Origin of the sequence: Lelliottia sp. SL45 (genome assembly GCF_026672535.1) — a bacterium.
Classification (GTDB): Bacteria; Pseudomonadota; Gammaproteobacteria; order Enterobacterales; family Enterobacteriaceae; genus Enterobacter; species Enterobacter nimipressuralis.
Window position 1 is genome coordinate 3024723 of record NZ_JAPPRH010000003.1, and the last position, 57671, is coordinate 3082393.

At 54.7% G+C, this 57671-nt stretch carries 49 protein-coding genes (2 of these 49 cut by a window edge); 17 read left to right on the top strand and 32 right to left on the bottom strand.

Annotated elements, in window-relative coordinates; genetic code table 11:
• A protein-coding gene (gene acnB, locus OVA10_RS20730; RefSeq protein ID WP_100777596.1) for a bifunctional aconitate hydratase 2/2-methylisocitrate dehydratase crosses the window boundary here: on the bottom strand, positions 1 to 1499 show its 5' portion. 1099 nt of this gene lie to the left of the window's left edge; 1499 of the gene's 2598 nt are visible here — the first part of the coding sequence; it begins with the start codon at positions 1497 to 1499; its stop codon lies off the left edge, out of view.
• Positions 1500 to 1938: 439 nt separating this feature from the next.
• Between acnB and OVA10_RS20735 the strand changes: the two genes are divergently transcribed.
• A complete protein-coding gene (locus OVA10_RS20735; protein WP_268196716.1) occupies positions 1939 to 3504 on the top strand; it encodes a DUF3300 domain-containing protein in 1566 nt (521 codons plus the stop codon).
• A 10-nt stretch (positions 3505 to 3514) separates the two neighbouring features.
• The gene (locus OVA10_RS20740; RefSeq protein WP_123429478.1) at positions 3515 to 4309 is read left to right on the top strand and encodes a DUF2950 family protein; all 795 of its coding nucleotides are present in this window, start codon (positions 3515 to 3517) and stop codon (positions 4307 to 4309) included.
• Between the two features lie 45 nt (positions 4310 to 4354).
• Here OVA10_RS20740 and lpdA read toward each other — a convergent pair whose 3' ends face one another.
• From lpdA to pdhR, 4 genes are all read right to left on the bottom strand, one after another.
• Entirely contained in the window at positions 4355 to 5779 is a 1425-nt protein-coding gene (gene lpdA, locus OVA10_RS20745; protein WP_100777599.1) for a dihydrolipoyl dehydrogenase, read from the bottom strand.
• Between the two features lie 199 nt (positions 5780 to 5978).
• Positions 5979 to 7865 carry a pyruvate dehydrogenase complex dihydrolipoyllysine-residue acetyltransferase gene (gene aceF / locus OVA10_RS20750; protein WP_268196717.1) on the bottom strand — a complete coding sequence of 629 codons (1887 nt, stop codon included), beginning with the start codon at positions 7863 to 7865 and terminating at the stop codon, positions 5979 to 5981.
• Positions 7866 to 7879: 14 nt separating this feature from the next.
• A complete protein-coding gene (gene aceE / locus OVA10_RS20755; protein WP_100777601.1) occupies positions 7880 to 10543 on the bottom strand; it encodes a pyruvate dehydrogenase (acetyl-transferring), homodimeric type in 2664 nt (887 codons plus the stop codon).
• Between the two features lie 124 nt (positions 10544 to 10667).
• Positions 10668 to 11432, bottom strand: coding sequence for a pyruvate dehydrogenase complex transcriptional repressor PdhR (gene pdhR, locus OVA10_RS20760; protein ID WP_100777602.1), 765 nt, complete (start codon positions 11430 to 11432; stop codon positions 10668 to 10670).
• Between the two features lie 537 nt (positions 11433 to 11969).
• On the opposite strand from pdhR, the gene aroP reads away from it, so the two are divergent.
• From aroP to OVA10_RS20775, 3 genes are all read left to right on the top strand, one after another.
• Positions 11970 to 13340, top strand: coding sequence for an aromatic amino acid transporter AroP (aroP, locus tag OVA10_RS20765; RefSeq protein ID WP_102104609.1), 1371 nt, complete (start codon positions 11970 to 11972; stop codon positions 13338 to 13340).
• A 160-nt stretch (positions 13341 to 13500) separates the two neighbouring features.
• Positions 13501 to 14898 (top strand): glycoside-pentoside-hexuronide (GPH):cation symporter, encoded by a 1398-nt coding sequence (locus OVA10_RS20770; RefSeq protein ID WP_100777604.1) that lies wholly within the window; start codon positions 13501 to 13503, stop codon positions 14896 to 14898.
• A gap of 10 nt (positions 14899 to 14908) precedes the next feature.
• On the top strand, positions 14909 to 15859 hold the full coding sequence (locus OVA10_RS20775) for a glycoside hydrolase family 43 protein (RefSeq protein ID WP_181827342.1): 951 nt from the start codon (positions 14909 to 14911) through the stop codon (positions 15857 to 15859).
• A gap of 18 nt (positions 15860 to 15877) precedes the next feature.
• On the opposite strand, the gene ampE is transcribed toward OVA10_RS20775, so the two are convergent.
• Both ampE and ampD read right to left on the bottom strand, forming a co-directional pair.
• Positions 15878 to 16732 (bottom strand): beta-lactamase regulator AmpE, encoded by an 855-nt coding sequence (ampE, locus tag OVA10_RS20780; RefSeq protein WP_100777606.1) that lies wholly within the window; start codon positions 16730 to 16732, stop codon positions 15878 to 15880.
• Positions 16729 to 17292 (bottom strand): 1,6-anhydro-N-acetylmuramyl-L-alanine amidase AmpD, encoded by a 564-nt coding sequence (gene ampD, locus OVA10_RS20785; protein WP_268196718.1) that lies wholly within the window; start codon positions 17290 to 17292, stop codon positions 16729 to 16731. The genes ampE and ampD overlap by 4 nt, the downstream gene beginning before the upstream one ends.
• Positions 17293 to 17379: 87 nt before the next feature.
• Here ampD and nadC point away from each other — a divergent pair, with 87 nt between their 5' ends.
• From nadC to hofC, 4 genes are all read left to right on the top strand, one after another.
• On the top strand, positions 17380 to 18273 hold the full coding sequence (gene nadC, locus OVA10_RS20790; protein WP_268196719.1) for a carboxylating nicotinate-nucleotide diphosphorylase: 894 nt from the start codon (positions 17380 to 17382) through the stop codon (positions 18271 to 18273).
• 193 nt (positions 18274 to 18466) lie between these two features.
• Positions 18467 to 18904, top strand: a complete 438-nt coding sequence (ppdD, locus tag OVA10_RS20795) for a prepilin peptidase-dependent pilin (RefSeq protein ID WP_268196720.1) — start codon at positions 18467 to 18469, stop codon at positions 18902 to 18904.
• A gap of 13 nt (positions 18905 to 18917) precedes the next feature.
• The gene (gspE, locus tag OVA10_RS20800) at positions 18918 to 20303 is read left to right on the top strand and encodes a type II secretion system protein GspE (protein ID WP_181827340.1); all 1386 of its coding nucleotides are present in this window, start codon (positions 18918 to 18920) and stop codon (positions 20301 to 20303) included.
• Positions 20293 to 21489: a protein transport protein HofC gene (gene hofC / locus OVA10_RS20805; protein WP_268196721.1), complete on the top strand. Its 1197-nt coding sequence runs from the start codon at positions 20293 to 20295 to the stop codon at positions 21487 to 21489. Before gspE ends, hofC begins: the two co-directional genes overlap by 11 nt.
• A 35-nt stretch (positions 21490 to 21524) precedes the next feature.
• On the opposite strand, the gene OVA10_RS20810 is transcribed toward hofC, so the two are convergent.
• Positions 21525 to 22568, bottom strand: a complete 1044-nt coding sequence (locus OVA10_RS20810) for a GMP reductase (protein WP_102104603.1) — start codon at positions 22566 to 22568, stop codon at positions 21525 to 21527.
• A 228-nt stretch (positions 22569 to 22796) separates the two neighbouring features.
• On the opposite strand from OVA10_RS20810, the gene coaE reads away from it, so the two are divergent.
• The 3 genes from coaE to yacG are packed head-to-tail and all read left to right on the top strand — an operon-like array spanning position 22797 to position 24364.
• Positions 22797 to 23417, top strand: coding sequence for a dephospho-CoA kinase (gene coaE, locus OVA10_RS20815; protein ID WP_268196722.1), 621 nt, complete (start codon positions 22797 to 22799; stop codon positions 23415 to 23417).
• On the top strand, positions 23417 to 24160 hold the full coding sequence (gene zapD, locus OVA10_RS20820; RefSeq protein ID WP_181827338.1) for a cell division protein ZapD: 744 nt from the start codon (positions 23417 to 23419) through the stop codon (positions 24158 to 24160). Before coaE ends, zapD begins: the two co-directional genes overlap by 1 nt.
• Positions 24161 to 24169: 9 nt before the next feature.
• Positions 24170 to 24364 (top strand): DNA gyrase inhibitor YacG, encoded by a 195-nt coding sequence (gene yacG, locus OVA10_RS20825; protein ID WP_100777615.1) that lies wholly within the window; start codon positions 24170 to 24172, stop codon positions 24362 to 24364.
• 32 nt (positions 24365 to 24396) lie between these two features.
• Here yacG and mutT read toward each other — a convergent pair whose 3' ends face one another.
• The 23 genes from mutT to leuO form a co-directional block, all read right to left on the bottom strand.
• On the bottom strand, positions 24397 to 24798 hold the full coding sequence (mutT, locus tag OVA10_RS20830; RefSeq protein WP_123429484.1) for an 8-oxo-dGTP diphosphatase MutT: 402 nt from the start codon (positions 24796 to 24798) through the stop codon (positions 24397 to 24399).
• 59 nt (positions 24799 to 24857) lie between these two features.
• On the bottom strand, positions 24858 to 27563 hold the full coding sequence (gene secA / locus OVA10_RS20835) for a preprotein translocase subunit SecA (protein WP_100777617.1): 2706 nt from the start codon (positions 27561 to 27563) through the stop codon (positions 24858 to 24860).
• Between the two features lie 60 nt (positions 27564 to 27623).
• Positions 27624 to 28127: a secA translation cis-regulator SecM gene (gene secM, locus OVA10_RS20840; RefSeq protein WP_181827337.1), complete on the bottom strand. Its 504-nt coding sequence runs from the start codon at positions 28125 to 28127 to the stop codon at positions 27624 to 27626.
• Positions 28128 to 28402: 275 nt separating this feature from the next.
• The gene (gene lpxC, locus OVA10_RS20845; RefSeq protein ID WP_100777619.1) at positions 28403 to 29320 is read right to left on the bottom strand and encodes a UDP-3-O-acyl-N-acetylglucosamine deacetylase; all 918 of its coding nucleotides are present in this window, start codon (positions 29318 to 29320) and stop codon (positions 28403 to 28405) included.
• 101 nt (positions 29321 to 29421) lie between these two features.
• Positions 29422 to 30573 (bottom strand): cell division protein FtsZ, encoded by a 1152-nt coding sequence (gene ftsZ, locus OVA10_RS20850; protein ID WP_006173842.1) that lies wholly within the window; start codon positions 30571 to 30573, stop codon positions 29422 to 29424.
• 111 nt (positions 30574 to 30684) lie between these two features.
• Positions 30685 to 31941, bottom strand: a complete 1257-nt coding sequence (gene ftsA / locus OVA10_RS20855; RefSeq protein WP_095280777.1) for a cell division protein FtsA — start codon at positions 31939 to 31941, stop codon at positions 30685 to 30687.
• The gene (ftsQ, locus tag OVA10_RS20860) at positions 31938 to 32780 is read right to left on the bottom strand and encodes a cell division protein FtsQ (protein WP_100777620.1); all 843 of its coding nucleotides are present in this window, start codon (positions 32778 to 32780) and stop codon (positions 31938 to 31940) included. Before ftsQ ends, ftsA begins: the two co-directional genes overlap by 4 nt.
• A 1-nt stretch (position 32781) precedes the next feature.
• Positions 32782 to 33702 carry a D-alanine--D-alanine ligase gene (locus tag OVA10_RS20865; RefSeq protein WP_268196723.1) on the bottom strand — a complete coding sequence of 307 codons (921 nt, stop codon included), beginning with the start codon at positions 33700 to 33702 and terminating at the stop codon, positions 32782 to 32784.
• Positions 33695 to 35170, bottom strand: a complete 1476-nt coding sequence (gene murC, locus OVA10_RS20870) for a UDP-N-acetylmuramate--L-alanine ligase (RefSeq protein ID WP_268196724.1) — start codon at positions 35168 to 35170, stop codon at positions 33695 to 33697. Before murC ends, OVA10_RS20865 begins: the two co-directional genes overlap by 8 nt.
• Before the next feature lie 58 nt (positions 35171 to 35228).
• The gene (gene murG / locus OVA10_RS20875) at positions 35229 to 36293 is read right to left on the bottom strand and encodes an undecaprenyldiphospho-muramoylpentapeptide beta-N-acetylglucosaminyltransferase (RefSeq protein WP_268196725.1); all 1065 of its coding nucleotides are present in this window, start codon (positions 36291 to 36293) and stop codon (positions 35229 to 35231) included.
• Positions 36290 to 37543 (bottom strand): cell division protein FtsW, encoded by a 1254-nt coding sequence (gene ftsW / locus OVA10_RS20880; RefSeq protein WP_268196726.1) that lies wholly within the window; start codon positions 37541 to 37543, stop codon positions 36290 to 36292. The genes murG and ftsW overlap by 4 nt, the downstream gene beginning before the upstream one ends.
• Positions 37543 to 38859 (bottom strand): UDP-N-acetylmuramoyl-L-alanine--D-glutamate ligase, encoded by a 1317-nt coding sequence (gene murD / locus OVA10_RS20885; RefSeq protein WP_268196728.1) that lies wholly within the window; start codon positions 38857 to 38859, stop codon positions 37543 to 37545. The genes ftsW and murD overlap by 1 nt, the downstream gene beginning before the upstream one ends.
• Positions 38860 to 38861: 2 nt before the next feature.
• Positions 38862 to 39944 (bottom strand): phospho-N-acetylmuramoyl-pentapeptide-transferase, encoded by a 1083-nt coding sequence (gene mraY, locus OVA10_RS20890; protein WP_095280770.1) that lies wholly within the window; start codon positions 39942 to 39944, stop codon positions 38862 to 38864.
• The gene (gene murF / locus OVA10_RS20895) at positions 39938 to 41296 is read right to left on the bottom strand and encodes a UDP-N-acetylmuramoyl-tripeptide--D-alanyl-D-alanine ligase (protein WP_107702260.1); all 1359 of its coding nucleotides are present in this window, start codon (positions 41294 to 41296) and stop codon (positions 39938 to 39940) included. Before murF ends, mraY begins: the two co-directional genes overlap by 7 nt.
• Positions 41293 to 42780 (bottom strand): UDP-N-acetylmuramoyl-L-alanyl-D-glutamate--2,6-diaminopimelate ligase, encoded by a 1488-nt coding sequence (gene murE, locus OVA10_RS20900; RefSeq protein ID WP_181827333.1) that lies wholly within the window; start codon positions 42778 to 42780, stop codon positions 41293 to 41295. The genes murF and murE overlap by 4 nt, the downstream gene beginning before the upstream one ends.
• A complete protein-coding gene (locus tag OVA10_RS20905) occupies positions 42767 to 44533 on the bottom strand; it encodes a peptidoglycan glycosyltransferase FtsI (RefSeq protein ID WP_100777628.1) in 1767 nt (588 codons plus the stop codon). The genes murE and OVA10_RS20905 overlap by 14 nt, the downstream gene beginning before the upstream one ends.
• A 15-nt stretch (positions 44534 to 44548) precedes the next feature.
• A complete protein-coding gene (ftsL, locus tag OVA10_RS20910) occupies positions 44549 to 44914 on the bottom strand; it encodes a cell division protein FtsL (RefSeq protein WP_014068894.1) in 366 nt (121 codons plus the stop codon).
• Positions 44911 to 45852, bottom strand: a complete 942-nt coding sequence (rsmH, locus tag OVA10_RS20915; protein ID WP_100777629.1) for a 16S rRNA (cytosine(1402)-N(4))-methyltransferase RsmH — start codon at positions 45850 to 45852, stop codon at positions 44911 to 44913. The genes ftsL and rsmH overlap by 4 nt, the downstream gene beginning before the upstream one ends.
• Before the next feature lie 2 nt (positions 45853 to 45854).
• Positions 45855 to 46313, bottom strand: coding sequence for a division/cell wall cluster transcriptional repressor MraZ (gene mraZ / locus OVA10_RS20920; protein WP_123429489.1), 459 nt, complete (start codon positions 46311 to 46313; stop codon positions 45855 to 45857).
• 601 nt (positions 46314 to 46914) lie between these two features.
• The gene (gene cra / locus OVA10_RS20925) at positions 46915 to 47919 is read right to left on the bottom strand and encodes a catabolite repressor/activator (protein WP_100777631.1); all 1005 of its coding nucleotides are present in this window, start codon (positions 47917 to 47919) and stop codon (positions 46915 to 46917) included.
• A 180-nt stretch (positions 47920 to 48099) separates the two neighbouring features.
• Complete coding sequence (gene ilvN / locus OVA10_RS20930) at positions 48100 to 48591, bottom strand: acetolactate synthase small subunit (RefSeq protein WP_100777632.1); 492 nt, start codon at positions 48589 to 48591, stop codon at positions 48100 to 48102.
• Positions 48591 to 50315, bottom strand: a complete 1725-nt coding sequence (gene ilvI, locus OVA10_RS20935) for an acetolactate synthase 3 large subunit (RefSeq protein WP_123429490.1) — start codon at positions 50313 to 50315, stop codon at positions 48591 to 48593. Before ilvI ends, ilvN begins: the two co-directional genes overlap by 1 nt.
• A gap of 383 nt (positions 50316 to 50698) precedes the next feature.
• Positions 50699 to 51643 carry a transcriptional regulator LeuO gene (gene leuO, locus OVA10_RS20940; protein WP_100777634.1) on the bottom strand — a complete coding sequence of 315 codons (945 nt, stop codon included), beginning with the start codon at positions 51641 to 51643 and terminating at the stop codon, positions 50699 to 50701.
• Between the two features lie 633 nt (positions 51644 to 52276).
• Here leuO and leuL point away from each other — a divergent pair.
• The 5 genes from leuL (at position 52277) to leuD (ending at position 57135) form a co-directional block, all read left to right on the top strand.
• Positions 52277 to 52363 carry a leu operon leader peptide gene (leuL, locus tag OVA10_RS26190; protein WP_100777635.1) on the top strand — a complete coding sequence of 29 codons (87 nt, stop codon included), beginning with the start codon at positions 52277 to 52279 and terminating at the stop codon, positions 52361 to 52363.
• Between the two features lie 90 nt (positions 52364 to 52453).
• Positions 52454 to 54025 carry a 2-isopropylmalate synthase gene (gene leuA, locus OVA10_RS20945; protein WP_268196730.1) on the top strand — a complete coding sequence of 524 codons (1572 nt, stop codon included), beginning with the start codon at positions 52454 to 52456 and terminating at the stop codon, positions 54023 to 54025.
• Positions 54025 to 55116: a 3-isopropylmalate dehydrogenase gene (gene leuB, locus OVA10_RS20950; protein WP_100777637.1), complete on the top strand. Its 1092-nt coding sequence runs from the start codon at positions 54025 to 54027 to the stop codon at positions 55114 to 55116. The genes leuA and leuB overlap by 1 nt, the downstream gene beginning before the upstream one ends.
• A 2-nt stretch (positions 55117 to 55118) precedes the next feature.
• Entirely contained in the window at positions 55119 to 56519 is a 1401-nt protein-coding gene (gene leuC / locus OVA10_RS20955; RefSeq protein WP_100777638.1) for a 3-isopropylmalate dehydratase large subunit, read from the top strand.
• Between the two features lie 10 nt (positions 56520 to 56529).
• The gene (leuD, locus tag OVA10_RS20960; protein ID WP_123429492.1) at positions 56530 to 57135 is read left to right on the top strand and encodes a 3-isopropylmalate dehydratase small subunit; all 606 of its coding nucleotides are present in this window, start codon (positions 56530 to 56532) and stop codon (positions 57133 to 57135) included.
• A 32-nt stretch (positions 57136 to 57167) separates the two neighbouring features.
• Here the strand turns inward: leuD and OVA10_RS20965 are convergent, their stop codons facing one another.
• On the bottom strand, positions 57168 to 57671 hold the 3' end of the coding sequence (locus tag OVA10_RS20965) for a sugar efflux transporter (RefSeq protein WP_102104589.1). The gene runs 675 nt beyond the window's last position; 504 of the gene's 1179 nt are visible here — the last part of the coding sequence; its start codon lies off the right edge, out of view; it ends in the stop codon at positions 57168 to 57170.

Genomic DNA, 57671 nt, shown 5'->3' on the forward strand with positions numbered 1-57671 from the left:
GTGTGGGAGTCACCACCGGTACCCACGGTATCCGGCAGCAGCATGCGGTTCAGCCAGGAGTGGATAACGCCATCGCCAGGGCGCAGCGATACGCCGCCACGGTTCATGATGAAGTCTGGCAGCGTGTGGTGTGTGGTCACGTCTACCGGCTTCGGATAGGCAGCCGTGTGGCAGAAGGACTGCATCACCAGGTCGGACGAGAAGCCCAGACACGCCAGGTCTTTCAGCTCATCACGGGTCATAGGACCGGTGGTGTCCTGAGAACCGACGGAGGTCATTTTAGGTTCGCAGTACGCACCCGGACGAACACCCGTCACGCCGCACGCGCGGCCAACCATTTTCTGAGCCAGGGAGTAGCCGCGAGTGCTCTCCGCCACGTCTTTCGCCTGACGGAACACATCGCTGTGCGGCAGGCCCAGCGCTTCACGCGCTTTGGTGGTCAGGCCACGACCGATGATCAGCGGAATACGGCCACCTGCGCGGACTTCGTCGATCAGCACATCGGTTTTCAGTTCGAAGCTAGCCAGCAGTTCGCCGGTTTCATGGTTGCGGACTTCGCCTTTGAATGGATAAACATCAATCACGTCACCCATGTTCAGGTCGCTCACATCCACTTCGATCGGCAGTGCGCCCGCATCTTCCATGGTGTTAAAGAAGATAGGTGCAATTTTGCCGCCGAGACACAGACCGCCGCCGCGCTTGTTCGGGACATGAGGGATGTCATCGCCCATGAACCACAGCACAGAGTTGGTTGCGGATTTACGCGAAGAACCGGTACCGACCACGTCACCGACATACGCCAGCGGGAAGCCTTTCTTATTTAATTCTTCGATCTGTTTGATCGGGCCGACAACGCCCGGCTGATCGGGATTAATGCCTTCGCGGGCGTTTTTCAGCATCGCCAGGGCGTGCAGTGGGATATCCGGGCGGGACCAGGCATCCGGGGCCGGAGACAGGTCATCGGTGTTGGTTTCGCCGGTCACTTTGAAGACCGTAACGGTAATTTTTTCAGCAAGCTGAGGACGGTTCAGGAACCATTCGGCATCAGCCCAGGATTGCATCACCTGTTTCGCATAGACGTTGCCTGCTTTCGCCTTCTCTTCCACATCGTAGAAGTTATCAAACATCAGCAGCGTTTGTGCCAGCGCTTTTGCGGCAATCGGTGCCAGCGCGTCGCTGTCCAGTGCATCAATTAACGGATGGATGTTGTAGCCGCCCTGCATGGTGCCGAGCAGTTCAATCGCTTTTTCAGGAGTAACCAGTGGGGAGGTTGCTTCGCCTTTGGCAACGGCAGCAAGGAATCCGGCTTTCACATACGCGGCTTCATCGACGCCTGGCGGAACACGGTTGATCAACAGATCTAACAGGAATTCTTCTTCGCCCGCAGGCGGATTCTTCAGCAGCTCGACGAGGCCGGCCATCTGGGTTGCATCTAAGGGTTTCGGTACAATTCCCTCGGCGGCACGTTCTGCTACGTGCTTACGGTATTCTTCTAGCACGACGGTTCTCCTCGCTCTCATTGTCATATGCGGTCGGCGTTCTCTTCACGCTCCTGTGAGACAGCAGTTTGTAGGGTAAATGCCCGATACCGCGTCGGGCAGCATAGCAGGATTTCTGCACAGTGTTAATCCGTTTACAAAAAAGCAACATTAAATAGTTTGCTGAATCGTTAAGGATGGTATAGCGCGCGGAGAGCGGGATTTTTCAGGCACAAAAAAACCGCCTTTCAGCGGTTTACTGCTGGCCGCTCGCAAGAGCGGCCTTCTGAATATCTCACGCCTTTTTCCCCATCGGATATAATTTGTGTAATAAATGCTCACACTCTTTATCCGGATACAGCGGGCCGTTTCCCAACATTAATCAAAACCACAAAATACGGGTGAATATACTCGCGGCAACAAGAACGCCCATCGACACTGCTTACGCTGGAGTCACACTATGAAGTTGCCCTTTAAGCCACATCTGCTTGTCCTGCTGTGCAGTGCCGGGCTGTTAGCCGCATCCGGCGTCATGTATGTGAAAAGTCGAGCGCCCGAGACAGTTTCAACGCCTCCGCCCGCTGTGGCGCCCACCGCACCTCAGCCTGTTTCCCCGACACCCGCCCCGGTGGTCACCCCGACCTATACCGCCGCGCAAATCGATCAGTGGACCGCGCCCATCGCGCTCTACCCTGACGCACTGCTCTCGCAGATCCTGATGGCCTCAACCTACCCGGCGAACGTAATTCAGGCCGCGCAGTGGTCGAAAGATAACCCTAAAATGCAGGGCGATGCCGCCATTCAGGCGGTGAGCAATCAGCCGTGGGACCCCAGCGTTAAATCCCTGGTGGCCTTCCCTCAGCTGATGTCTCTGATGGGGGAAAATCCGCCATGGATACAGAATCTCGGCGATGCGTTTTTGGCTCAGCCGAAAGATGTGATGGACTCCGTCCAGCGTCTGCGGCTCCTGGCCCAGCAGACGGGCGCGCTGCAGTCCACGCCACAGCAAACGGTCACCAGCTTGAAGAAAGCGGCCCCGGCTGCCAGCACAGCGTCCGGCACAACGTCAACGACCGCTGCCACGACGAGCAGTCCAACGGTGATTAAAATCGAGTCCGCCGATCCGCAGGTGGTTTACGTCCCGACCTACAATCCCAACACGGTTTACGGCACCTGGCCCAGCGCCAGCTATCCGCCGGTTTACCTGCCCCCTTCCCCTGGCGAGCAGTTTACCAATAGCCTGGTGAAAGGCCTTGGGTTTAGCCTTGGGGTCGCCACGACTTACGCGATTTTCAGCAATATCGACTGGGACGATGACGACGATTATCATCATCATGATCACGATGACTACGATCACCACAACGGCGGCTATAACCGCAATGGTGATAATAACATCAATATCAACGTGGATAATTTCAACAAAATCAGCGGACAGCGCCTGACGGATAACAACCGCACCTGGCAGCATAATCCGGCCTATCGTGAAGGCGTTCCGTATCCAAATAATCAGTTGAACAACCGCTTCCACTCGACGAACAGCGCAACCGGTCTGAGCGCCACTCAGCACCAACCGATCAATCGCGACAGCCAGCGTCAGGCGGCGATGGCGCAGGTTCAGCAATCGACCGGGAAAACCCTTTCACAAACCCAGCGCCCGGCAACCAAAGAGGTGCAGCGTCAGGCGGCGAACAATCAGCTAAAACAGATTTCCCAGCGTAATAACTATCGCGGGTACGACACCAGTAAACCGAACACCGCCCAGCGAGCGAATAACAAAGCGCAGCGCGAGAATCATCAGAATCTGTCACAACGACAGGATCGACCGGCCTCACAGCCAACCCGCCAGCGAAATACGCAACCGCGAGCCAATGCGTTAAGCGGCAACGACAGCCGCTCAGCCAACTGGCAGGCGCAGCAACAGCGCGGGGCGCAAAGCCGTCAGTTCACCGCGCAGCACCAGAATCGTCAGCAGCCACGGCAAATGCCGGCAGGCCGCAGCGAACACCGTGAATTCCGTCACCGCTAAGGGAATCGAAATGAAAATGAAATTACTCAGTGGGATGATGTTGTTCATGGTCTCAACCTTCGCCCTCGCACAGCAGCATTTTGCCACGCCGGACGAGGCGACCAGCGCGCTGGCGAAAGCCATCAGCGGGCAAAACGAAGCCGAGATGAAAAACCTGCTCGGCGATGACTGGCGTGATTTTCTGCCGCCGGAGGGCGTCGATCCGGAGGCGGTCGACCGTTTTCTGCGCGACTGGAAAGTCAGCCATCACACGGTGATCAACGGCGATGTGGCGCACCTCAACGTGGGCGACAGCGACTGGCAATTGCCCATCCCGGCGGTGAAACGCGACGCTGGCTGGCAGTTTGATATGCACAAAGCCGCCGAGGAGATCCTGACACGGGAGATTGGCCGCAACGAGCTGGCCGCTATTGAAGCGCTCCACGCCTACGTGGATGCACAGAAGAGCTACTTCGCACTCAACCATCGCTATGCGAAAAAAGTGATCAGCGCTGAAGGGAAAAAAGACGGTTTATACTGGCCAGCCGCGCCGGGAGAAGCGCCCAGCCCACTGGGGCCAGCATTCAGTCCGCTGGTGCCGGGGACCGGTTATCACGGCTATCACTTCCGCATTCTGCCGGATAAAGACAACGGCTTTGCGATGATCGCCTGGCCCGTCAGCTACGGGCAGACTGGCGTGATGAGTTTTGTGGTGAACGGTGATGATCAGGTGTATCAGACGAACCTGGGAAATGAATCGCAGAAGAAAGCGAAAGCGATAACGGCTTATCATCCTGATAAAGAGTGGCAGCCCGTTACGCCGTAAATAAAAAAAGCCGCTCAGTTGAGCGGCTTTTTACGGTTCGAGAGATTACTTCTTCTTGGCTTTCGCGTTTGGCAGGTCGGTGATGCTACCTTCAAACACTTCTGCAGCCAGGCCCACGGACTCGTGCAGAGTCGGGTGCGCGTGGATGGTCAGCGCGATGTCTTCAGCGTCACAGCCCATTTCGATAGCCAGACCGATCTCACCCAGCAGCTCGCCGCCGTTGGTACCGACAATCGCACCACCGATCACACGGTGAGTCTCTTTGTCGAAGATCAGTTTGGTCACGCCATCGGCGCAATCGGAAGCGATCGCACGGCCAGAAGCTGCCCACGGGAAGGTGGCGGTTTCGTAGCTGATGCCTTTCTCTTTCGCTTCTTTCTCGGTCAGACCGACCCAGGCAACTTCCGGCTCGGTGTATGCGATTGATGGAATGACTTTCGGGTCGAAGTAGTGTTTCATGCCCGCGATAACTTCAGCGGCAACGTGACCTTCGTGAACACCTTTGTGCGCCAGCATTGGCTGACCGACGATATCGCCGATAGCGAAGATGTGCGGCACGTTGGTACGCAGCTGTTTGTCCACACGGATAAAGCCACGATCGTCCACTTCAACGCCAGCAGCGCCTGCATCGAGGTTTTTACCGTTTGGCACACGGCCAATCGCTACCAGTACGGCGTCGTAACGCTGCGCTTCAGCAGGGGCTTTTTTGCCTTCCATGGAAACGTAAATACCGTCTTCTTTTGCTTCAACGGCAGTGACTTTGGTTTCCAGCATCAGGTTGAATTTCTTGCTGATGCGTTTGGTGAAGACTTTAACGATATCTTTATCGGCAGCCGGGATAACCTGGTCGAACATCTCAACCACGTCAATCTCTGAACCCAGCGCATGGTATACGGTACCCATTTCCAGACCGATGATACCGCCACCCATAACCAGCAGGCGTTTTGGTACGGTTTTCAGTTCCAGGGCGTCGGTGGAATCCCACACGCGAGGATCTTCATGCGGAATGAACGGGAGTTCGATCGGACGGGAGCCCGCCGCGATGATCGCGTTGTCGAAGTTGATCACGGTTTTGCCGTTCTCACCTTCCACTTCCAGGGTGTTAGCCCCGGTGAATTTACCCAGACCGTTGACCACTTTCACTTTACGGCCTTTGGCCATACCCGCCAGACCGCCGGTCAGCTGAGTGATCACTTTCTCTTTCCAGGTACGAATCTTGTCGATATCGGTTTTCGGCTCGCCGAAGACGATACCGTGGTCAGCCAGTGCTTTGGCTTCTTCGATAACTTTTGCAACGTGCAGCAGTGCTTTAGAAGGGATACAGCCGACGTTCAGACAAACACCGCCGAGGGTGTTGTAACGTTCTACGATAACGGTTTCCAGACCTAAATCAGCGCAACGGAAGGCAGCAGAGTAACCTGCCGGGCCTGCCCCAAGTACCACGACCTGAGTTTTGATTTCAGTACTCATCATGACCTCTTATTGATTTCCGGCGGTCCAGGTACTTGTCGCCCTTCATCCACCGGGACGTTCTATCCGCCCGTATTTTACAAAATTGTTAACAATTTTGAAACAACAAACGGCTCATGAATTCTTGTCTTTACCAATAACCTCACAATTTTTATGAGATTACAAGACAAAAAGCCGGCCGACTGGCCGGCTTTTGCGATTACATCACCAGGCGGCGAATATCGCTCAGGGTGTTATTGATGATGGTAATGAAGCGCGCACCATCAGCACCGTCGATCACGCGGTGGTCGAAGGAGAGAGAGATTGGCATCATCAGACGCGGCACAAACTCTTTACCATTCCACACAGGTTCCATCGCGGACTTGGACACACCGAGGATCGCCACTTCCGGCGCGTTAACAATCGGCGCGAAGTGGGTAGTACCCAGGCCGCCGATGCTGGAGATAGTGAAGCAACCGCCCTGCATTTCGCCGGCAGTCAGCTTACCATCACGCGCTTTCTTGGAGATCACCGTCAGTTCACGGGACAGCTCAGTGATGCTCTTCTTGTTCACGTCTTTGAAGACCGGAACAACCAGACCATTTGGCGTATCAACCGCAACACCGATGTTGATGTATTTCTTCAGCGTCAGACGCTGCGCATCTTCAGACAGGGAGCTGTTGAAACGTGGCATCTGCTCAAGAGCTGCCGCAACAGCTTTCATGATGAAGACCACTGGGGTGAATTTCACGTCCAGTTTACGTTTCTCGGCTTCGGCGTTCTGCTGTTTACGGAACGCTTCCAGATCGGTGATATCGGTTTTGTCGAAGTGAGTAACGTGCGGGATCATCACCCAGTTACGGCTCAGGTTAGCACCAGAGATTTTCTGGATACGGCCCAGTTCCACTTCTTCGATTTCGCCAAACTTGCTGAAGTCCACTTTCGGCCATGGCAGCATGCCCGGAATACCGCCACCGGCAGCAGCAGCTGGTGCTGCTTCAGCGCGTTTCACAGCATCTTTCACGTAAGTCTGAACGTCTTCGCGCAGGATACGACCTTTACGGCCCGTCCCTTTCACTTTCGCCAGATTCACACCGAATTCGCGCGCCAGGCGACGAATCAGCGGAGTCGCGTGAACGTACGCGTCGTTCTCAGCAAACTCAGATTTGCCTTCTGCTTTGGCGGCCGGTGCAGCGGCTTTCGCAGCAGGCGCCGGAGCGGCAGCAGCAGGTGCTGGCGCAGCAGCCGGAGCCGCAGCAGGCGCAGCGCCTTCCACTTCGAAGACCATGATCAGAGAGCCGGTAGACACTTTATCGCCGGTGCTGATTTTGATTTCTTTAACGGTACCTGCGAACGGAGCCGGGACTTCCATAGAGGCTTTGTCGCCCTCTACGGTGATCAGTGACTGCTCAGCGGCAACTTTGTCGCCCACTTTCACCATCACTTCAGTCACTTCAACTTCGTCACCGCCGATATCCGGAACGTTAACGTCTTTCGCGCCAGACGCTACTGGTGCAGCCGCCGCCGGAGCAGCCGCCTGTGCTGGAGCCGCAGCCGGTGCAGCACCCGCCACTTCGAAGACCATAATCAGGGAGCCGGTAGACACTTTGTCGCCGGTGTTGATTTTGATCTCTTTTACCACGCCCGCGAACGGAGCCGGGACTTCCATAGAGGCTTTGTCGCCTTCTACGGTGATCAGGGATTGTTCAGCAGCAACGGTGTCGCCCACTTTCACCATGATCTCAGTCACTTCAACTTCGTCACCGCCGATGTCAGGCACGTTAACGTCTTTTGCAGCCGCAGCCGCTGGTGCAGCCGCCGGAGCCGCTGCTTCTTTCTTCTCTTCCTGCGCAGGTGCAGCAGCTGCTGCACCGTCGGCGGAATCGAAAATCATGATCAGTTTGCCAGTCTCGGTTTTATCGCCAACAGAGACTTTGATCTCTTTAACGATGCCAGCCTGAGGAGACGGGACTTCCATAGAGGCTTTATCGCCTTCTACGGTGATCAGCGACTGTTCAGCTTCAACTTTGTCGCCTACTTTGACCAGGATCTCGGTGATTTCAACTTCATCAGCCCCGATGTCCGGTACATTGATTTCGATAGCCATTATTCTTTTACCTCTTACGCCAGACGCGGGTTAACTTTATCTGCATCGATGTTGAATTTGGTGATTGCTTCCGCAACCACTTTCTTATCGATTTCGCCACGTTTAGCCAGTTCGCCCAGCGCTGCAACGACCACGTAAGAAGAGTCAACTTCGAAGTGGTGACGCAGGTTTTCGCGGCTGTCAGAGCGACCGAAGCCGTCGGTACCCAGTACGCGGTAATCATCAGCCGGTACATAAGTACGAACCTGCTCGGCGAACAGTTTCATATAGTCAGTAGATGCGACTGCCGGAGCGTCGTTCATCACCTGAGCGATGTACGGTACGCGTGGCGTTTCCATTGGGTGCAGCATGTTCCAGCGCTCACAATCCTGGCCATCACGTGCCAGTTCAGTGAAGGATGTTACGCTGTACACGTCAGAGCCAACGCCGTAGTCGTTCGCCAGGATCTGCGCTGCTTCACGTACGTGACGCAGGATAGAACCGGAGCCCAGCAGCTGAACTTTACCTTTGCTACCCGCGATGGTTTCGAGTTTGTAGATACCTTTACGGATACCTTCCTCGGCACCTGCTGGCATAGCCGGCATGTGGTAGTTTTCGTTCAGCGTAGTGATGTAGTAGTAAATGTTCTCTTGCGCTTCACCGTACATACGAACCAGACCGTCATGCATGATGACTGCCACTTCGTACGCGTAAGACGGGTCATAAGAGATACAGTTCGGGATAGTCAGAGACTGAATGTGGCTGTGACCATCTTCGTGCTGCAGACCTTCACCGTTCAGAGTCGTACGACCGGAAGTACCACCGACCAGGAAGCCGCGAGCCTGTTGGTCGCCAGCCTGCCAGCACAGGTCACCGATACGCTGGAAACCGAACATGGAGTAGTAGATGTAGAACGGAATCATCGGCAGGTTGTTGGTGCTGTAAGAGGTCGCAGCAGCCAGCCAGGATGCGCCTGCGCCCAGCTCGTTGATCCCTTCCTGCAGAATCTGGCCTTTCTCGTCTTCTTTGTAGTATGCAACCTGCTCACGGTCCTGCGGGGTGTACTGCTGGCCGTTCGGGCTGTAAATACCGATCTGACGGAACAGACCTTCCATACCGAATGTACGCGCTTCATCGGCGATGATTGGCACCAGGCGATCTTTGATCGACTTGTTCTTCAGCATCACGTTCAGGGCACGAACGAACGCGATAGTGGTAGAGATCTCTTTGTTCTGCTCTTCCAGCAGCTGGGAGAAGTCTTCCAGAACCGGCAGTTCCAGTTTCTCAGTGAAGTTCACCTGACGGGACGGCAGGTAGCCGTTCAGTTTCTGACGCTGTGCGTGCAGGTAGGTGTGTTCTTCAGAACCTTCCGGGAAGGTGATGTAAGAGAGGTTTTCAACCTGCTCGTCGGTGACAGGAACGTTGAAGCGGTCGCGGATATAACGCACGCCGTCCATGTTCATTTTCTTCACCTGGTGCGCAATGTTTTTACCTTCGGCGGTGTCACCCATGCCATAACCTTTGATGGTATGAGCCAGGATAACTGTTGCTTTGCCTTTGGTTTCTTGCGCGTTTTTCAGTGCTGCGTAGACTTTCTTCGGATCGTGGCCGCCACGGTTCAGAGCCCAGATCTGATCGTCAGACCAGTCTGCAACCAGCGCTGCGGTTTCAGGGTATTTACCGAAGAAGTGCTCACGAACATAGGCACCGTTTTTGGATTTGAAGGTCTGATAGTCGCCGTCAACGGTTTCGTTCATCAGCTGAATCAGTTTACCGCTGGTATCTTTACGCAGCAGCTCATCCCAACGACCGCCCCACATCACTTTAACGACGTTCCAGCCAGCACCGCTGAAGATGCCTTCCAGTTCGTTGATGATCTTGCCGTTGCCGGTTACCGGACCATCCAGACGCTGCAGGTTACAGTTGATGATGAAGCACAGGTTGTCCAGTTTCTCACGGGTAGCGATGGTGATCGCACCTTTAGATTCTGGCTCATCCATCTCGCCGTCGCCCAGGAAGGCGTAAACGGTCTGCTGAGAGGTATCTTTCAGGCCACGGTGTTCCAGATATTTCAGGAATTTAGCCTGGTAAATCGCACCGATTGGCCCCAGACCCATAGAAACGGTCGGGAACTGCCAGAACTCAGGCATCAGTTTAGGGTGCGGGTAAGAAGACAGACCTTTACCGTGAACTTCCTGACGGAAGTTGTTCATCTGCTCTTCAGTCAGACGACCTTCCAGGAACGCACGTGCGTAAACGCCCGGAGAGATGTGGCCCTGGAAGTAAACCAGGTCGCCGCCGTCTTTCTCAGTGCGTGCGCGGAAGAAGTGGTTAAAGCACACTTCATAAACGGTCGCAGAAGACTGGAAGGAAGCCATGTGGCCGCCCAGTTCCAGGTCTTTCTTGGATGCGCGCAGAACGGTCATGATCGCGTTCCAGCGAATTGCAGAACGGATACGACGTTCCAGATCCAGATTGCCCGGGTATTCCGGTTCGTCTTCGACGGCAATCGTGTTTACGTAGTTGCTAGCCCCTGCACCTGAAGCTACTTTCACGCCACCTTTACGGGCTTCTGAAAGCAGCTGATCAATCAGATACTGAGCGCGCTCAACACCTTCTTCACGGATGACCGATTCGATCGCCTGTAGCCAGTCGCGAGTTTCGATCGGATCCACGTCATTTTGGAGACGTTCTGACATGGGGGTATTCCTTATCTATCTAATACGTTGATTTGTCTGGAACCTGTCCCATTGTGCTCTCAGCAAAGAACACAATAAGACAGGTTCTGCGTTTAGTTGCCGCGCTCTAAAAAAACTCTGGCGCTTAATCCTTTCGTTGCTGTATGCGGCGGAGTGAACGTTCTCTACGACTCTGTTCACGGCTGCGGTCCAGCAAGATTTCCTCAATGAAAGCCAGGTGACGGTGCGACGCTTCACGCGCCTGCTCCGGTTCCCCGGCCATTATCGCCTCGAATACACGGGTGCGATGATTGCTGACCAGCGGGAGCATCTCCCGGCGGGCGTACAACAATTCAAAATTTTGTCGAACATTCTGGGCCAGCATCGGCTCCATACAGCGAAGCAGGTGGAGAAGCACGACATTGTGCGCTGCTTCGGTGACGGCAATTTGATACTGGACGACGGCATTGGACTCGGCGTCGAGATCGCCTGACTGTTGTGCCCGTTCAATGGCCTGATGCAGCTCGCGAATACGCACGCGATCTTCATCATTGCTGCGCAGGGCCGCGTAATAAGCAGCGATACCTTCAAGCGCGTGACGGGTTTCAAGCAGGTCAAACTGGGATTCTGGGTGGTCAGACAAAAGCTCGACCAGCGGATCGCTGAAGCTCTGCCACAGGCTATTTTGCACAAACGTTCCACCGCCCTGACGACGAAGCAGCAAGCCCTTCGCTTCGAGACGTTGAATCGCCTCACGCAGAGAGGGACGGGAAACGTCGAACTGTTTTGCCAGCTCGCGTTCAGGCGGGAGTTTTTCACCGGGGCGCAGAGTCCCTTCGAGGATTAAAAACTCCAGCTGCTGCTCTATCACATCCGATAGTTTTGGTTGGCGAATTTTGCTGTAGGCCATATTCCCTGTCTTACGCCTTTTTGCCTGGAGTAAATTGGTCTTACCAATTTCATGTTCGTATCGCTAAAGTAACAAAGTATTCACCTTCTGTCCATATTGGTTTTGATTGAAATCAGTAAACCCTGCACATTTTAACAACCTTACAGAAATAACGTTTCAGAAATGTAACTTTGCACAAATGAACTGGTTACCACTAAAAAGGTAGTTTTAACCTTATTGAAACGAGGGGATTTGCAATCTGAAGCGATTCAACAAGGTAAATAATGAAAATTCGCCCACTTATGGAGCATTTTTATTCTATAGATGGGGTGAGGGAGCGACGCGCACGCATTTACAAATGCTTTCTTTTTATTCAAGCGATCGACATCCCTTCATAAAGCAGGTGCATTCGCTGGCGCTTACCACTATTCTTGCGTCAACGGAAGCCATCTCCGCTTTTTCCGGTCAACTTCACCGTAAAGAAATAAATACAGAAAATGGACTTTCATAATTACACACGCCCGAGCGTGAACATAACAACCACACACGAGGTTTCAAATGGAAGCTCAACAGCATGGCGATCAGCTAAAGCGCGGCCTTAAAAACCGCCATATACAGCTCATCGCGTTGGGTGGCGCTATCGGTACCGGCCTGTTTCTGGGCAGCGCATCCGTCATTCAGTCGGCAGGTCCGGGGATTATTCTGGGCTATGCCATCGCGGGCTTTATCGCCTTCCTTATTATGCGCCAGCTCGGTGAAATGGTGGTTGAAGAGCCGGTAGCCGGCTCCTTCAGCCACTTTGCCTATAAGTACTGGGGCGGCTTTGCCGGTTTCGCGTCGGGCTGGAACTACTGGGTCCTGTACGTTCTGGTTGCCATGGCTGAGCTGACTGCCGTCGGGAAATACATCCAGTTCTGGTATCCGGAGATCCCAACCTGGGTATCGGCAGCGGCTTTCTTCGTGATCATCAACGCCATCAACCTGACTAACGTCAAAGTGTTTGGTGAGATGGAGTTCTGGTTCGCGATTATCAAAGTGATCGCGGTTGTGGCGATGATCATCTTCGGCGGCTGGCTGCTGTTCAGCGGCAACGGTGGCCCGCAGGCGACCGTACGCAACCTGTGGGAACAAGGCGGGTTCTTGCCTCACGGCATGACCGGGCTGGTAATGATGATGGCGATCATTATGTTCTCGTTCGGTGGGCTTGAGCTGGTGGGGATTACCGCCGCAGAAGCTGATAACCCTGAGCAGAGCATCCCGAAAGCCACCAACCAGGTTATCTACCGTATTCTGATCTTCTATGTGGGTTCACTGGCGGTTCTGCTCTCCCTGCTGCCGTGGACGCGCGTCACCGCTGACACCAGCCCGTTTGTCCTGATCTTCCATGAACTGGGCGATACCTTCGTGGCAAACGCGCTGAACATCGTGGTGCTGACCGCGGCTCTGTCCGTGTATAACAGCTGCGTCTACTGCAACAGCCGTATGCTGTTCGGCCTGGCACAGCAGGGTAACGCTCCGAAAGCCCTGCTGAACGTTGATAAACGCGGCGTGCCGGTGAACTCCATTATGGTGTCCGCAGTGGTGACCGCTCTGTGCGTGCTAATTAACTATCTGGCACCGGAATCTGCATTCGGTCTGCTGATGGCGCTGGTCGTGTCCGCACTGGTGATCAACTGGGCGATGATTAGCCTGGCGCACATCAAGTTCCGCCGCGCGAAACAGCAGCAAGGCGTGAAAACGCGCTTCCCTGCCCTGTTCTATCCGCTGGGCAACTGGGTGTGCCTGATCTTTATGGCGGCGGTGCTGGTGATCATGCTGATGACCCCTGGTATGGCGATCTCCGTGTATCTCATTCCTGTCTGGATTGTGATCCTCGGCGTGGGTTATCTGTTTAAACAGAAAAATGCCAAAACCGTAAAAGCGCATTAATCTCTTCTCGCTCTGTGCCGGCTGCGGCACAGAGCGTGTTACCTGCCTCACAAATTCTCACCAACAGCCAAATCATCCATATCACCGCCCTGATACTGCAACGCAAATATTCCTTTGCCAGCGAATAATTCTCTCCATACCGAAACTCGGAGAGCTGTCGATGGATAACAATAAACTGTCTGTAAAAGAAAAGATCGGCTATGGCATGGGCGACGCGGGATGTAACATCATCTTCGGCGCCATAATGTTGTTTGTTAACTACTTTTATACGGATATCTTTGGGCTCGCCCCCGCTCTGGTAGGGGTGCTATTGCTGTCAGTGAGGGTGATTGACGCCATCACCGACCCCATCATGGGAGCCATTGCCGACCGTACCCGCAGTAAATATGGGCGATTTCGTCCATGGCTGCTGTGGATTGCCTTCCCGTATGCCCTGTTCAGTATTCTGATGTTCACCACCCCAGAGTGGACGTACAACAGCAAAGTTATCTATGCGTTTGTCACCTATTTCCTGCTGTCACTCACCTACACCGCGATCAATATCCCTTACTGCTCGCTGGGCGGGGTAATCACTAACGACCCGAAAGAGCGCGTGGCCTGCCAGTCGTATCGCTTTGTCATGGTAGGGATTGCGACGCTGCTGCTCTCCTTAACCCTGCTGCCGATGGTGGAGTATTTTGGCGGTGACAACAAAGCCAAAGGCTATCAAATGGCGATGACCGTGCTGGCGCTGATTGGGACCTGCATGTTCCTGTTTAGTTTCTCAACCGTACGGGAACGTATTCGCCCGGCGGTGCAGACGAATGACGAGCTGAAAAACGATCTCAAGGATGTGTGGAAGAACGATCAGTGGGTGCGCATTCTGCTGCTGACTATCTGTAACGTCTGCCCTGGCTTTATTCGCATGGCGGCGACCATGTACTACGTCACCTGGGTAATGGGGCAAAGCACCCATTTCGCCACGCTGTTTATCAGTCTCGGCGTGGTGGGCATGATGCTCGGTAGCATCCTCGCCAAACCCCTGACCGACCGCTGGTGTAAGCTGAAAGTCTTCTTCTGGACCAACATCGCCCTGGCCATTTTCTCCAGCGCGTTCTACTTCTTCGATCCAAAAGCCACCACCACCATCGTGGTGCTCTACTTCCTGCTCAACGTGTTGCATCAGATCCCTTCCCCGCTGCACTGGTCGCTGATGGCCGACGTGGACGACTACGGCGAGTGGAAAACCGGTAAACGCATCACCGGGATCAGCTTCTCCGGCAATATTTTCTTCCTCAAGCTGGGTCTGGCGATTGCTGGTGCGATGGTCGGATTCCTCCTCTCCTGGTACGGTTACGACGCGGGTGCCAAAGCGCAAAGCGCCGATGCCATCAACGGGATCGTCCTGCTGTTCACCCTGATTCCAGGCGTCGGTTATCTGATCACCGCGGGTGTGGTTCGTCTGCTGAAAGTCGATCGTGAACTGATGAAGCAGATTCAGGAAGATCTGGAGAAACGCCGCATAAACTATCGCGAGCTGAATGATTACCAGGAACTCAAAGCCGCTGAAACCAAATAAGGAAAGCCCAATGCGTCACTGGCCCAATCCCTTTATCGAACAACGTGCCGACCCGTTTATTTTGCATCACGAGGGGCAATACTACTTTATTGCTTCCGTGCCAGAGTACGACAGGCTGGCGATTCGCCGCGCCGACTCGCTGGAAGCGTTACGCCACGCACCCGAAGTGGTGGTCTGGCGTAAGCCAGAGAGCGGCCCGATGAGCGAGCTTATTTGGGCACCGGAGCTGCATCACATCGACGGAAAATGGTACATCTACTTTGCCGCCGCGCACACGAAAGCGCTCGATCAGCTCAATATGTTTCAGCATCGAATGTACGCGCTGGAATGCGCCGATAGCGATCCCCTGACCGGGAAATGGGTCGAAAAAGGGCAGATCGCGACGCCATTTGATACCTTTGCCCTCGATGCCACGACCTTTGTTCATCAGGGCAAACGCTGGTATCTGTGGGCGCAAAAAGCGCCGGATATCTCAGGGAACTCCAATCTCTATCTCTGCGAGATGGAAAACCCGTGGACGCTGACGGGTGCGCCCGTCCTGCTCAGCAAACCCGAGTATGACTGGGAGTGCCGCGGATTCTGGGTCAACGAAGGCCCGGCGGTGCTGGAGCACGGAGACAGGCTGTTTATCAGCTACTCTGCCAGCGCGACGGATGAGAATTACTGCATGGGGCTGCTGTGGATTGATAAAAGCGCTGACCTGCGTAACCCCGCCAACTGGCACAAAGCGCCGCGCCCGGTGTTTACCACAAGCTATGAAAATCGTCAGTACGGACCTGGGCATAACAGCTTTACGCAAACGCCGGACGGTGAGGATGTGCTGGTGTATCACGCGCGCAACTACACCGAAATTGAGGGTGATCCGCTGTACGATCCGAACCGTCATACCCGTCTGAAGCTTGTCCACTGGAATGAAAACGGGATGCCAGAGTTTGGCATCCCGCCTGCGGATACTGAGTGAAATATGCGGTGCGCTGGCTTACACCAGCGTACCGTAAATGGTCAGAAGCGCCACCAGCACCACAATCACAAATGAGGTTTTCTTCGCCATCGACACCGCCGCTTTCGGGGTTTCGACTTTGTCCGTGTGCGGCTCACGCGCCAGGGAGAACTGCGCCAGACGCGTCAGCACCTGATACTGAGAGGTGTGTCGATCGGCCAGTGACGCAAACCAGGCCGGAAGCGCCTTCTCCCCGTGACCAATAAGCGCATATACCACGCCGACCAGGCGAACCGGCAGCCAGTCCAGCACATGTAAAATCGCATCGATTCCTGACAGCAGACGCTCATGCGGCGTCAAATAGCGGGCAAGCCAGGTTTGCCAGGCGCGCAGGAACGCATATCCCATCAGGAACACCGGTCCCCACGGGCCGCCGACCACAAACCAGAACAGCGGCGCGAGATAATAGCGGAAGTTAATCCACAGCAGCGCATTTTGCAACTCGCGCAGGTAATCGCGCTCGTTGCAGTCCGGCGGCACACCGTGGATGAGCGTCAATTCGCTTGCCATCGCGCCACGCGCGTGGCTGTCGTCTCGCGATGCGGCTTTCAGATAGGCGTGATAGTGCAACCGCACCTTTCCGGCACCGATGCACAGCACGCCGAGCAGGATCCACACCACCAGCAGCGGCACGTTGAAAAAGAGGCCGTGCAGCGCACGCAGCAGCAGATACACCACGCACATTACCACCGCGGTCATCAGCAGGGTGCGCAGCATCGAGAAATGTTTAATCCGGCGGAACAGCACTTCCATCCGGTGATCCAAATGCCAGTGTTCGCCCAGTTTGAACAACCGTTCAGCGATCATCACCAGCAGCATGGTAAACAACGTCATGTCATCTCCTTATCTGACGAAGCGGTAAGCATGGCGCGAAACCGGGACCAGTCAAACGCCGGGCCAGGATCGGTTTTTCTCACTGGCGCAATATCGCTATGCCCGGTGATGTTATCAGCAATTTTAGGGTACAACGCGGTGAGTTCACGCGTCACCGCCACCAGCGCCTGATACTGCGCATCCGTGTAAGGCGTTGTGTCCGTCCCTTCCAGCTCAATGCCAATCGAAAAATCGTTGCAGCGTTCACGCCCCTGGTACACCGACACACCTGCATGCCATGCGCGTTTATCGAAAGGAACATACTGGACGATTTCACCATCGCGGCGAATCAGACAATGAGCAGAAACGCGCAGGTGCGCAATCTCAGTAAAAAAAGGATGGGCATCGGGATCGATTGTTCCGGTGAATAATGCATCGATCCACGGACCGCCAAATTCACCCGGCGGCAGGCTAATATTGTGGACGACCAGCAGTGAGGGCATTTCGTCCTCCGGGCGGCAATCATGGTGTGGCGACGGTACGTGCCGCGCATCAACCAGCCATCCATCTTGTAACTGCATGCTGGCTCTCCTTATATATGGTGCAGATTCTCGGTTCAGAGTAGCATGTTTCAATCTTATGATTCGTTACCAATTTGGAGTTTTATCATGCCGCCTCGCCGTTATAACCCCGACCACCGACGTGACGCGCTTCTGGAACGTATTAACCTCGACATCCCGGCAAGCGTCGCCCATGCGCTGCGCGAAGATCTGGGCGGCGAGGTCAATGCGGACAACGATATTACCGCACAATTATTGCCAAAAGAGACGCGCTCCCACGCGGTGATCATCACTCGCGAAGACGGCGTGTTCTGCGGCAAACGCTGGGTTGAGGAGGTCTTTACCCAGCTCGCCGGCGATGATGTTCAGATAACCTGGCATGTTCAGGATGGCGACATCATCAGCGCCACTCAGCCCCTTTTTGAACTCGACGGCCCTTCCCGCGTGCTGTTAACGGGTGAGCGTACCGCGCTGAACTTCGTCCAGACATTATCCGGCGTCGCGAGCGCCGTTCGTCGCTACGTCGACCTGCTCGAAGGCACCAAAACCCAACTGCTGGATACCCGTAAAACCCTGCCCGGCCTGCGTACGGCACTGAAATACGCGGTGCTGTGCGGTGGTGGAGCGAACCATCGTCTGGGGTTATCCGATGCCTTCCTGATTAAAGAGAACCACATTATTGCGTCTGGCTCTGTGCGCCAGGCGGTCGAAAAAGCCTTCTGGCTGCACCCGGACGTCCCTGTCGAGGTTGAAGTCGAAAACCTCGAAGAGCTTGATGCCGCGCTTAAAGCCGGAGCCGATATCATCATGCTCGATAACTTTGAGACGGAACAGATGCGTGAAGCGGTCAAACGCACCAACGGCCAGGCGCAGCTTGAAGTGTCGGGCAACGTGACGCATGAAACCCTGCGTGAGTTCGCTGAAACCGGCGTAGATTTCATCTCCGTCGGTGCGCTCACCAAGCATGTGCAGGCCCTTGACCTCTCGATGCGTTTCAAATAATACGCGACTCTTCCCCCTCTCATGCCAGGGAGGGGGAAGAAAATTCCGTGATTACGACCCTTCTCGCAAAATTCTGATGCTCTCCTGCAACCGCGTCAAATTTCTCTGAATCCCCTTTCACAATTCTCTTTTTGCTCCTCGTGTTTGCTTTTTGCCGCTGCCACAGTTGCGCCACGAAACTCAAGGAGCAGATATGAACAGACAACATGGATTTACCCTCATTGAAATGATGGTGGTGATTGGCATCATCGCTATTCTGAGCGCCATCGGCGTGCCGGCGTACCAAAACTATCTGCGCAAAGCCGCACTGACCGACATGCTGCAAACCTTTGTCCCCTACCGCACGGCGATTGAGCTTTGCGCACTCGATCATGGCGGTGTCGGGACCTGCGATGGCGGAACCAACGGCATTCCCTCGCCCACGACAACGCGCTATGTCTCTGCCATGAGCATTGCCAAAGGCGCAGTGGCACTCACGGGCCAGGAGAGTCTGAACGGTCTTGAAGTGGTTTTAGCCCCACTCTGGAGCGATGGCGACGGCATTACCGGCTGGACGCGTGATTGCAACATTGCAAACGACAGCACCCTTCAACAAGCGTGCGAAGACGTTTTCCGCTTCGACAGCAAATAACAGGGGGCGGAACATGAATTCAGAACAACTGAGACTGCTATGTCAGCGACATCATGCGCTGCTGCTGACCAGCAATGACGAGATGGTCAGCATTGCCGTGGTGGACACGCCGGCATCCCAAATGATGGAAGCCCTGCGCTTCGCGACGCAAAAGCGAATCGATATTGAATGCTGGACCAAAGAGCGGATGGAGAAGTACCAGCAGTCGTCATCGCCGTCAAACTTGCCGGTTGTGACTCCCATTGCCAGTTCTGCTGTCGATATTCTTAACCGCACGCTGCTGCAGGCGCTCAGTCAGCGCGCCTCGGATATTCACATTGAGCCTGCCGAAGACGCCTGGCAAATCCGCTTACGTATTGATGGCGTGCTTTATCCACAGCCTCCGCTGGCGGCAGCGCTGGCAACCACCCTGATTGCTCGCTTGAAGGTGCTGGGCGATCTGGATATCGCCGAGCGCCGACTGCCGCAGGATGGGCAGTTTACCGTTGAACTGGCGGGCGCCTCGGTCTCTTTTCGCATCGCGACCCTCCCCTGCCGGGGTGGTGAAAAAATCGTGCTGCGTTTGCTGCATCAGGTGCAGCAGGCTCTGGAGCTTGACGCATTAGGTATGACAGACGCCCAGCGCAGGCTTTTTGCCGAGGCGCTCAACCAGCCGCAGGGGTTACTGTTGGTCACCGGCCCGACCGGCAGCGGGAAAACTGTCACGCTCTATAGCGCACTTCAGGCCCGAAACGCGGAGGATGTGAATATTTGCAGCGTCGAAGATCCGATTGAGATCCCCCTGGCCGGGCTGAACCAGACGCAAATCAACCCGCGTGCGGGCCTGACGTTTCAAACGGTGTTGCGGGCACTGTTACGCCAGGATCCGGACATCATCATGGTGGGTGAGATCCGCGACGGTGAAACGGCAGAAATCGCTATCAAAGCCGCGCAGACGGGCCATTTAGTGCTCTCCACGCTGCATACAAATTCCACGACAGAGACCCTGATCCGTCTTCAGCAGATGGGGGTTGCCCGCTGGATGGTCTCTTCTGCTCTGACGCTGGTCATTGCACAAAGGCTGGTACGCCGCCTCTGCCCCCATTGTCGAAAGGAGAGCTACCAGGAGGCGAGACTCCCTAAAACAGTCTGGCCACGCAAGCTACCGCACTGGCAGCCGGTGGGCTGCGATCGTTGCTATCACGGATTTTATGGCCGCGTCGCTCTGTTTGAAGTGCTGCCAGTGAACAATGACATCCGCCAGGCTATCGCCAGCGGTGCATTAATTGAAGAGATCGAAAAAACAGCCCGACGTACGGGTATGACCACGCTATTTGAACACGGGTGCCTGGCCGTAGAGCGTGGGCACACCACGCTCGAAGAGCTACTTCGCGTACTGGGGATGCCTGATGGCTGCTAAATATCTCTGGCGCTGGCGCGCGCTCACGGTTGAGGGGGAACTGCAGCAGGGCACACTTTGGGCTGCCGATCGCAAGTCGGCCTGGGGTCAGCTGTCGCAAAAGGCGCTCTGTCCGCTGGCCTTGAAGCGCAATCTTATGCAGCAAAAATGGCAGACACAGCACTGTTATGAAATTTTCCGACAACTTGCTGCCCTGCTTCAGGCTGGACTGACGCTCGCCTGGAGCCTGCAAATGTTGGCCGAGCAGCATCCCGTTAAGCAGTGGCAGGCGCTACTGGCCAGTCTGGCAGACGATCTCAGCGCGGGTTATGCATTCTCCGACGCCTTAAAGAAATGGCCGGAGGTGTTTTCTCCGCTCTATGTTTCGATGATGAAAACCGGTGAACTCACCGGAAAACTGGAAGAGTGCTGTCGCGAGTTAGCACAGCAGCAGCATTCACAGCAGCAACTTAGTGCGAAAGTAAAAAAGGCCCTGCGATACCCCACGATCATTTTGGCCCTCGCCGTTGTCGTGGTGATGGCAATGGTCACGCTGGTATTGCCCGAGTTTGCTGCTATTTATAAGACGTTTAATACCCCCTTACCGCTGCTCACAAAGCTGGTTATCGGGTTTGCTGACTTTGTTGGTCAGCATCTCATCGCGCTGATATGCATCGGGCTGTGCCCGTTGCTCGTCATGCGTTTCCTAAGGCGGCATGAAGGCTGGCAGCGTTTTCATCAGAGATTTGGGTTGCGTGTGCCCATTATGGGCTCGCTGATTCGTGGGCAAAAGCTGAGCCAAATATTTACCGTGTTATCGCTGACACAGCAGGCTGGGATCGCTTTTTTACAAGGACTGGAAAGCGCCCAGGAGTCGGTCGACGGGGTGTTCTGGCAAGAGGTGCTGCGGGATGTCAGGGAGCGTGTGGTGCAGGGGGCACCTATCTGGTCGTCGCTGAGTGGAGCAGGAATTTTCACCCCATTATGCATCCAGCTGGTGCGAACGGGTGAGATCTCTGGGGCCCTGGATATGATGCTGACGAATCTGGCGCGTCATCATAACGAGCAGACGTTTCAGCACGCGGATAATCTGGCGTCGCTGTTAGAACCGCTGCTATTGATTGTGACAGGAGTGATAATCGGAACGTTGGTGGTGGCGATGTATCTGCCCATTTTCCATCTGGGGGACGCCATGAGTGCGGGATAGCGCTGGCACGCAGGTGCGCACCAGCGACAAAGCGATTACAGGCTATTGAAAACGCGGTTTTCTTGTTCCTGAACGCGGATAAAGGTAGTGCGTTTGGTCAGCTCTTTCAGGCGTGATGCGCCGACATACGTGCATGCAGAACGCAGCCCACCCAGAACGTCGCGAGCGGTATTTTCGACCGGGCCGCGCAGAGCCAGTTTCACGGTTTTGCCTTCTGCTGCACGATACTGTGCAACGCCGCCAACGTGGCGGTTCATGGCCGATTCAGAGCTCATGCCGTAGAACAGCATGAATTTCTCGCCATTTTCTTCAACTACTGCGCCACCGCTCTCTTCGTGCCCTGCCAGCATACCGCCCAGCATCACGAAATCAGCGCCGCCGCCAAAGGCTTTCGCCACATCGCCAGGGGTGGTACAGCCACCGTCGCTGATGATCTGACCGCCCAGACCGTGGGCCGCATCGGCACACTCAATCACGGCGGACAGCTGCGGATAGCCAACACCTGTTTTAACACGCGTGGTGCAAACAGAGCCTGGACCGATACCGACTTTCACGATATCTGCACCAGACAGAATCAGCTCTTCGCACATCTCGCCGGTCACGACGTTACCCGCAATGATGGTTTTGGTCGGCCAGGCCGCACGCGCTTTGCTGACGAACTGAACAAAATGCTCGGAATAGCCATTCGCAACGTCGATGCAGACAAAATTAAACTCGGGATTTGCGATCAGGATTTGTTTGGTTTTTTCGAAATCCGCATCGGAGGTACCGGTAGATACCATGATGTGTTTCTTCACATCATCAGACGCTGAAGCGGCAAAAGCGCTCCACTCTTCAATGCTGTAGTGCTTATGCACCGCAGTCAGAATATCGAAAGTCGCCAGCGCGGTAGCCATAGCAAAGGTACCGACGGTATCCATGTTAGCGGCAATAACAGGCACGCCAGACCAGGTCTGACCGGAATGCTTAAAGGTGAATTGACGTTCGAGTTCAACGTCTGAGCGGCTTTTCAGCGTAGAGCGTTTAGGGCGGATGAGAACGTCTTTGAAACCTAACTTCAGATCTTCTTCGATACGCATGTGCGGATTCCTGGGGTTAGAGGCAAATATGTTAAAAGCACAACTCCAGTGACGTTATCATACGCACTAATACGTGCTCCGCAAGACTGCGAATTTCTCTTTTTTTACGCTACAATCCTATAAATTTACCTGGTCGAAAGCAGGTAAACAGAATTAACCATTCGCTACTGTAAGTTCAATTTCTAAGCAGCTGATTTTAAAAATGAATAATTCCCAGGATCTGATTTAATGGGGTACGTCGTAGCGTTAACGGGCGGTATTGGCAGTGGCAAAAGCACCGTGGCCAATGCTTTTTCACGTCGGGGTATCGCGATTATTGATGCGGATATTATTGCCCGTCAGGTGGTAGAGCCTCATACACCCGGCCTCAATGCGATTGCCGGGCATTTCGGACATCACATCATCAATGCCGATGGCACCTTGAACAGACGTCTGCTGCGGGAACGTATCTTTGCGCAGCCCGCTGAGAAAACCTGGCTCAATGCCCTCCTGCACCCCATGATTCACCAGGAAACTCAGCGCCAGATCGCTGCGGCCACATCACCTTATGTGCTATGGGTTGTTCCTTTGCTCGTTGAAAATCAGCTGCAGCACAAAGCCGATCGTGTTCTGGTCGTCGATGTATCGCCTGAGACACAGGTTCAGCGTACGATGCTGCGCGATAATGTCTCACGTCAGCACGCTGAACAAATTCTTGCTGCGCAGGCAACGCGTGAAGCGCGTCTTGCCGTCGCAGATGATGTTATTGATAATGATGGCGCACCCGACACAATTGAATCGGATGTTGCCCGCCTGCACGCCCAGTATCTGATCTACGCGGCGCAGGCCGTAGCACAGGAAAAACCATAATGAATACGCACATCCTTTTTGAGCACCCCCTCAATGAAAAAATGCGCACCTGGTTGCGCATAGAATTTCTCATTCAGCAGATGTCGCACCATCGTCCTATCGCCGATCACGCTACGGCGCTGCATTTTTTTCGCAATGTCGGGGATCTGCTGGATGTCATTGAGCGCGGTGACGTTCGTACCGAATTACTGAAAGAACTTGAGCGCCAGCAGCGTAAACTGCAGGCCTGGACTGAAGTCCCCGGCGTCGATCAGAGCCGCATTGACACCCTGCGTCTTCAGCTGAAACAAAGCAGTAGCATTCTGATGGCCGCACCACGCGTGGGGCAGTTTCTGCGCGAAGATCGCCTGATTGCCCTGGTGCGCCAGCGTCTGAGCATTCCGGGTGGGTGTTGCAGTTTCGACCTGCCAACGTTGCACATGTGGCTGCATATGCAGCAACAACAACGCGATGCGCAGGTGACGAGCTGGATGGAAAGCCTGGAGCCGATGAATCAGGCGTTGACGCTGATCCTCGATCTCGTGCGCCACTCATCGCCGTTTCGCAAACAGACCAGCCTTAACGGTTTTTACCAGGACAACGGCGACGATGCCGATCTGCTGCGTCTGAATATTGCGCTCGGCGAGCAGCTTTATCCGCAGATTTCCGGTCATAAAAGCCGCTTTGCGATTCGCTTTATGCCGCTGGACAGTGAAAATGGCACCGTGCCAGAACGTCTCGATTTCGAACTGGCTTGTTGCTAAGGAGTATTGATGTCTGAAATTATTACCGTCAGTTGCCCGACCTGTGGGAAAGCCGTGATCTGGGGCGAAATCAGCCCGTTTCGCCCGTTCTGCTGCAAACGCTGCCAGTTAATCGATCTGGGTGAATGGGCTGCGGAAGAGAAACGCATCCCGAGCGCGGGCGATCTGTCCGACAGCGATGACTGGAGCGAAGAACAACAATAACCCGTTCTCCGCAGCGCCTGCTGACAATCGGCTTAGCAGGCCTTCCAATCCTCAATCAGTTTTGCAATGACAGGCGCATTGGCTGGCGGGAATTTATCGGCGTCCAGCGCTTCTAATTCAACCCAGTTGCCAGGCTGCCCCTCTTTGCCCCAGGGTTCCCCCTCCCAGCTTTCCACCACCCAGAACCACAGCGTAATGTGGCGATCCGGGAACTGGTATTCGAGCTTATCGAACAATATAGGGCCACTCGGGGTGATCCCCACCTCTTCCTGAAGTTCCCGAATCAGCGCCTGTTCCGGCGTTTCTCCTGATTCGATTTTCCCGCCAGGAAACTCCCATTTATTCGCCATATGGGCATCAGCGGCGCGTTGAGTAATGAAGATCTGGTTTTGCGGGTTGCGAATAATCCCGACAGCGATTTGCAGTACTTTCATATTGTGACTTCCATAAAAAAGGCGCAGATGTCTGCGCCTTTTCAACTGGTGATACGTGTTTAGCTCAGACGGCCATGACACGCTTTGTATTTTTTACCGGAACCACATGGGCACGGATCGTTACGGCCCACTTTGCGATCGCCCGTCTGGGATGCAATCGCCGCTGCCGCTTCGTCTTCGTCAGTCTGGTGGCTCAGCTGCTGCATCTGTGCCAGACGCTCAGCCTCTTCACGACGCTGTTGCTCCATCGCTTCCACTTCTTCTGGCATACGCACCTGAACTTTGCTCAGGGTACTGATCACTTCGTATTTCAGTGACTCCAGCATAGAGGCGAACATGGCGAAGGATTCACGTTTGTACTCCTGCTTAGGATCTTTCTGCGCATAGCCGCGCAGGTGAATACCCTGACGCAGGTAATCCATCGCTGCCAGATGCTCTTTCCACAGAGAGTCCAGGGTCTGCAACATGACGCCTTTCTCGAAGTGACGCATCATCTCGGTGCCAACCACTTCTTCCTTCTGCTTGTAAACGGCAACCGCAGTTTCCAGAATACGTTCGCGCAGCGTCTCTTCGTGCAGCTCTGGCTCTTTGTCCAGCCACTCTTTGATCGGCAGTTCGAGATCGAAGTCGTTTTTCAGACGTTCCTGCAGGCCTTCAACATCCCACATTTCTTCCAGAGACTGCGGTGGAATGTGCGCATCGATAGTCACTTTGAAGACATCTTCGCGAATGCTGTTGATGGTTTCGCTCACGTCGGACACATCCAGCAGTTCGTTACGCTGGGTGTAGATAGCACGACGCTGATCGTTGGCAACATCATCATATTCAAGCAGCTGCTTACGAATATCGAAGTTGCGGCTCTCCACTTTACGCTGTGCGTTGGCAATCGCTTTGGTCACCCAAGGGTGCTCAATCGCTTCGCCCGGTTTCATCCCCAGTTTACGCATCATGCCAGACACACGGTCAGAGGCGAAAATACGCATCAGGGCATCTTCCATTGACAGGTAGAAGCGGGAAGAACCGGCATCACCCTGACGACCCGCACGGCCACGCAGCTGGTTATCGATACGACGAGATTCGTGACGCTCAGTACCGATAATGTGCAAACCACCGGAGGCCAGCACCGCATCGTGACGCACCTGCCAGTCAGCTTTGATCTGCGCAATTTGTTCTGGCGTTGGGTTTTCCAGCTCGGCCACTTCGGCCTGCCAGCTACCGCCCAGCATGATGTCGGTACCACGACCCGCCATGTTTGTGGCGATGGTAACCGCAGCCGGATAACCCGCCTGCGCAACGATATCGGCCTCTTTGGCGTGGAATTTAGCGTTGAGCACGTTGTGCTTAATGCCCGCTTTATCCAGCTCGTGAGAGACCACTTCGGATTTTTCGATAGAGATAGTACCCACCAGCACCGGCTGACCTGCAGCGGTACGCTCGCGGATATCTTCAATGATCGCCTGAATTTTTTCCGCTTCGGTCATATAGACCAGATCCGGCATATCTTTACGGATCATTGGGCGGTTCGTTGGAACGACAACGGTATCCAGTTTGTAGATAGAGCTAAATTCGAACGCTTCGGTATCCGCGGTACCGGTCATGCCCGCCAGTTTTTCATACAAACGGAAGTAGTTCTGGAAAGTGATAGAAGCCAGCGTCTGGTTCTCGTTCTGAATATCGACGCCTTCTTTCGCTTCCACAGCCTGGTGCAGACCATCAGACCAGCGACGGCCCTGCATGGTACGGCCAGTGTGTTCATCAACGATGATCACTTCGCCGTCTTTCACGATGTAATCCACATCGCGGGTGAACAGGACGTGAGCGCGCAATGCCGCAGTAACGTGGTGCATCAGCATGATGTTGGTCGGGGAGTAAAGTGACTCGCCCTCTTCCATAATGCCCTGCTCAACCAGCAGCTCTTCGATCTGGACCAGACCGCGTTCAGTCAGGTTCACCTGACGCGCTTTTTCATCCACGGAGAAGTGGCCTTCGCCCTGGAAGGTATCGGAATCTTCTTTCTCCTGACGAATCAGGTGCGGGATGATTTTGTCGACTTTACGGTACATCTCGGAGCTGTCTTCAGCCGGGCCGGAGATGATCAGCGGAGTACGGGCTTCATCGATGAGGATTGAGTCGACCTCATCCACCAGCGCGTAGTGCAGTTTACGCTGTACGCGCTCTTCCGGGCTAAACGCCATGTTGTCGCGCAGGTAGTCAAAACCGTATTCGTTGTTGGTGCCGTAGGTGATGTCTGCGCCGTACGCTTCACGCTTCGCCGGAGCGGGCAGGCCGGACATGTTGATACCCACGGACATGCCGAGGAATTCGAACAGTGGACGGTTATTTTCGGCGTCACGCTGTGCCAGGTAGTCGTTGACGGTCACGACGTGAACGCCTTTACCGGTCAACGCGTTCAGGTACGCAGGCAGGGTTGCAGTCAGGGTTTTACCTTCACCGGTACGCATTTCTGCGATGCAACGTTCGTTCAGAACCATACCGCCGAGCAGCTGTACGTCGAAGTGACGCATGCCAAACACGCGTTTACTCGCTTCGCGAACCACAGCGAAAGCTTCCGGGATCAGGCTTTCCAGGGTTGCGCCTTTTTCCAGACGCTCACGGAACTCGCCCGTTTTCGCTTTCAGTTCGTCATCGGAGAGTTTTTCCATCTCCGGTTCCATACCATTAATGACGGTGACCGCTTTGCGCATACGGCGCAGGGTACGATCGTTACGGCTACCGAAAACTTTGGTTAATAATTTGATTAGCATAATAAATTCTCACACGCCCCATCATGGGCAGATAAATTAAGGTATTGAAAAAAAGTTAATTTAGCTGAGGCGTTGTGGCCCGGCGCGGATGCCCTGCACCTGGCTAATCCAGGCGGACACCGAAAAGGCGGCGTGTGGGATAAAGGCGGTCTGAGCCATCTGACGAACGATGACCGGCGGTTTGCTCTCCTGCGTCAGCAGCGCATTGAGCGTGTCCAGCAGCGCAAGATGTTGCGCCTGAACCGGCAGCGACTCTTCCGCAGCAGGCACGGCTTGTGGTGCCATGGCAAACGAAAGATGACGGATGACGGTGCGAATAGCATGTTGATGCCAGTAATCGACCGTAAAGTTCGGACGGCGACTGGCTTCCAGCAGCGCGAGATGAGAGAAATTAACCCGCGTGGAGAGATCGTGTTTGGCAGTGGTGGTGTTCGCAGGCGTTGCCGCTTCTGCGGTATGGCTGAGTACAGGCAAGCCGAGGCTCGCCGCAACCATCCCTAATAAGAGATGCGGCCAGAAGTAACGTCTGCCAAATTGTCGCCAGCGCGTTAGTATTCCGCTCACCTAATCCACCATCGTATGCAGGCCCGTTCAGGCATGCGTTCAGATATTATTTAGCGCACAGATATTATCACTAAAGCGATAATACATCAGCAGGAATGACAAATTGCCACGGGTAAAAACGCTCAAGAATGCAGCGAACGCGCGCACATTCTGTGCTTAGCGGGCAATAATCATGCGGGGAAGAAAATCAGACGTGCAAAAACAAAAACGACTGGTCTTCCTGGCCGGAGAGAGTACCAGGTCAACCAGTCGATTTTACGATACGGAATTAACCGTTACGCCAGAACCGTGCTCGGCGCTTTGAATGCCAGTGGCAGTTCAGCTTCATCTTCGAAGGTCACAAATTCCCAGGCTTCCTGTTTTGCGAGGACTGCCTGCAACAATTTGTTGTTCAGTGCATGGCCGGATTTAAACGCGGTAAATGCACCAATGATGTTGTGACCACACATGAAGAGGTCGCCGATTGCGTCCAGCATTTTGTGACGAACGAATTCATCTTCAAAACGCAGGCCGTCTTCGTTCAGTACGCGATAATCGTCAACAACGATGGCACAATCGAAGCTGCCGCCCAGGCACAGGCCACGGGACTGCAGATATTCGATATCACGCATGAAACCGAAAGTACGTGCACGGCTAATCTGACGCATAAACGCATCAGCAGAGAAGTTCATCGCATAGCGCTGGTTGCTGCCGTCAATCGCCGGATGGTTAAAGTCGATGGTAAAGTCCAACGAGAAACCATTAAACGGTTTGAATTCAGCCCACTTGTCGCCATCTTGCACGCGAACAGTCTCTTTAATGCGTACAAATTTCTTCGCGCAGTTCAATTCATCAATGCCCGCATCAAGCAGCAGATAAACGAACGGAGCAGCACTGCCATCCATGATTGGGATTTCTGGCGCATCGACTTCAATAACGATGTTGTCGATACCCAGACCCGCCAGAGCGGCGTTCAGGTGCTCTACGGTAGAAATCCGCACGTCATGCTCGTTCACCAGGCAAGTACAGAGCATAGTATCACGCACAGATTTGGCATCGGCCGGAAAATCTACCGGTGGATTCAAGTCGGTGCGACGATAGATGACCCCGGTATTGGCCGGCGCAGGGCGCAGCGTCAGTGTGACTTTTTTGCCGGTATGTAAACCGACGCCAGTCGCCTGAACGATACGTTTAAGTGTCCTTTGTTTGATCATCGTATAATCTCGCCAAATTACTTATCCAACCGAGAGTGTATATCACTAACGGGTGGCCAGTTTAGCACAAAGAGCGAAAATCCCCAAATTCCAGCCAATTCTTAGTCAGCTTGCTTACGCAGGAACGCTGGGATATCCAGATAATCCGGTTCTTTCGCGGTTTGTGGCGTATTGTCGTTCACCACTTTCGCAGCCGGTTTTTGCTCCTGCGTCAGCGGCGCCATGCCGTGCTGCTGGTAGCGATCCATTACCGGTTGCTGGGTCTGTTTGTTGGTGACCAGGGTGATCTCTGGACGTTTGTCCATGCCGATACCGGTAGCAACAACGGTCACACGCAGCTCATCGTTCATTTCCGGATCAAGGGAAGTACCGATAACCACGGTGGCGTTATCAGACGCGAACGCACGAATGGTGTTACCCACGGTTTCGAACTCATCCAGACGCAGATCGAAGCCAGCGGTAATGTTGACCAGAACGCCGCGCGCACCGGACAGATCGATGTCTTCCAACAATGGAGAAGAGATCGCCATTTCAGCCGCTTCTTCCGCACGGTCTTCACCGCTTGCCACGCCAGAGCCCATCATCGCATAGCCCATTTCGGACATCACGGTGCGGACGTCGGCGAAGTCGACGTTCATCAGACCCGGACGAGTAATCAGCTCAGCGATACCCTGAACCGCGCCTTTCAGCACGTCGTTTGCTGCGCCAAAAGCGTCCAGCAGGGAGATACCGCGACCCAGCACTTTCAGCAGTTTGTCGTTCGGGATGGTAATCAGAGAGTCCACGTGTTTGGACAGCTCAGTGATACCCTGCTCCGCGAATGCCATACGCTTCTTGCCTTCAAAGTTGAAAGGCTTCGTCACGACAGCAACGGTCAGGATACCCAGATCTTTTGCCACTTCAGCAACGACCGGTGCAGCACCCGTACCGGTACCACCGCCCATGCCCGCTGCGATAAACACCATATCGGCGCCATCAAGTGCAGCACGCAGTGCTTCACGGTCTTCTTCAGCCGCGTTACGACCGACTTCTGGGTTAGCCCCAGCGCCCAGACCTTTAGTGATACCACCACCGATCTGAATAGTCTGGCCTACAGCTGTCTTTCGCAGTGCCTGAGCATCGGTGTTAACTGCAAAGAATTCAACACCTTCGATGCGTTCGCGCACCATATGCTCGACAGCGTTACCGCCGCCGCCACCGACGCCGATGACTTTAATCACCGCGTCGTTGGTTAATTCCATTGGTTCAAACATGGTTTCTCTCCGTTTTTACGCTTCATCACTCAAGCCTGCCTGGGCAAAAGAGTGCTTTTGCGTATGTGCCTGTCGCCTGAGACCGCTAATTCTCTCCGGTCTCTTTAAAAATTAAAATTCTTTTCTCAGCCAGGAATTGAGTCGTTTGACCCAGGAACCGACCGACGTACGTTTTTCCACTTCTGCTTCACCACTCAAATGGGACTCTTTCCCGTAGTGCAGCAGGCCCACGGCCGTTGAATAATACGGCTCCTGAGCGTAATCCGTTAACCCGGTAATATTCAGCGGTGCACCAATACGGACTTGCGTATGGAACACTCGTTGGGCACAGGCGGCAAGACCTTCAATTTGCGCTGCACCACCGGTTAATACAATCCCCGCCGCGAGATGGTGTTTCACACCCTGCTGACGAAGCTGTTCTTGTAACTGTAAAATCTCTTCGTTGACGAGGTTGAGCAGCTCGGTATAACGCGGCTCAATCACCTCTGCCAGCGTCTGACGCTGCAGACTGCGCGGCGGACGACCGCCCACGCTTGGCACCTCAACGCTCTCATCTTTGCCGACGATGGAGCCTAATGCACAACCATGGCGCACTTTAATCGCCTCTGCATCGCTCGGAGGCGTACCAAAGGCGTAAGCGATATCGCTGGTCACGACATTCCCGGCATACGGGATGACTTTGGTGTGACGCAATGCACCGCCCGTATACACGGCCATATCCATTGTACCACCACCGATATCAACCACACAGACGCCCAATTCACGTTCGTCTTCAGTCAGAACCGAGTAGCTTGCTGCCAGTCCTGCAAAAATAAGTTGGTCAACTTTCAGGCCACAACGTTCAACGGCTTTGACGATGTTTTTCGCCATGTCGTTGTGACATGTGATCAAGTGCACTTTTGCCTGCATACGCACGCCGGAAAGACCGACCGGATTTTTGATACCTTCCTGGTAGTCGATCGCATATTCCTGCGGAATCACGTGCAGCACGCGGTGTTCATCGCGCACGCGCACGGATTTAGCCGTGTGCACTACGTTTTCAACGTCTTCCTGCGTCACTTCCTCTTCAGAAATCGGTACCATTCCGATTTCGTTCTGGCAGCTAATGTGCTTACCAGAGAGGGCCAGATAGACGGAGGAAATCTGGCAATCTGCCATTAATTCTGCCTGATCGATGGCGCGCTGTACGCATTTCACCACCGACTCGAGGTCGTTTACCCCACCTTTATCCATACCACGGGACGGGCAACTGCCCACACCAATGATATTGACCATACCGTCGGGCAGAACTTCCCCTACTAAAGCGGCAACCTTAGCGGTGCCAATCTCCAGTCCAACTACCAGTTTTCTGTCCGTCGCCTTGATCATTGTTGTTCTGCCTGTACCTGTGCCTGATTCTGTTGCTGATTAGGTTCCTCAACCGGAGCCGGTACCCAACCGACTGCTGCGCCTGAGTCATAGCGCAAATCAACGTAGCTTATCCGTTTGCCGTCGGTCTGCGCCTGCTGCTGTAAAACGGGGTACAGTTCTACAAAACGCGCCAAACGCTTCATCGTGTCGCCGCGACCAAGATTGAGCTTAATCCCATTCGTCAACGTCAGCTGCCAGGAGCGGCGAGCCGTCATTGACGCATCTTTTAACGCAAATCTGTCCTTAGCCAGCACCTGCCCCATCTCGCGAAAACCTTGTAGCACTTCGTTTTCACTGCCTTCCGGGCCAGACAACATCGGTAAACTTTGCTTGCTGACACGATCTGCCGGGACGCTGAACGAATTTCCGTCTACGTCGACCATATGCTGATCATTCCAACGCGCAATGGGCACATATTCAACCAGATGAATCTTCAATTCATCAGGCCATTGCTTTCTGACGCTCGCCTGTTTTATCCATGGCAGACGTTCAATCTGGCTCTGGATAATGTTGACGTCCTGGGTCATGAAAGTGCCAGGCGATCCCAGCGCAAGGATCGACTGACGGATATCATCGTTACGCGTGTAGTGACGCTCGCCGGTGACCACCAGTTTTGACAGCGGTAACCGTTGTGCATCTTCCATCCAGCCCAACACCATCCAGCCGCTGATAAACACGGTACACAGCACACCGAGCAGGAACAGGATCCCTGCAAGACGCGTTCCATTACTCCGTCCTGAAGAGGAATATTCTTCCTCTTCTTCGCGGTTGCGCGTGTTTAGTGCAGCCTGCGACATATCAGCCCGCCTGGTCCAGAATACGTACGACTAACTGCGAGAAGCTCATGCCCGCCTGACGCGCCGCCATCGGCACCAGGCTGTGACTGGTCATACCCGGTGAGGTATTCGCTTCCAGCAGGTAAAATTCTCCGTCGCTGTCCTGCATCACATCGATGCGTCCCCAGCCACGGCAACCCAAAACAGTCCAGGCTTTAAGCACCAGGTCCTGTAAATCTGCTTCACGTTCTGCTTCCAGACCACTTGGGCAGAAATATTGCGTCTCATCAGAGAGATACTTCGCTTCATAATCATAGAAGGTTCCAGCGGGTTGGATACGAATTGACGGCAAAATTTCTTCGCCGAGCATCGCCACGGTAAATTCCGGACCGCTGAGCCATTTTTCAATCAGAACTTCTTCATCATGTTGAAAAGCCAGTGCTAACGCCTGGGTTAAATCACCAGCTTGTTCAACTTTGGACATACCGACGCTTGAGCCTTCACGGCTGGGTTTGACAATAACCGGCAAACCCAACTGCGCAATGCGCGCATTGACGCTCTCGTCAACGCCCGCTTCAAACTCGCGGCGCGTCAGCGCAACCCATGGCGCAACGGGTAAACCCGCGCCCTGCCACAGTAATTTACTGCGTAATTTGTCCATGGAAATGGCGGAGGCCATTACACCACTGCCGGTGTAAGGCAAACCGATTAAATCCAATAGCCCTTGCAGCGTACCGTCTTCACCGCCACGACCGTGTAAAGCGATAAAGACTTTATGAAACCCCATCTCCTTGAGACGGGTGATGTCCGTCTCTTTAGGATCTACCGGGTGGGCGTTGACTCCCCCCTCACGCAGACCCGCCAGCACGGCGGCGCCGGAGTTCAGCGAGACGTCACGCTCAGCAGAGGTTCCGCCAAAGAGGACCGCAATCTTATCAGCCATTGCGTTCATCCTCTGAGGTTTGCGGCGTCAGTTTGATTTGCGCTAAGTTACGCGCGATTTTGCCGATATTTCCCGCGCCCTGAATCAGAATCAAATCGTTACCGGTCAGCACTGGCGCCAGAATTTCAGCCGCCTGAGCCGGATCGGAAACCAGAATCGGGTCTACCTTACCGCGTCCGCGTATCGTACGACACAAAGAACGGCTGTCCGCGCCCGGAATCGGAGTTTCACCCGCTGAATAAACATCCAGCATCAGCAGCGTATCCACCTGCGACAGCACGTTTGCGAAGTCGTCATAAAGATCGCGCGTACGTGTGTAGCGGTGTGGCTGGAAAATCATCACCAGATTTTTGTCCGGCCAGCCCGCACGTGCCGCTTTAATGGTTGCATCCACTTCTGTCGGATGGTGACCATAGTCATCCACCAGCATCGCGGTACCTGCTTTGCCGTTTACCGGCTCCAGTGGGAATTCACCGAGGAAGTCGAAACGACGCCCTGTGCCCTGGAAACTTTCCAGCGCATGTAAAATCGCATCGTCCTCAATGCCCTCTTCAGTGGCAACAGCCACCGCAGCCGCAGCATTGAGCGCATTGTGGCGTCCCGGTGCATTCAGGGTAACGCGCAGCAATGGTTTATCCTGACGTGCCAGGGTGAAATGCCCCTGCGCACCGATTTGCGTGTAATCTTCCACCCGCACGTCCGCATCTTCGCTGAAACCGTAAGTCGTAATCTGACGACCCACGCGCGGCAGCAATTCACGAATCACCGGATCGTCCACACACATCACGGCACGACCATAAAACGGCAAATTGTGCAGGAAATTAATAAACGTCTGCTTTAAATTTTCGAAGTCGCCCTGGTAGGTATCCATGTGGTCGGCTTCGATGTTAGTGACAATCGCCACCATCGGCTGCAGATGCAGGAACGACGCATCGCTCTCATCCGCTTCAGCAATCAGATAACGGCTATGGCCCAGACGCGCGTGAACGCCCGCCGCTTTTACCAGGCCACCGTTAACGAAGGTCGGATCAAGACCGGCTTCTGCATAAATACTGGAGACCATCGCCGTGGTCGTCGTTTTACCGTGGGTACCCGCAACGGCAATACCGTGACGAAAACGCATCAGCTCAGCCAGCATCTCTGCGCGGCGAATCACCGGAATACGCGCTTCGTGCGCGGCAACAATCTCCGGGTTATCAGAGGAGATCGCGCTTGAGACCACAACAACACTTGCATCGAGTACGTTTTCAGGACGATGGTTGAAATAGATGGTCGCCCCAAGCGACGCCAACTGTTGCGTAACAGGGTTCGGCGCCAGATCAGAACCGCTGATCTGGTAACCTTCGTTCGCTAAAACTTCGGCAATACCGCCCATTCCTGCGCCGCCGATGCCAACGAAGTGAATGTGCCGGACGCGACGCATCTCGGGCACGATTGAACGCAGTTTCGCCAGTTGTTGTGTATTCATTCTCTAACCGCCATCGATACTTCTAAAAATTCGTGCAACGCAAAACGCGCTGCAAGGGTTAAGCCTTTGCTGCCAGGCTCACTTCATTTGCCACCCGCTCAGTCGCATCCGGAATAGCCGTCGCGCGCGCGCGTTCGGCCATCTCCAGCAGAGTCGCTCTGTTCCAGCCCGCGAGGGTGGTAGCGACGGCGTCTGCGGTAAACTGTGGCTGTTCAAAAATTTTTGCGGCACCCGCTTTCTCAAGCGGTAACGCATTCCAGTACTGCTGGCGATCTTTGTGCTGAAAAGGCACAAACACTGCTGGCAATCCTGCTGCGGCGATTTCACTCACCGTCAGTGCGCCGGAACGGCACACCACGACATCGGCCCAGGCATAGGCCGCTGCCATATCGTCAATAAATTCAGTAACTTTATGCTGAGACTGACCGGCTTCGGCATACGCCTGTTCGACCATTGGCTGCGCACCTTTTCCGCTCTGATGCCAGATCGTCACGCTATCGCCCAGTTTCGCCGCCACCTCAGGCAAGGTCTGGTTCAAAATCCGCGCGCCCTGAGAGCCGCCGACAACCAGCACCCGCATCGGGCCTTCGCGCCCGATCAGGCGTTCCTGCGGCAACGGGAGTGCCAGCACATCCACGCGCACCGGATTACCCACTACGTCTGCGTCAGGAAACGCCCCCGGGAAAGCCTGCATCACTTTGGTGGCAATTTTTGCCAGCCATTTGTTGGTCAGCCCGGCGATACCGTTCTGCTCATGGAGTACAACCGGGATCCCAAGCGACCAGGCCGCCAGCCCACCCGGGCCGGAAACATATCCGCCCATCCCCAGCACCGCATCAGGTTTAAAGCGCTTCATGATTGCACGCGCCTGACGCCAGGCATTGAAGATACGCACCGGAGCCAGCAGCTGCGCTTTGATGCCTTTGCCACGTAAGCCTGAAATCCGAATAAAGTCGATCTCGATACCGTGCTTCGGCACCAGATCGGCTTCCATGCGATCGGCGGTTCCCAGCCAGCGCACTTGCCAGCCTTGATCCATTAAATGGTGCGCAACCGCAAGCCCCGGGAAAACATGTCCGCCGGTACCGCCTGCCATCACCATTAACCGCTTCGGTTGATTCATCGCGAACCTCGTGTAAACGCCTGGGCTTTTTCCAGACGCGTCTCATAATCTATGCGTAACAAGAACATAATTGCCGTCGACATAATCAACAGACTCGAACCACCGTAACTGATCAACGGCAACGTCAGGCCCTTCGTCGGCAGCATACCTGCTGCGGCGCCAACGTTGACCAATGCCTGGAAGCTAAACCAGATACCAATTGAGCAGGCCAGGAAACCTGAGAAGCGGTGATCGATTTCCAGCGCTTTTCGGCCAATCGACATAGCACGGAAAGCGACGAAGAATACCATTAAAAGTGCCAGTACCACACCGATATAACCCAGTTCTTCCCCAATAATGGAGAAGATGAAGTCCGTATGCGCCTCGGGCAGATACTCCAGTTTTTGAACTGAATTGCCTAAACCCTGGCCCCACACTTCACCGCGACCAAAGGCCATCAGAGACTGAGTGAGCTGATAACCGCTGCCGAACGGATCTTCCCAGGGGTTCCAGAAAGAGGTCACACGGCGGATACGATACGGCTCAGCGAGGATCAGCAGGACCACGGCCGAGATGCCCATGCCGATAATCGCGATGAACTGCCACAGCTTGGCACCCGCCAGGAACAGCATCGCCAGCGTGGTGACGAACAGTACCACCACCGTACCGAGGTCCGGCTGCGCCAGCAGAAGCACTGCCAGCACCAGAATCACACCCATCGGTTTTAAGAAGCCGCGCAGGTTATTTCGCACTTCATCAACCTTGCGCACAAGGTAGTTAGCGAGATAGCAAAATAGCGACAGCTTGGTGAATTCCGCAGGCTGAATACGCAGCGGGCCAAAGGCGATCCAGCGCGATGCACCGTTAACGGAGCTCCCCACCACCAGCACGATCAACAGCATAATAATGGAGGCGATCAGCATCGCGGTACTGTGGCGCTGCCAGAACTCCATCGGCAGACGCAGCGTAATCAGCGCCAGGCAGAATGCCAGGATGATGTACAAACCGTCACGCTTGGCGAACAGGAAAGGATCGTTCGCCAGACGCTGCCCAACGGGCATCGAAGCCGAGGTCACCATAATGAAACCGACGGCCGCCAGACCCAGCGTGAACCACAGGAGCGCACGGTCGTACATGACCAGGCTATCGGAATCTTTCGTCCGCGAGCCCATCACCCAGCCTTTCAGCGCCGCAAACAGCCAGCCCAGGATTCGGGACCCCGGCATGCGCGGCATGCGCGGCATTCTCAGGCGAGGGAGAGATAAACGCATCAGCCTAACTCCCTCGCGAGGCGGGTAAACAGATCACCACGCTGTTCGAAATTCTTAAACTGGTCGAGGCTGGCACATGCCGGAGAGAGTAGCACCATATCACCCGGTTTAACCTGAGGCGCGATGAGGCGGATAGCCTGTTCCATCGTTTCAGTTTGTTCAGCAATTTCCGGGCGCAGCTCCGCCAGCTCAGCGCCGTCACGGCCAAAGCAGTACAGGCGGATGTTATCGCTCATCAGATACGGTTTTAGGGACGAGAAATCCGCCGATTTTCCATCGCCGCCCAGCAACAGATACAGCGTGCCATCGACGCGTAATCCTTTCAGTGCAGCTTCGGTGCTGCCCACGTTGGTTGCTTTTGAGTCGTTAATCCAGCGCACGCCGTTGTGCTCCAGCGCCAGCTGGAAGCGGTGCGCCAGACCGGTAAAGGTTGTCAGCGCTTTGAGGCTGGAGGCACGCGGTAAACCTGCGGCATCGGCCAGCGCCAGCGCCGCGAGCGCATTGGTGTAGTTGTGCTGCCCGGAAAGAGTCATCTCTTTCACGTTCAATACTTTTTCGCCCTTCACACGCAGCCAGGTTTCGCCCTGCTGGTGATTCAGGTGATAGTCACCCATATTCACGCCAAAGCTGATGCAACGTTCGTCCGCACCACGCACCGGCATGGTCAGCGCATCGTCTGCGTTCACCACACAGACTTTCGCATTTTCATAGACGCGCAGTTTGGCCGCGCGGTACTGCTGCAGGCCAAACGGATAGCGATCCATATGATCTTCAGTCACGTTCAGGATCGTGGCTGCCACGGCCTGCAGACTAGAAGTGGTTTCCAGCTGGAAGCTGGACAGTTCAAGCACATACAGCTCGCGAGCCGGATCGAGCAGCATCAGCGCTGGCAGGCCAATATTGCCGCCGACGCCGACGTTAACGCCCGCCGCTTTCGCCATATCGCCGACCAGCGTCGTAACCGTACTTTTGCCGTTAGAACCGGTAATCGCCACAATCGGCGCCTGGGCTTCACGGCAAAACAGTTCAATATCGCCGACAATTTCAACGCCCGCATCTGCTGCCGCGCTTAATGACGGATGCGCCAGCGCCATACCAGGGCTGGCGACAATCAGATCGGCATCGAGCAGCCAGGTATCATTCAGACCACCAAGGTGGCGTTCAACCTGTTCTGGCAGCTTGTCCAGACCAGGCGGAGAAAAACGCGTATCCATCACACGCGGCGTAACGCCGCGCCCGAGGAAAAAGTCCACGCAGGAAAGGCCCGTAAGGCCTAACCCGATGATAACGACTTTTTTACCCTGGTAATCTGCCATGATTAACGTACCTTCAGCGTGGCCAGGCCAATCAGGACCAGCATCAGCGAAATAATCCAGAAGCGCACAATCACGCGCGGTTCCGGCCAGCCTTTCAGTTCATAGTGGTGGTGAATCGGCGCCATACGGAAGATGCGCTGACCGCGCAGCTTGAAGGAGCCGACCTGCAAAATTACCGAGAGGGTTTCAACCACAAACACGCCGCCCATAATCACCAGCAGGAACTCCTGACGCAGCAGTACGGCGATAATGCCGAGCGCCCCGCCCAGGGCCAGCGAACCGACGTCGCCCATAAAGACCTGCGCCGGATAGGTGTTGAACCATAAGAAACCGAGGCCCGCGCCGACAATTGCCGTGCAGACAATCACCAGCTCACCGGCGTGACGCAGATAAGGAATGTGCAGGTAGCTGGCAAAGTTCATGTTACCGCTCGCCCATGCCACCAGCGCAAAACCACCGGCGACAAACACGGTTGGCATAATCGCCAGGCCATCGAGACCGTCGGTCAGGTTAACGGCGTTCCCCGTTCCGACAATCACGAAGTAGGCCAACAGGATGTAGAACAGGCCCAGCTGCGGCATGACATCTTTGAAGAACGGCACCACCAGCTCGGTCGCTGGCGTGTCTTTCCCTGCCAGATAGAGCGCAAACGCCACGCCGAGGGCAATGACCGACATCCAGAAGTATTTCCAGCGAGCAATCAGGCCCTTGGTGTCTTTGCGCACCACTTTGCGATAGTCATCGACAAAACCGATAATGCCGTAGCCGATAAGAACGGTCAGCACGCACCAGACGTAAGGGTTTGACGGGTAAGCCCACAGCAGAACAGAAACGACAATGGCGGTGAGGATCATGATCCCCCCCATAGTCGGCGTGCCGCGTTTACTGAAGTGTGATTCCGGACCGTCGTTACGCACGACCTGGCCAAAGGAGAGTTTTTGCAGACGGGCGATCATGCGCGGGCCCATCCACAAAGAGATGAACAGCGCGGTCAGCAGGCTGACGATGGCGCGAAACGTCAGATAGGAAAAGACGTTAAAGCCTGAATAATATTTGACCAAATGTTCGGCCAGCCAAACTAACATGTTCCGTTCTCCTGTAATGCGTGCACGACCTCTTCCATGGCGGCACTACGTGAACCTTTCACTAAAACCGTCACAATTTGGTGTTCTTTAACAAGCGTTTTAAGGCGCTCAATCAGCGCTGTTTTTTCTGCGAAATGCTCACCGACACCGCTCGCCTGGCTAATTGCCTGGCTCAGCGTCCCGGCGCTCAACACCCGATCGATGCCAGACGCTTTTGCCGCTTCACCGACCTGGATGTGACAGGCTTCGCTCTCAACACCAAGCTCAGCCATGTCGCCCACCACCATCACGCGGTAGCCCGGCATTTCTGCCAACACCTGCACAGCGGCAGTCATGGAACCGACGTTAGCGTTGTAGGAGTCATCCAGCAGCAGTTTGTTTTCTGCGAGCTGAACCGGGAACAGACGCCCCGGCACCGCTTTCAGATTCGCAAGACCCGCTTTGATCGCCTCATGCGTGGCACCCACCGCCATCGACAGCGCGGCAGCCGCCAGTGCGTTGGCGATGTTGTGGCGTCCAGGCAGTGGCAGTAAAACGTCCACGCCACCTGTCGGGGTCTGCAGCGTAAATTCAGTCCCGTGAGAGGTCACGTGGATGTTGGTCGCGGTGAAATCGCTGTTGGCCGCATTTGGCGAGAAACGCCACGTTTTGCGAGAACCAATCACGCTTTTCCAGTTCAGCCAGTCGTTGTTATCGGCATTCATAATGGCGATGCCGTCTTTCGGCAGACCGGTGTAGATCTCACCTTTGGCTTTTGCCACGCCTTCCAGCGAGCCGAAGCCTTCAAGATGTGCGGCGGCGAGGTTATTCACTAACGCCGCTTCAGGACGCGTCAGGCCGACGGTCCAGGCAATCTCGCCCTGGTGGTTGGCGCCTAATTCGATCACGGCGTAATCGTATTCTTTCGTCAGACGCAGGAGCGTCATCGGTACGCCGATATCATTGTTCAAATTGCCTGCGGTATAGAGCGTGTTGCCGCACTGGCTCAGAATGGCCGCCGTCATCTCTTTTACGGAGGTTTTACCGGAAGAGCCGGTCAGTGCCACAACACGTGCCGGAACCTGCTGACGCACCCAGGCCGCCAGCTCGCCAAACGCCAGACGGGTGTCTTTCACCACAATCTGCGGCAGGTCGATATCCAGCTTACGGCTGACCAGCAGCGCGCCGGCCCCGTTTTCTTTCGCCTGATCGGCAAAATCATGGGCGTCGAAGCGCTCGCCTTTCAGCGCCACAAACAGACAGCCCGCAGTGATTTTGCGGGTGTCGGTAGTTACGGCATCAATAGTCAGATCCTGGCCAAGTAGCTCGCCCTTGAGTAAAGAAGCGGCCTGGCTTAGCGTTAAGCTAATCATGCCACCACTCCCAGCAGGCGTGCCGCTGTGACGCGATCCGAGTAATCCAGGCGACGTGCGCCGACGATCTGGTAATCTTCGTGGCCTTTACCGGCCAGCAGCACGACGTCGTTCTCTTTAGCCTGCATGATGGTATTCGTCACCGCTTCAGCACGGCCTTCCATCACACGTGCACGCCCGGCATCGAGCATACCCGCGAGAATATCGTTGATAATCGCGCGCGGCTCTTCGGTACGCGGGTTGTCATCTGTCACAACAGGAATATCCGCGAACTGCTCGGCAATTGCCCCCATCAGTGGGCGCTTACCTTTGTCTCGATCGCCACCACAGCCAAACACGCACCACAGTTTACCGGTGCAGTGCAGACGGGCCGCCTGCAGCGCTTTTTCCAGCGCATCCGGGGTGTGAGCGTAATCGACGACAACCGTGGGTTTGCCCGGTGCGCTAAACACTTCCATGCGGCCACAAACGGGTTGCAAACGCGCGGCGGTTTTCAGCAGATCGGCCAGCGTATAACCCAACGCCAGCAGCGTCGCCAGCGCCAGCAGCAGATTGCTTACGTTAAACGCGCCCATCAGGCGGCTTTCGATTTCGCCTTCGCCCCAGGTGGAGTCAAAGCGAATCGTTGCGCCGCTATCGTGATACTTCACGTCCGTCGCTTTCAGCCAGCGGCCATGACAGTTCGGATTAATGTGGTCTTCCATCGACACAGCCACCGCATCCGGCAGCTTAGCCAGCCAGCGGCGGCCCACTTCATCATCGGCGTTAACAATCGCCTGACCGCAGTGGTGCGTGGAATAAAGCAGCCATTTCGCAGCTTCGTAGCTTTCCATGTCGCCGTGATAATCAAGGTGATCGCGGCTCAGGTTGGTAAAGACCGATGCCGCAAATTTCAGGGCGGCCACGCGGTGCTGGACCAGACCGTGAGAAGAGACTTCCATCGCAGCAAAGGTCGCGCCCTGCCCTGCCAGACCGGCAAGCACATGCTGCACATCTACCGCAGAGCCGGTGGTGTTTTCCGTCGGGTTTACTTTGCCCAACAGACCGTTGCCAACGGTGCCCATTACTGCGCTGGTTTCACCCAGCAGCTCGGCCCACTGCGCCATCAGCTGCGTGGTAGTGGTTTTACCGTTGGTGCCCGTGACGCCAACCAGACGCAGCCGATCGGACGGCTCATCATAAAAACGTCCCGCAAGGGCCGAGAGACGCTCGTTTAACTGGCTGAGATAGATGACCGGTACGCCGTGCATTTCACGGACTTCGCCGTCGGTTGCCTCATCTTTTGCCTCAGCAATAATGGCAGCTACACCTTGCGCTATCGCCTGCGGGATATACCGACGCCCGTCCGCCTGATGACCGACTACTGCTACAAAAAGATCGCCCGACGCAGCCATACGGCTGTCGAGTACCATCTCCCGCAGTTCTCGCGCGGGCAGCGTTTGCACCCACGGAGCAAGAAGGTCGCGCAAATTACGATCTGCCACCTGTTCCCTCGCCTTGATTAGTTACAAATTCATTTTTATCGCCCGTGGCCAGCGCATCAGGCTCGATGTTCATGGTGCGTAACACACCGCCCATGATGGCACCGAACACTGGCGCGGAGACGGCGCCGCCGTAGTATTTACCCGCCTGTGGATCGTTAATGACGACCACCAGCGCAAAACGCGGATTGCTGGCAGGCGCGACGCCTGCGGTGTAAGCAATGTATTTGTTGATGTAGCGGCCGTCCGGCCCCACTTTTTTCGCGGTACCGGTTTTAATCGCGATGCGATAGCCCTTGATGGCGGCTTTTACGCCACCGCCGCCCGGCAGGGCGACGCTCTCCATCATGTGCACGACGGTACGCACGGTGGCTTCCGGGAAGATACGCTCGCCGGGAACCGGTGGATCAACTTTGGTAATCGACAGCGGGCGATAGACCCCGTAGCTGCCAATCGTTGCGTAGACTCGCGCTAACTGTAACGGCGTTACCATTAGCCCGTAGCCGAAAGAGAAGGTGGCCCTCTCTATGTCAGACCACCGTTGTTTTTGAGGATATAAGCCACTGCGTTCTCCGACCAACCCCAAATTGGTCGCCTTTCCTAGCCCAAAACGTGAGTAAGTCTCTACTAACGCTGAGGACGGCATCGCTAACGCCAGCTTTGAAACACCGACGTTACTCGACTTCTGCAAAACCCCGGTCAGGGTCAATTCGCTGTAACGCGCCACGTCTTTGATTTCGTGACCGTTAATTCGGTAAGGGATCGTATTCAGAACGGTATTTTCGTTGACAATGCCACGCTGAAGCGCAGTCATCACCACCATCGGTTTGACGGTCGAACCAGGCTCGAAGACGTCAGTGATGGTACGGTTACGCATCACATCTTTTTGCGTCCCCGTCAGGTTATTTGGGTTATAGGACGGGCTATTGGCCATCGCCAGCACTTCACCAGTGCTGACATCCACCAGCACAGCGCTGCCGGATTCGGCTTTGTTGAACGCCACGGCGTTGTTCAGCTCGCGGTAAACCAGCGCCTGCAGACGTTCATCGATACTCAGGGCCAGGTTGTGCGCGGCCTGGCTGTCGGTTGAGGAGATATCCTCAATCACGCGGCCATAGCGGTCTTTACGCACCACGCGCTCGCCCGGCTGACCCGTCAGCCATTTATCAAAGCTTTTTTCGACCCCTTCGATCCCCTGGCTATCAACGTTGGTGAAGCCAATGAGGTGAGCGGTCACTTCTCCCGACGGGTAATAACGGCGTGATTCTTCACGCAGATGGATGCCCGGCAGTTTCAGTTTTTTGATGTAATCGGCCATATCAGGGTTCACCTGACGCGCCAGATAGATAAAGCGCCCTTTCGGGTTTGCGTTAACGCGGGCCGCCATCTGATCGAGCGGCATTTTCAACGCATCGGCCAGCGCCTTCCAGCGGTTATCGAGGGTCACGCCCCCGGCGTCATGCAGCTCTTTCGGATCGGCCCAGATCGCTTTCACCGGCACACTCACCGCCAGCGGGCGACCAGAACGGTCAGTGATCAGCCCGCGAGAAGTGGAGACCTCCTGCACGCGCAGGGATCGCATGTCGCCCTGACGCACCAGCATGTCCGGTGCAATGATCTGCAACCACGCCGCACGGCCCAGCAGGAACACCAGCGCCAGTAAAATACAGCCACAAAGCAACGCAAAACGCCAACTCACAAAGTTGGCCTGTTCTTCCTGACGTTTCGGTTTTTGCGTTTTCGCCGCTGCTCTCATGCGTCGCGTGTTCCCTTATTTTTGTACTACAATATTTTCCTGCGAAGGATCAACATGCTGCAGCTGCAGCTTTTCCGTTGCGATCCGTTCAACCCGGCTGTGATCGCCGAGCGCGTTTTCTTCAAGAATCAGGTTTCGCCATTCGATATCCAGCGCATCGCGTTCCAGCACCATCTGCTCGCGTTGCGCGGTCAATAAGCGGGTATGGTGCGCGGTGGTCACCACCGTCACAGCCGTCACAATGATGCAAATGAACAGGCAGAGTGGCAGCTTTCCAAACCGCAAGAGATCGTCGCCGATCACGCCAGGCAAGGCATGGCGCTCGTTGCTTCCTAACGATCCTTTAACCTTGCTTAAGGTCTCTGTCACTCTGCTGATCATGCGTTCGTCCTCTCTGCAATGCGCAGCACTGAACTACGGGCACGTGGATTCTCTGCCACCTCTTCTTCGCCCGGCATCAACTTGCCTACTACTCGCAACTGACGGCCACCCAGCTTCCTGAGTTGCTCTTCCGTCATCGGCAGTCCAGCGGGCACCTGAGGACCGCGGCTTTGTTCACGCATAAAGCGCTTCACAATACGGTCTTCCAGCGAGTGGAAGCTGATGATGGATAGCCGCCCACCTGGGGCCAGCACGCCGAGCGAGCTTTTTAGCGCCTGCTCTATCTCCTCCAGTTCACTGTTTACCCAGATGCGCACCGCCTGGAAGGTACGGGTCGCGGGATGTTTGAATTTGTCTTTGACCGGCGTTGCCGCGGTCACAACTTCTGCCAGCTCTTTAGTACGCGTCATCGGCTCGATGCGGTTACGCTCCACGATGCCGCGCGCGATACGCTTGCCGAAACGCTCTTCGCCGAAGGTTTTAATCACCCAGGCGATGTCAGCTTCGTCGGCCGTTTGCAGCCATTCCGCCGCAGACTGACCGCGAGTCGGGTCCATACGCATATCCAGCGGCCCGTCACGCATAAAGGAAAAACCGCGTTCTGCATCATCAAGCTGTGGTGAAGAGACGCCAAGATCGAGAAGAATGCCGTCGATCTTGCCCGTCAGGCCGCGCTCGGCGACATAGTCCGCCAGCGCAGAGAAAGGTCCATGGACGATGGAAAAGCGTGGATCATCGATGGTCTTCGCCACGGCAATTGCCTGCGGATCGCGATCGATTGCCAGTAAGCGGCCTTCCGCTCCCAGTTGGGAGAGGATCAGACGCGAGTGACCACCGCGACCAAAGGTTCCATCGATATAGATGCCATCAGGACGAATATTCAGGCCGTTGACAGCCTCATCCAGTAGCACCGTTGTATGTTTATAATTTTCCATCATATTTATAGAGACAAGTCCTGCAATCGATCCGACAACACTGCGGAATCAGACTGCTCAGCGTCGATATCTTCCTTGACCTGTTGATACCAGGTCGTTTCATCCCACAGTTCAAACTTGTTGAACTGCCCGACCAGCATCACTTCTTTTGTCAGACCCGCATGCTGGCGCAACACAGGCGCTATCAATAATCGCCCTGCGTTATCCATCTGACATTCACTGGCATGTCCCAATAACAACCGCTGTACGCGGCGTTCCTGCGGATTCATGCTCGACAGTCGCGACAGCTTTTGCTCAATAATTTCCCATTCGGGCAAGGTGTAAAGCAGCAGGCAGGGGTGGTTGATGTCAATGGTGCAAACCATTTGACCAGACGCGCTTTCGATCAGCTGATCGCGATATCGGGTTGGTACCGATAAACGCCCTTTGCTGTCGAGATTGACCAACGCCGCCCCACGGAACATGCCAGCCTCACCCCTTATCACCACTTTAACCCACAAATTCCCACATAAAGGAGTTTACGGAGCGAAGGAAAAGCTTGTCAAGCCAGGACTACCGCGATACAGGACGGAAAGCCCCCTATTTACGGACATAACCCAACTTGATTAATTACTGCACAACTGGCGAGGCAAAATTAACGTCATGAATATTTGTAAGAAAAAAAACAGATATGCATTCGAATGTTAAAAATCACTCCATACCACCACGGGCAAATATAAAGTGTCAGTTTGCGACGCGGGCGGCATTTTAAGACATTACGCACGGGGATAACAGCGCCAGATTCACCGGAGAAGCGTGAATACACAAGACCTGGCACGCAGGTGGGCATCAAAGAAGAAAAAATGGCTGATAATTCAGCATGAGAGGAGGCTTTGTAACAAAACAATACAAAAAAGAGTGCTTACTGTTGCCGAAATAACCTTAAAAAGCCTCCGATGAATGCGATATGAATTAATAAGAATAGCAGGCTATGAATCTTAGAGAATTATCCTAATTTTAGTCCGGATATTATTTGCCGTGATAATGAGAAACAATCAGGGCAGTTGACCTGCCCTAAAATGATAATTAACGACGATTCAATACACCGCGTCGATAGAGATTACGTTTGATACGCGTCAGCCCCGGTTTTGGCTTGCGCGGTTCATCCAGACTCGCCAGCACAATCTCCAGTACGCGCTCAGCCACGTCACGATGACGCTGGGCTACGGCCAGCACCGGACACTGCAGGAAATCGAGCAGTTCGTTATCCCCAAAGGTCGCAATAGCCAGCTCAGAAGGGAGTTTCCCTTCGCGGCGAAGCGTCACGTCCATCACGCCCTGTAACAGCGCGAAAGAGGTGGTAAACAGCGCCTGCGGCATCGGGTGCGTCTCCAGCCATTTCTCAAACAGCTGCGCCGCGGCTTCGCGCTCGTAGCTGTTAGCGTAGAGATAGTGCACTTCACGCGGATCGTCTTTCCAGGCAGTACGGAACCCCTGCTCGCGCAGGAAGCTGACGGACAGCTCCGGCAGCGCGCCAAGGTAGAGCACGGTTTCTGCCGGGAAGGTACGCAGCTCGGCGGCCAGCATCTCGGCATCATCCTGATCGGCGCCCACGACGCTGGTGAAGTGCTCGCGATCCAGCGCACGATCCAGCGCGACGATCGGGAACGAGCCATTCGCCCAGCGCTGATAGAAAGGGTGCTCTGGTGGCAGAGAGGTGGAAACAATGATCGCGTCGACCTGACGCTGGAGCAGATGCTCAATGCAGCGCATCTCGTTATCGGGCTGATCTTCCGAGCAGGCGATCAGCAGCTGATAGCCACGCTGGCGCGCCTGACGTTCGAGGTAGTTCGCAATACGGGTGTAGCTGGTGTTTTCCAGATCCGGAATAACCAGACCAATAGATCGGGTGCGCCCGGCACGTAGCCCGGCCGCAACAGCATTCGGATGGTAGTTATGCTCACGAACCACCGCCATGACTTTTTCAACGGTTTTGTCGCTAACACGGTACTGCTTTGCTTTACCGTTAATCACATAGCTCGCCGTAGTTCGTGACACGCCGGCTAGCCGGGCGATTTCATCCAGTTTCACAATTGCCCCTTAAACGAAATAAAAGAGTCCATGGCCTTGTCAGGTTTATGGTTATATCTTTTAACATCTAAACGCAGAATAGTCGTTGCGGCAACCGCTTTTCTCTTCCTTAGGGTCCGTTTAGGCAAAAAAAAACCCGGCTTTGCAGACCGGGTCGAAAGAGGCGAACTTTTTTGACGACTAACGCATAATTTTATCGCCGCGAGACAAGCCCACGACACCCGAGCGCGCCACCTCAACAATTTTGGCGACATCACGCACGGAGGCCAGAAACGCATCGAGTTTATCGCTGGTTCCGGCAAGCTGAACAGTATAGATAGAAGGCGTCACGTCGATGATCTGCCCACGGAAGATATCCGCGTTGCGTTTGACCTCTTCGCGTCCATATCCGCTGGCCTGAATTTTGACCAACATCACTTCGCGCTCAACGTACGCCCCCTGCCCTAATTCACTCACTCGCAGCACATCCACTAATTTATGCAGCTGCTTTTCAATTTGCTCAAGGACTTTCGCATCACCCACGGTCTGAATGGTCATCCGCGACAGCGTCGGATCGTCCGTCGGTGCCACGGTCAGGCTTTCAATGTTGTAACCGCGCTGGGCGAAAAGCCCTATGACGCGCGATAACGCGCCCGATTCGTTTTCCAGAAGTACAGATAATATCCGGCGCATCAGGTTCTCTCCGTTTTGCTCAACCACATTTCATCCATACCGCCGCCGCGAATATGCATCGGGTAGACGTGCTCCGTCCCATCGACGATCACATCCACAAAGACCAGGCGGTTGTTCCTGACGTGCTCCAGCGCTTCGCCGAGCTTCGCTTCCAGTTCATTCGGATCGCTGACACGCATGCCGACGTGGCCATAGGCCTCCGCCACGCGCACAAAGTCCGGCAGCGATTTCATATACGACTGGGAGTGACGACCGGAATAGATCATGTCCTGCCACTGCTTCACCATGCCCAGGTAGCCGTTATTCAGATTCAGGACCAGCACCGGGAGATCGTACTGCAAGGCGGTAGAAAGCTCCTGAATGTTCATCTGGATACTGCCATCACCGGTCACGCACACGACGATCTCATCCGGGAGCGCCAGTTTGACGCCTAATGCAGCAGGCAGCCCGAACCCCATGGTGCCCAGACCACCGGAGTTTATCCAGTGGCGCGGTTTATCAAACGGGTAGTAGAGGGCGGCAAACATCTGATGCTGGCCCACATCCGAGGTGACGTAGGCATCCCCTTTTGTCAGTCGCCAGATCGTTTCGATCACCGCCTGCGGCTTAATGTGTTCGCTTTGCGTGTCATATTTCAGGCATTGACGCCCACGCCACTGCTCAATCTGCTGCCACCAGTCGCGAATATCATCCAGCGGCTGCGCGGCAGGCTCTTGCGCCAGCAGATCCAGCATCTGTTCCAGCACCTGCAACGCATCGCCGACAATCGGCACATCGGCAGGCACCGTTTTGGAAATAGAGGTCGGGTCGATATCAATGTGCAGCACCGTCGCATTCGGACAGTATTTCGCCAGATTGTTGGTGGTGCGATCGTCAAAGCGCACGCCGACGGCAAAAATCACATCGGAATTGTGCATGGTCATATTGGCTTCATAGGTGCCATGCATACCCAACATACCCAGCGCCTGACGATGCGTGGCCGGAAAAGCACCCAGCCCCATCAACGATGAAGCCACAGGCAAGTTTAATTTTTCGATTAATTCGCGCAGCTGCGTGTGACAGTGGGCATTCACAGCACCACCGCCGACATAGACCACCGGTTTTTTCGCCGCAATCAGCGTTTGCAGCGCACGTTTGATTTGGCCTTTATGCCCCTGGGTCGTTGGATTATAGGAGCGCATGCTCACGGAGTCGGGCCAGACGTAAGGCAGTTTATTGGCCGGATTCAAAATATCTTTTGGTAAATCAACTACCACAGGACCAGGACGTCCACTGGCCGCCAGCCAGAAGGCTTTTTTCAGCACCCCTGGAATGTCTTCCGTTTGTTTGACCAGGAAGCTGTGCTTCACCACCGGGCGGGAGATCCCCACCATGTCGCACTCCTGAAAAGCGTCGTAACCAATCAGCGAGGTGGCAACCTGTCCGGATAAAATGACCAGTGGGATGGAATCCATGTAGGCGGTTGCAATGCCGGTAATGGCGTTGGTTGCCCCAGGCCCTGAGGTGACGAGCACCACGCCCACCTCTCCGGTGGCACGTGCCAGACCATCAGCCATATGCACAGCGGCTTGCTCATGACGCACCAGCACATGATCGATACCGCCGACGGTGTGTAACGCATCGTAAATATCGAGGACTGCGCCTCCGGGATAACCGAATACTTGCTTGACGCCCTGATCGATAAGTGACCGGACGACCATTTCGGCGCCAGACAACATCTCCATGGTTTGCCTCCAGGCTTCTTGTTATAGACGAACAGAGGAACTCATTTCCTCGCCGTCTTGCTTTCCAGGGTTTCCCCTGTCTTTCATTTTTGCAGAGTGACCTTCACCTTAACCGCTCCCCATGAGGCAGGCAATCAGCAAACGGAGGCGCGAAAAGAGGCGTAAAAGCAGAATACACAGGCATTATGACAAGATATGGTGATTTCCACTGGAATAGACTTTTGCGATGATGGTTCATCGCTTAAATAGGCGGGGAATCAGTAATTCATCTATTTTTGCATGGAAAAAAGCGAAAGGAAAAATTCAATTCAGAATAAAATACTACCCATTAAAAAAATAACAGGATAAACCGGATGCATTGCACCGATTTATCCTGATGTGGATTAGCGCCGACAAACACTGACTAACAGCTCTTCCATCCACTGATGGCCTTTATCTCGCCCGGCCGCTTCGTGCCACGAAAGATAACACGTTCGGCTATTGAGTTTCAGCGGCAACGATAATATTTGCAGATTAAGCTGGGCAGAGAATTCTTCCGCCAGCCAGCGCGGAGCAATAGCAACAAGTTGAGTCTGCGAAACAATATTTAATACGCTCACCATGGCCATCCCCTGATACGCCACGCAGGCTTGTTTATCCGGTGTGTCATACCACGGCTGGCTAAATGACGCATATCTGTCGAGTGCCACAACCGCGTGCTGCTCATTATAAACATCATTTTCCAGTAATGGCCCGTTGATGCGCGGGTGAGATTTACTGGCGACTAACACCATTTCATCGTTAAACAGCGGCACACAAGAAAACTCCGGACGGCGAAACTCTTCGTAACCCAGAACAAATTCCGTTTCCTGATAGCGTAACTGATGTTCAGTATTGTGGTTTAAGGAGGACTTAAATATGAGATGAATATTTGGGGCTATTTCTTCCACTTTATTATAGATAACGGAGGTCAGATAATTATCCAGCGGACTGCACACGCAGAGATGAAAAACGCGCTCGCTGCTTAAAGGTTCGAAACCGGACCCCGGCAGCTCATTCTGCACCAGTTGTAGCGCCTGGCGAACAGACGCAAAAAGCTGATAAGCCCTTGCCGTAGGCTGGATGCCGCGGCCATATCGCACGAATAGCTCGTCGTTAAACATCAGCTTCAGCCTGGCGACGGCATTACTCACTGCAGGTTGGGACATTCCCAACGCCTGTGCGGCTCTGGTAATATTTTGTTCCTGCATAACAGCATCAAAAACGGTTAATAAGTTAAGATCCACCGTACGTAGCTGAGGCCTGTTTGCTTCAATGGCGTGAGGCCGTTCATTTGTTTTTTCTAACATATCTAACTCCACTGTCACGCTAAACTCCCTTTGACTTGGCGCAATAATAACTTTTAAAAATATTATTTATCATGCAGATAAAACCAGAAAAAGAGAAAAGTTTAAAATTCGGAATATATAAACACTCACGCCAAATAACAGGTGCAGGTATACACAAGCTCAAGCGTTAAAAATTTAAAAGTAATAACTAAAACATTAGGAATGGAATGAAACCATAAATCCAATGAATAAACAACAAGCCTACAGGTAAACAATTATTTAAGTTTTCTTAAACTAACCCATCCTATCAACGACTGTCCGTTAACATGTCATTATCATTGCTTGATTTTCATTCACCATTACCGCACCCAGACAGAATCCAACCCAATGATTTCAATGGTTTTAATAACCACACCCTTTAAATTTCAGAAAATAATTAATTGAAACCAATTATATTAAATTTATTCCCGGAACGGTTTTAAAGTCCAAAATTAGACAATTTAAATAACGCCGTAGGGAAAACCTAGCACAATACGCTAAAGAACCAGGACCACAGTTATCATGGATCGCGGGCGTTTTTCGCCTCAGGGGTTGACTTGATTCCGCATATCCAGTACCACTAAAAGCATAACGCATTCATCTGGAGCCTGATTCATGATTCGTACCGTTCGTTTCCTCAGCCTACTACTACTAAACGCATCCACTGTGCGCGGTAGGCTGGCGGGCGAAATTCAACGTTGAATCGTCTCCGGTAAACAAAAAACCCGCGCCATTGCGCGGGTTTTTTTATGCTCGTAGCAAGGCGCCCCAGGACAGACAAGGACCAAACCCATGAGCCAGCAAGTCGTTATTTTCGATACAACTTTACGTGACGGTGAACAGGCGTTACAGGCAAGCCTGAGTGTGAAAGAGAAACTGCAGATTGCGCTGGCCCTGGAACGTATGGGTGTCGACGTAATGGAAGTGGGCTTCCCGGTCTCTTCACCGGGTGATTTTGAATCCGTCCAGACCATTGCGCGCACCATCAAAAATAGCCGCGTGTGTGGTCTGGCCCGCTGCGTCGAGAAAGATATCGACGTGGCCGCCGAATCCTTGAAAGTGGCTGAAGCCTTCCGAATTCACACCTTTATCGCCACCTCCCCGATGCACATCGCAACCAAACTGCGTAGCACCCTGGATGAAGTGATCGAACGCGCGGTGTACATGGTGAAACGCGCCCGTAAGTACACCGACGACGTCGAATTCTCCTGTGAAGATGCTGGCCGCACGCCGATTGCCGATCTGGCCCGCGTAGTAGAAGCCGCGATTAACGCGGGTGCCACTACTATCAACATCCCGGACACCGTCGGTTACACCATGCCGTTCGAGTTCTCCAACATCATCACCGGGCTGTATGAACATGTGCCGAACATTGATAAAGCCATTATTTCTGTCCATACCCACGACGATTTGGGCCTGGCCGTGGGCAACGCCATTGCCGCAGTGCACGCCGGGGCTCGCCAGGTGGAAGGCGCAATGAACGGCATCGGCGAACGTGCCGGTAACTGTTCACTGGAAGAGGTGATCATGGCGATCAAAGTGCGCAAAGACATCATGAATGTGCAGACCCGCATTAATCACAACGAAATCTGGCGCACCAGCCAGACCGTTAGCCAGATTTGCAACATGCCTATCCCGGCGAACAAAGCGATTGTCGGCACTGGCGCCTTCGCCCACTCCTCCGGTATTCATCAGGACGGCGTGCTGAAGAACCGCGAAAACTACGAAATCATGACCCCGGAATCCATCGGTCTGAATCAGGTGCAGTTGAATCTGACCTCCCGCTCTGGCCGTGCGGCGGTGAAACACCGTATGGAAGAGATGGGTTACAAGGAAAGCGACTACAACATGGATCACCTGTACGACGCGTTCCTGAAACTGGCCGATAAAAAAGGCCAAGTCTTCGACTACGACCTGGAAGCATTAGCCTTCATTAATAAACAGCAGGAAGAGCCAGAGCACTTCCGTCTGGACTACTTCAGCGTGCAGTCCGGCTCCAGCGATATCGCGACCGCCTCGGTCAAACTGGCCTGCGGCGATGAGGTAAAAGCCGAAGCCGCCAACGGTAACGGCCCGGTAGATGCGATTTATCAGGCGATCAACCGCATCACCGACTACAACATCGAGCTGGTCAAATACGATTTGAGCGCCAAAGGTCACGGCAAAGATGCGCTGGGTCAGGTCGACATTGTTGTCACCTATAACGGCCGTCGTTTCCACGGCGTTGGCCTGGCGACAGATATCGTCGAATCCTCTGCCAAAGCCATGGTGCACGTCCTGAACAACATCTGGCGCGCCGCAGAAGTCGAGAAAGAGTTACAACGCAAAGCTCAGAATAAAGAGAACAATAAGGAAACCGTGTAATGTCGAAGAATTACCATATTGCTGTGTTGCCGGGCGATGGCATTGGCCCGGAAGTGATGACACAAGCCCTGAAAGTCCTGGAAGCAATCCGCGCCCGTTTCGCGATGAAAATCACCACCAGCCACTACGATGTGGGCGGTATTGCGATTGATAACCACGGCACCCCGCTGCCGAAAGCCACCGTTGAAGGCTGCGAAAACGCCGATGCGGTCCTGTTTGGCTCCGTCGGTGGCCCGAAATGGGAACATCTGCCACCCGCAGAGCAACCTGAGCGCGGCGCGCTGCTGCCGCTGCGTAAACATTTCAAACTGTTCAGCAACCTGCGTCCGGCGAAGCTGTATCAGGGGCTGGAAGAGTTTTGCCCGCTGCGTGCCGACATTGCCGCCAACGGCTTCGACATTCTGTGCGTGCGTGAATTAACCGGCGGGATCTACTTCGGCCAGCCGAAGGGCCGCGAAGGCAGCGGTCAGCACGAGAAAGCATTCGATACCGAGGTTTATCACCGCTTTGAAATCGAACGTATTGCCCGCATCGCGTTTGAATCTGCGCGCAAACGTCGTCACAAAGTGACCTCTATTGATAAAGCCAATGTCCTGCAATCCTCGATTCTGTGGCGCGAAATCGTCAATGAAATCGCCAAAGAGTACCCGGACGTTGAGCTGGCACACATGTACATCGACAACGCCACCATGCAGCTGATCAAAGACCCGTCGCAGTTCGACGTGCTGCTGTGTTCCAACCTGTTCGGCGATATTTTGTCCGATGAATGCGCGATGATCACCGGCTCCATGGGCATGCTGCCCTCCGCCAGCCTGAACGAAGAGGGCTTTGGCCTGTATGAGCCTGCGGGCGGTTCCGCGCCGGATATCGCCGGTAAAAATATCGCTAACCCGATTGCACAGATCCTCTCCCTGGCCCTGCTGCTGCGCTACAGCCTGGACGCGAACGACGCGGCCGATGCAATCGAAAGCGCCATCAACCGCGCATTAGAAGAAGGTATCCGCACGGGCGATTTAGCGCGCGGCGCGGCGGCCGTCAGTACCGATGAAATGGGCGATATCATTGCCCGCTATGTCGCTGAAGGGGTGTAATCATGGCGAAGACGTTATACGAAAAATTGTTTGATGCGCACGTAGTCTACTCGGCACCAAACGAAACCCCGCTGCTGTACATTGACCGTCATCTGGTGCACGAAGTGACGTCACCGCAGGCCTTTGACGGTCTGCGCGCGCACAATCGTCCCGTTCGCCAGCCGGGTAAAACCTTCGCCACGATGGATCACAACGTGTCGACTCAGACCAAAGACATCAACGCGTCGGGCGAGATGGCGCGTATCCAGATGCAGGAGTTGATTAAGAACTGCAACGCCTTCGGCGTTGAGCTGTACGATTTGAACCACCCGTATCAGGGCATCGTCCACGTAATGGGTCCTGAGCAGGGCATCACCCTGCCGGGAATGACCATCGTCTGCGGCGACTCCCATACCGCCACGCACGGCGCGTTCGGTGCGCTGGCGTTTGGTATCGGAACCTCCGAAGTCGAGCACGTTCTGGCGACGCAAACCCTGAAACAGGGCCGCGCGAAAACCATGAAAATCGAAGTCAAAGGTCAGGCGGCGGCAGGTATCACCGCGAAAGATATCGTGCTGGCGATTATCGGTAAAACCGGCAGCGCAGGCGGAACCGGTCACGTGGTGGAGTTTTGCGGCGATGCTATCCGTGCATTGAGCATGGAAGGCCGTATGACCCTGTGCAACATGGCGATCGAGATGGGTGCTAAAGCCGGTCTGGTCGCACCGGACGAGACTACTTTCAACTATGTGAAAGGCCGTCTGCACGCGCCGAAAGGCAACGATTTTGACGAGGCGGTGGAATACTGGAAAACCCTGCAAACCGACGACGGCGCGACATTCGATACCGTTGTCACCCTGCAGGCAGAAGATATCGCACCACAGGTTACCTGGGGCACCAACCCAGGTCAGGTGATTTCCGTTAACGACAACATTCCCGATCCGGCCTCCTTTGCCGATCCGGTGGAACGCGCAAGCGCCGAAAAAGCGCTGGCGTACATGGGCCTGAAACCGGGCATTCCGCTGACCGACGTGGCAATCGACAAAGTGTTTATCGGCTCCTGCACCAACTCTCGCATTGAAGATTTGCGTGCAGCGGCGGAAATCGCCAAAGGCCGTAAAGTCGCGCCCGGCGTGCAGGCGCTGGTCGTGCCAGGCTCTGGCCCGGTAAAAGCCCAGGCTGAAGCTGAAGGGCTGGACAAGATCTTTATCGAAGCCGGTTTTGAGTGGCGTTTACCGGGCTGCTCCATGTGTCTGGCCATGAACAACGACCGTCTGAACCCGGGCGAGCGCTGCGCCTCCACCAGCAACCGTAACTTTGAAGGCCGTCAGGGCCGCGGTGGACGTACCCATCTGGTCAGCCCGGCAATGGCAGCGGCTGCCGCTGTGACCGGCCATTTTGCTGATATTCGTGGTTTGAAATAAGGAGACAATCATGGCAGAGAAATTTACCCAACATACGGGTCTGGTTGTCCCGCTGGATGCGGCGAACGTTGATACGGACGCCATCATTCCCAAGCAGTTCTTACAGAAAGTGACCCGCACTGGCTTTGGCGCGCACCTGTTCAACGACTGGCGTTTTCTCGACGATCAGGGCCAGCAGCCGAATCCCGAGTTCGTTCTGAACTTCCCGGAATTTAAAGGCGCATCGATCCTGTTAGCCCGCGAAAACTTTGGCTGTGGCTCGTCCCGCGAACACGCCCCGTGGGCGCTGACGGACTACGGTTTTAAAGTGGTGATCGCCCCGAGCTTTGCCGACATCTTTTACGGCAACAGCTTCAACAACCAGCTCCTGCCGGTGACGCTGACCGACGAACAGGTCGATGAGCTGTTCGCGCTGGTGAAGGCGAATCCGGGCATTTCGTTTGAGGTGGATCTGGAAGCGCAGGTGGTGAAAGCGGGTGACAAAACTTACAGCTTTAAAATCGACGACTTCCGCCGTCACTGCATGATCAACGGCCTCGACAGCATTGGTTTAACCCTGCAGCACGAAGCCTCCATTGCAGACTACGAAAACAAACAACCGGCGTTTATGCGCTAACGAAAAAGGCCCGCGCAAGCGGGCCTTTTTGTTTAACTCTCTTTGACGCGAAGCGTCAGCGCCAGCGTCACCAGCGATATCCCCGCAATCACCCAATACACGGCAAAGTGACCATAGCTTTGCGCCAGCGCCCCCTGAATCACCCCCGCCAGAATCACCCCGGTCGAAATACTGTTGGTGAATAACGTCGTGGCTGAGCCCGCCCGTCCGGGCATCAGGTCCTGGAACCACAGCATCCCAATCCCGGCGACAATGCCGATAAAAATCGCGTTAAACAGCTGCAACGCCAGCAGCGCTTCGCGACTGTGAAACAGGATCAATCCCAGGTAAAACAGGACGCCAGCCGCCACCGCAACCACCATCATCCGGCGTTTGCCAAAGCGCTTCACGTAAAAGCCCGCGAGGATCATTGCCGGGATTTCCAGCCCGGCGGCGGTGCCCATTAAGATCCCGGCGAGCTTATCCGGCAGCCCAAGATCGCTGCTGATCCACAGGGGCATATCGATGATATACATGGTGTTGCAGGTCCACATCAG

Excerpts from the sequence above, each read along its gene's own strand:
- leuC (WP_100777638.1), top strand. The coding sequence starts at position 55,119 with ATGGCGAAGACGTTATACGAAAAATTGTTTGATGCGCACGTAGTCTAC.
- leuD (WP_123429492.1), top strand. The coding sequence starts at position 56,530 with ATGGCAGAGAAATTTACCCAACATACGGGTCTGGTTGTCCCGCTGGAT.
- zapD (WP_181827338.1), top strand. The coding sequence starts at position 23,417 with ATGAATACGCACATCCTTTTTGAGCACCCCCTCAATGAAAAAATGCGC.
- lpxC (WP_100777619.1), bottom strand. The coding sequence starts at position 29,320 with ATGATCAAACAAAGGACACTTAAACGTATCGTTCAGGCGACTGGCGTC.
- mraY (WP_095280770.1), bottom strand. The coding sequence starts at position 39,944 with ATGTTAGTTTGGCTGGCCGAACATTTGGTCAAATATTATTCAGGCTTT.
- murG (WP_268196725.1), bottom strand. The coding sequence starts at position 36,293 with ATGAATCAACCGAAGCGGTTAATGGTGATGGCAGGCGGTACCGGCGGA.
- mutT (WP_123429484.1), bottom strand. The coding sequence starts at position 24,798 with ATGAAAGTACTGCAAATCGCTGTCGGGATTATTCGCAACCCGCAAAAC.
- ppdD (WP_268196720.1), top strand. The coding sequence starts at position 18,467 with ATGAACAGACAACATGGATTTACCCTCATTGAAATGATGGTGGTGATT.
- OVA10_RS20810 (WP_102104603.1), bottom strand. The coding sequence starts at position 22,568 with ATGCGTATCGAAGAAGATCTGAAGTTAGGTTTCAAAGACGTTCTCATC.
- ftsL (WP_014068894.1), bottom strand. The coding sequence starts at position 44,914 with ATGATCAGCAGAGTGACAGAGACCTTAAGCAAGGTTAAAGGATCGTTA.
- leuB (WP_100777637.1), top strand. The coding sequence starts at position 54,025 with ATGTCGAAGAATTACCATATTGCTGTGTTGCCGGGCGATGGCATTGGC.
- nadC (WP_268196719.1), top strand. The coding sequence starts at position 17,380 with ATGCCGCCTCGCCGTTATAACCCCGACCACCGACGTGACGCGCTTCTG.
- OVA10_RS20770 (WP_100777604.1), top strand. The coding sequence starts at position 13,501 with ATGGATAACAATAAACTGTCTGTAAAAGAAAAGATCGGCTATGGCATG.
- leuO (WP_100777634.1), bottom strand. The coding sequence starts at position 51,643 with ATGTTAGAAAAAACAAATGAACGGCCTCACGCCATTGAAGCAAACAGG.
- ampE (WP_100777606.1), bottom strand. The coding sequence starts at position 16,732 with ATGACGTTGTTTACCATGCTGCTGGTGATGATCGCTGAACGGTTGTTC.
- OVA10_RS20735 (WP_268196716.1), top strand. The coding sequence starts at position 1,939 with ATGAAGTTGCCCTTTAAGCCACATCTGCTTGTCCTGCTGTGCAGTGCC.
- aroP (WP_102104609.1), top strand. The coding sequence starts at position 11,970 with ATGGAAGCTCAACAGCATGGCGATCAGCTAAAGCGCGGCCTTAAAAAC.
- OVA10_RS20865 (WP_268196723.1), bottom strand. The coding sequence starts at position 33,702 with ATGGCTGATAAGATTGCGGTCCTCTTTGGCGGAACCTCTGCTGAGCGT.
- yacG (WP_100777615.1), top strand. The coding sequence starts at position 24,170 with ATGTCTGAAATTATTACCGTCAGTTGCCCGACCTGTGGGAAAGCCGTG.
- ftsZ (WP_006173842.1), bottom strand. The coding sequence starts at position 30,573 with ATGTTTGAACCAATGGAATTAACCAACGACGCGGTGATTAAAGTCATC.
- leuL (WP_100777635.1), top strand. The coding sequence starts at position 52,277 with ATGATTCGTACCGTTCGTTTCCTCAGCCTACTACTACTAAACGCATCC.
- coaE (WP_268196722.1), top strand. The coding sequence starts at position 22,797 with ATGGGGTACGTCGTAGCGTTAACGGGCGGTATTGGCAGTGGCAAAAGC.
- ftsQ (WP_100777620.1), bottom strand. The coding sequence starts at position 32,780 with ATGTCGCAGGCTGCACTAAACACGCGCAACCGCGAAGAAGAGGAAGAA.
- OVA10_RS20740 (WP_123429478.1), top strand. The coding sequence starts at position 3,515 with ATGAAAATGAAATTACTCAGTGGGATGATGTTGTTCATGGTCTCAACC.
- hofC (WP_268196721.1), top strand. The coding sequence starts at position 20,293 with ATGGCTGCTAAATATCTCTGGCGCTGGCGCGCGCTCACGGTTGAGGGG.
- ilvI (WP_123429490.1), bottom strand. The coding sequence starts at position 50,315 with ATGGAGATGTTGTCTGGCGCCGAAATGGTCGTCCGGTCACTTATCGAT.
- ampD (WP_268196718.1), bottom strand. The coding sequence starts at position 17,292 with ATGCAGTTACAAGATGGATGGCTGGTTGATGCGCGGCACGTACCGTCG.
- lpdA (WP_100777599.1), bottom strand. The coding sequence starts at position 5,779 with ATGAGTACTGAAATCAAAACTCAGGTCGTGGTACTTGGGGCAGGCCCG.
- murF (WP_107702260.1), bottom strand. The coding sequence starts at position 41,296 with ATGATTAGCTTAACGCTAAGCCAGGCCGCTTCTTTACTCAAGGGCGAG.
- ftsA (WP_095280777.1), bottom strand. The coding sequence starts at position 31,941 with ATGATCAAGGCGACGGACAGAAAACTGGTAGTTGGACTGGAGATTGGC.
- secA (WP_100777617.1), bottom strand. The coding sequence starts at position 27,563 with ATGCTAATCAAATTATTAACCAAAGTTTTCGGTAGCCGTAACGATCGT.
- OVA10_RS20775 (WP_181827342.1), top strand. The coding sequence starts at position 14,909 with ATGCGTCACTGGCCCAATCCCTTTATCGAACAACGTGCCGACCCGTTT.
- ftsW (WP_268196726.1), bottom strand. The coding sequence starts at position 37,543 with ATGCGTTTATCTCTCCCTCGCCTGAGAATGCCGCGCATGCCGCGCATG.
- murD (WP_268196728.1), bottom strand. The coding sequence starts at position 38,859 with ATGGCAGATTACCAGGGTAAAAAAGTCGTTATCATCGGGTTAGGCCTT.
- murC (WP_268196724.1), bottom strand. The coding sequence starts at position 35,170 with ATGAATACACAACAACTGGCGAAACTGCGTTCAATCGTGCCCGAGATG.
- pdhR (WP_100777602.1), bottom strand. The coding sequence starts at position 11,432 with ATGGCCTACAGCAAAATTCGCCAACCAAAACTATCGGATGTGATAGAG.
- leuA (WP_268196730.1), top strand. The coding sequence starts at position 52,454 with ATGAGCCAGCAAGTCGTTATTTTCGATACAACTTTACGTGACGGTGAA.
- aceE (WP_100777601.1), bottom strand. The coding sequence starts at position 10,543 with ATGTCAGAACGTCTCCAAAATGACGTGGATCCGATCGAAACTCGCGAC.
- OVA10_RS20905 (WP_100777628.1), bottom strand. The coding sequence starts at position 44,533 with ATGAGAGCAGCGGCGAAAACGCAAAAACCGAAACGTCAGGAAGAACAG.
- gspE (WP_181827340.1), top strand. The coding sequence starts at position 18,918 with ATGAATTCAGAACAACTGAGACTGCTATGTCAGCGACATCATGCGCTG.
- mraZ (WP_123429489.1), bottom strand. The coding sequence starts at position 46,313 with ATGTTCCGTGGGGCGGCGTTGGTCAATCTCGACAGCAAAGGGCGTTTA.
- rsmH (WP_100777629.1), bottom strand. The coding sequence starts at position 45,852 with ATGATGGAAAATTATAAACATACAACGGTGCTACTGGATGAGGCTGTC.
- aceF (WP_268196717.1), bottom strand. The coding sequence starts at position 7,865 with ATGGCTATCGAAATCAATGTACCGGACATCGGGGCTGATGAAGTTGAA.
- ilvN (WP_100777632.1), bottom strand. The coding sequence starts at position 48,591 with ATGCGCCGGATATTATCTGTACTTCTGGAAAACGAATCGGGCGCGTTA.